The sequence below is a fragment of the Thiohalocapsa halophila genome (assembly GCF_016583825.1).
GTDB lineage: Bacteria > Pseudomonadota > Gammaproteobacteria > Chromatiales > Chromatiaceae > Thiohalocapsa > Thiohalocapsa halophila.
The window spans coordinates 1-57,061 of the sequence record NZ_NRRV01000025.1; the positions used below are offsets into that span (position 1 = coordinate 1).

Annotated in this window: 48 protein-coding genes (1 of these 48 cut by a window edge); 21 read left to right on the top strand and 27 right to left on the bottom strand. The window is 66.6% G+C overall.

Annotated features, from left to right (window positions below; all coding sequences use genetic code 11):
* Positions 1–306: 306 nt before the first annotated feature.
* Positions 307–1,014, bottom strand: a complete 708-nt coding sequence (locus tag CKO31_RS11780; RefSeq protein ID WP_200237459.1) for a Crp/Fnr family transcriptional regulator — start codon at positions 1,012–1,014, stop codon at positions 307–309.
* A gap of 118 nt (positions 1,015–1,132) precedes the next feature.
* On the opposite strand from CKO31_RS11780, the gene CKO31_RS11785 reads away from it, so the two are divergent.
* The 7 genes from CKO31_RS11785 to CKO31_RS11815 all read left to right on the top strand — a co-directional run bounded on the left by CKO31_RS11785 (position 1,133) and on the right by CKO31_RS11815 (position 8,927).
* Positions 1,133–3,088 (top strand): ATP-binding cassette domain-containing protein, encoded by a 1,956-nt coding sequence (locus tag CKO31_RS11785; RefSeq protein WP_200237462.1) that lies wholly within the window; start codon positions 1,133–1,135, stop codon positions 3,086–3,088.
* Positions 3,085–3,705, top strand: coding sequence for a sulfotransferase family protein (locus CKO31_RS11790; protein WP_200237464.1), 621 nt, complete (start codon positions 3,085–3,087; stop codon positions 3,703–3,705). The genes CKO31_RS11785 and CKO31_RS11790 overlap by 4 nt, the downstream gene beginning before the upstream one ends.
* Before the next feature lie 363 nt (positions 3,706–4,068).
* The gene (locus CKO31_RS11795; RefSeq protein WP_200237492.1) at positions 4,069–5,628 is read left to right on the top strand and encodes an asparagine synthase-related protein; all 1,560 of its coding nucleotides are present in this window, start codon (positions 4,069–4,071) and stop codon (positions 5,626–5,628) included.
* Positions 5,629–6,100: 472 nt separating this feature from the next.
* On the top strand, positions 6,101–6,964 hold the full coding sequence (locus tag CKO31_RS11800; protein WP_200237494.1) for a hypothetical protein: 864 nt from the start codon (positions 6,101–6,103) through the stop codon (positions 6,962–6,964).
* A 380-nt stretch (positions 6,965–7,344) separates the two neighbouring features.
* Positions 7,345–8,040: a hypothetical protein gene (locus CKO31_RS11805; protein ID WP_200237497.1), complete on the top strand. Its 696-nt coding sequence runs from the start codon at positions 7,345–7,347 to the stop codon at positions 8,038–8,040.
* A gap of 270 nt (positions 8,041–8,310) precedes the next feature.
* A complete protein-coding gene (locus CKO31_RS27655; protein WP_369075128.1) occupies positions 8,311–8,637 on the top strand; it encodes a lasso peptide biosynthesis protein in 327 nt (108 codons plus the stop codon).
* Positions 8,634–8,927 (top strand): PqqD family peptide modification chaperone, encoded by a 294-nt coding sequence (locus tag CKO31_RS11815; RefSeq protein ID WP_200237502.1) that lies wholly within the window; start codon positions 8,634–8,636, stop codon positions 8,925–8,927. The genes CKO31_RS27655 and CKO31_RS11815 overlap by 4 nt, the downstream gene beginning before the upstream one ends.
* A 241-nt stretch (positions 8,928–9,168) precedes the next feature.
* On the opposite strand, the gene folE2 is transcribed toward CKO31_RS11815, so the two are convergent.
* The 3 genes from folE2 to CKO31_RS11830 form a co-directional block, all read right to left on the bottom strand.
* Positions 9,169–9,993 carry a GTP cyclohydrolase FolE2 gene (gene folE2 / locus CKO31_RS11820; RefSeq protein ID WP_200237505.1) on the bottom strand — a complete coding sequence of 275 codons (825 nt, stop codon included), beginning with the start codon at positions 9,991–9,993 and terminating at the stop codon, positions 9,169–9,171.
* Positions 9,994–10,256: 263 nt separating this feature from the next.
* Positions 10,257–11,186 carry a polyprenyl synthetase family protein gene (locus tag CKO31_RS11825; protein ID WP_200237506.1) on the bottom strand — a complete coding sequence of 310 codons (930 nt, stop codon included), beginning with the start codon at positions 11,184–11,186 and terminating at the stop codon, positions 10,257–10,259.
* 96 nt (positions 11,187–11,282) lie between these two features.
* A complete protein-coding gene (locus CKO31_RS11830; protein WP_200237509.1) occupies positions 11,283–11,588 on the bottom strand; it encodes an exodeoxyribonuclease VII small subunit in 306 nt (101 codons plus the stop codon).
* Positions 11,589–11,827: 239 nt separating this feature from the next.
* Here CKO31_RS11830 and parE point away from each other — a divergent pair, with 239 nt between their 5' ends.
* Both parE and CKO31_RS11840 read left to right on the top strand, forming a co-directional pair.
* Positions 11,828–13,714 (top strand): DNA topoisomerase IV subunit B, encoded by a 1,887-nt coding sequence (parE, locus tag CKO31_RS11835; RefSeq protein ID WP_200237512.1) that lies wholly within the window; start codon positions 11,828–11,830, stop codon positions 13,712–13,714.
* A gap of 1,335 nt (positions 13,715–15,049) precedes the next feature.
* The gene (locus CKO31_RS11840; RefSeq protein ID WP_200237514.1) at positions 15,050–16,177 is read left to right on the top strand and encodes an FIST signal transduction protein; all 1,128 of its coding nucleotides are present in this window, start codon (positions 15,050–15,052) and stop codon (positions 16,175–16,177) included.
* 55 nt (positions 16,178–16,232) lie between these two features.
* On the opposite strand, the gene CKO31_RS11845 is transcribed toward CKO31_RS11840, so the two are convergent.
* The 9 genes from CKO31_RS11845 to ppk1 all read right to left on the bottom strand — a co-directional run bounded on the left by CKO31_RS11845 (position 16,233) and on the right by ppk1 (position 25,914).
* On the bottom strand, positions 16,233–16,856 hold the full coding sequence (locus CKO31_RS11845) for an HvfX family Cu-binding RiPP maturation protein (protein ID WP_200237516.1): 624 nt from the start codon (positions 16,854–16,856) through the stop codon (positions 16,233–16,235).
* 1,293 nt (positions 16,857–18,149) lie between these two features.
* Positions 18,150–18,959, bottom strand: coding sequence for an HvfC family RiPP maturation protein (locus CKO31_RS11850; RefSeq protein WP_200237518.1), 810 nt, complete (start codon positions 18,957–18,959; stop codon positions 18,150–18,152).
* Positions 18,952–19,809, bottom strand: coding sequence for an HvfB family MNIO-type RiPP peptide maturase (locus tag CKO31_RS11855; RefSeq protein ID WP_200237521.1), 858 nt, complete (start codon positions 19,807–19,809; stop codon positions 18,952–18,954). The genes CKO31_RS11850 and CKO31_RS11855 overlap by 8 nt, the downstream gene beginning before the upstream one ends.
* A gap of 127 nt (positions 19,810–19,936) precedes the next feature.
* The gene (locus CKO31_RS11860) at positions 19,937–20,197 is read right to left on the bottom strand and encodes an HvfA family oxazolone/thioamide-modified RiPP metallophore (RefSeq protein ID WP_200237523.1); all 261 of its coding nucleotides are present in this window, start codon (positions 20,195–20,197) and stop codon (positions 19,937–19,939) included.
* Positions 20,198–20,476: 279 nt separating this feature from the next.
* On the bottom strand, positions 20,477–22,222 hold the full coding sequence (locus tag CKO31_RS11865) for an amidase family protein (RefSeq protein ID WP_242475316.1): 1,746 nt from the start codon (positions 22,220–22,222) through the stop codon (positions 20,477–20,479).
* Positions 22,223–22,424: 202 nt separating this feature from the next.
* Positions 22,425–22,949: a hypothetical protein gene (locus CKO31_RS11870; protein WP_200237528.1), complete on the bottom strand. Its 525-nt coding sequence runs from the start codon at positions 22,947–22,949 to the stop codon at positions 22,425–22,427.
* A 196-nt stretch (positions 22,950–23,145) separates the two neighbouring features.
* Positions 23,146–23,520 (bottom strand): DUF2442 domain-containing protein, encoded by a 375-nt coding sequence (locus tag CKO31_RS11875; protein ID WP_306341732.1) that lies wholly within the window; start codon positions 23,518–23,520, stop codon positions 23,146–23,148.
* Positions 23,442–23,690, bottom strand: a complete 249-nt coding sequence (locus CKO31_RS11880) for a DUF4160 domain-containing protein (protein ID WP_200237535.1) — start codon at positions 23,688–23,690, stop codon at positions 23,442–23,444. Before CKO31_RS11880 ends, CKO31_RS11875 begins: the two co-directional genes overlap by 79 nt.
* 1 nt (position 23,691) lies before the next feature.
* Positions 23,692–25,914, bottom strand: coding sequence for a polyphosphate kinase 1 (gene ppk1 / locus CKO31_RS11885; RefSeq protein WP_200237538.1), 2,223 nt, complete (start codon positions 25,912–25,914; stop codon positions 23,692–23,694).
* 186 nt (positions 25,915–26,100) lie between these two features.
* Between ppk1 and cmoA the strand changes: the two genes are divergently transcribed.
* From cmoA to CKO31_RS11905, 4 genes are all read left to right on the top strand, one after another.
* Positions 26,101–26,832, top strand: coding sequence for a carboxy-S-adenosyl-L-methionine synthase CmoA (cmoA, locus tag CKO31_RS11890; RefSeq protein ID WP_200237540.1), 732 nt, complete (start codon positions 26,101–26,103; stop codon positions 26,830–26,832).
* Between the two features lie 37 nt (positions 26,833–26,869).
* The gene (cmoB, locus tag CKO31_RS11895; protein ID WP_200237543.1) at positions 26,870–27,883 is read left to right on the top strand and encodes a tRNA 5-methoxyuridine(34)/uridine 5-oxyacetic acid(34) synthase CmoB; all 1,014 of its coding nucleotides are present in this window, start codon (positions 26,870–26,872) and stop codon (positions 27,881–27,883) included.
* A gap of 89 nt (positions 27,884–27,972) precedes the next feature.
* On the top strand, positions 27,973–28,221 hold the full coding sequence (locus tag CKO31_RS11900; protein ID WP_200237546.1) for an AbrB/MazE/SpoVT family DNA-binding domain-containing protein: 249 nt from the start codon (positions 27,973–27,975) through the stop codon (positions 28,219–28,221).
* A complete protein-coding gene (locus tag CKO31_RS11905) occupies positions 28,218–28,604 on the top strand; it encodes a type II toxin-antitoxin system VapC family toxin (RefSeq protein ID WP_200237548.1) in 387 nt (128 codons plus the stop codon). The genes CKO31_RS11900 and CKO31_RS11905 overlap by 4 nt, the downstream gene beginning before the upstream one ends.
* Before the next feature lie 16 nt (positions 28,605–28,620).
* On the opposite strand, the gene CKO31_RS11910 is transcribed toward CKO31_RS11905, so the two are convergent.
* The 4 genes from CKO31_RS11910 to CKO31_RS11925 form a co-directional block, all read right to left on the bottom strand.
* Positions 28,621–31,683: an efflux RND transporter permease subunit gene (locus CKO31_RS11910; protein WP_200237551.1), complete on the bottom strand. Its 3,063-nt coding sequence runs from the start codon at positions 31,681–31,683 to the stop codon at positions 28,621–28,623.
* The gene (locus CKO31_RS11915) at positions 31,680–32,921 is read right to left on the bottom strand and encodes an efflux RND transporter periplasmic adaptor subunit (protein ID WP_306341733.1); all 1,242 of its coding nucleotides are present in this window, start codon (positions 32,919–32,921) and stop codon (positions 31,680–31,682) included. The genes CKO31_RS11910 and CKO31_RS11915 overlap by 4 nt, the downstream gene beginning before the upstream one ends.
* 287 nt (positions 32,922–33,208) lie before the next feature.
* Positions 33,209–34,408, bottom strand: a complete 1,200-nt coding sequence (locus tag CKO31_RS11920; RefSeq protein WP_200237553.1) for a glycerophosphodiester phosphodiesterase family protein — start codon at positions 34,406–34,408, stop codon at positions 33,209–33,211.
* 104 nt (positions 34,409–34,512) lie between these two features.
* Positions 34,513–35,004: a hypothetical protein gene (locus CKO31_RS11925; protein ID WP_242475317.1), complete on the bottom strand. Its 492-nt coding sequence runs from the start codon at positions 35,002–35,004 to the stop codon at positions 34,513–34,515.
* A 292-nt stretch (positions 35,005–35,296) separates the two neighbouring features.
* On the opposite strand from CKO31_RS11925, the gene CKO31_RS11930 reads away from it, so the two are divergent.
* Positions 35,297–36,475 (top strand): toxic anion resistance protein, encoded by a 1,179-nt coding sequence (locus CKO31_RS11930; protein ID WP_200237555.1) that lies wholly within the window; start codon positions 35,297–35,299, stop codon positions 36,473–36,475.
* A 922-nt stretch (positions 36,476–37,397) separates the two neighbouring features.
* Here the strand turns inward: CKO31_RS11930 and CKO31_RS11935 are convergent.
* The 10 genes from CKO31_RS11935 to CKO31_RS11980 all read right to left on the bottom strand — a co-directional run bounded on the left by CKO31_RS11935 (position 37,398) and on the right by CKO31_RS11980 (position 48,577).
* Positions 37,398–37,973 carry a Uma2 family endonuclease gene (locus CKO31_RS11935; RefSeq protein ID WP_200237558.1) on the bottom strand — a complete coding sequence of 192 codons (576 nt, stop codon included), beginning with the start codon at positions 37,971–37,973 and terminating at the stop codon, positions 37,398–37,400.
* 235 nt (positions 37,974–38,208) lie between these two features.
* Complete coding sequence (locus CKO31_RS11940; RefSeq protein ID WP_438874007.1) at positions 38,209–39,132, bottom strand: carbon-nitrogen hydrolase; 924 nt, start codon at positions 39,130–39,132, stop codon at positions 38,209–38,211.
* A gap of 82 nt (positions 39,133–39,214) precedes the next feature.
* On the bottom strand, positions 39,215–39,652 hold the full coding sequence (locus CKO31_RS11945) for a type IV pilin protein (RefSeq protein ID WP_200237559.1): 438 nt from the start codon (positions 39,650–39,652) through the stop codon (positions 39,215–39,217).
* Positions 39,653–39,703: 51 nt separating this feature from the next.
* On the bottom strand, positions 39,704–40,099 hold the full coding sequence (locus CKO31_RS27935) for a hypothetical protein (protein ID WP_498370613.1): 396 nt from the start codon (positions 40,097–40,099) through the stop codon (positions 39,704–39,706).
* A gap of 2 nt (positions 40,100–40,101) precedes the next feature.
* The gene (locus CKO31_RS11955; protein ID WP_200237564.1) at positions 40,102–43,866 is read right to left on the bottom strand and encodes a pilus assembly protein; all 3,765 of its coding nucleotides are present in this window, start codon (positions 43,864–43,866) and stop codon (positions 40,102–40,104) included.
* A 122-nt stretch (positions 43,867–43,988) separates the two neighbouring features.
* A complete protein-coding gene (locus tag CKO31_RS11960; protein ID WP_200237567.1) occupies positions 43,989–44,543 on the bottom strand; it encodes a PilX N-terminal domain-containing pilus assembly protein in 555 nt (184 codons plus the stop codon).
* Positions 44,540–45,649 carry a PilW family protein gene (locus CKO31_RS11965; RefSeq protein ID WP_200237641.1) on the bottom strand — a complete coding sequence of 370 codons (1,110 nt, stop codon included), beginning with the start codon at positions 45,647–45,649 and terminating at the stop codon, positions 44,540–44,542. The genes CKO31_RS11960 and CKO31_RS11965 overlap by 4 nt, the downstream gene beginning before the upstream one ends.
* A complete protein-coding gene (gene pilV, locus CKO31_RS11970; RefSeq protein WP_274607740.1) occupies positions 45,646–46,260 on the bottom strand; it encodes a type IV pilus modification protein PilV in 615 nt (204 codons plus the stop codon). Before pilV ends, CKO31_RS11965 begins: the two co-directional genes overlap by 4 nt.
* A gap of 21 nt (positions 46,261–46,281) precedes the next feature.
* Entirely contained in the window at positions 46,282–46,926 is a 645-nt protein-coding gene (locus CKO31_RS11975; protein ID WP_200237572.1) for a GspH/FimT family pseudopilin, read from the bottom strand.
* Between the two features lie 313 nt (positions 46,927–47,239).
* Positions 47,240–48,577 (bottom strand): cytochrome c family protein, encoded by a 1,338-nt coding sequence (locus tag CKO31_RS11980; RefSeq protein ID WP_322789132.1) that lies wholly within the window; start codon positions 48,575–48,577, stop codon positions 47,240–47,242.
* A gap of 428 nt (positions 48,578–49,005) precedes the next feature.
* Between CKO31_RS11980 and CKO31_RS11985 the strand changes: the two genes are divergently transcribed.
* The 7 genes from CKO31_RS11985 to CKO31_RS12015 form a co-directional block, all read left to right on the top strand.
* On the top strand, positions 49,006–50,655 hold the full coding sequence (locus tag CKO31_RS11985; RefSeq protein ID WP_200237574.1) for a multiheme c-type cytochrome: 1,650 nt from the start codon (positions 49,006–49,008) through the stop codon (positions 50,653–50,655).
* Positions 50,652–51,410 (top strand): cytochrome c3 family protein, encoded by a 759-nt coding sequence (locus CKO31_RS11990; RefSeq protein ID WP_200237577.1) that lies wholly within the window; start codon positions 50,652–50,654, stop codon positions 51,408–51,410. The genes CKO31_RS11985 and CKO31_RS11990 overlap by 4 nt, the downstream gene beginning before the upstream one ends.
* 505 nt (positions 51,411–51,915) lie before the next feature.
* A complete protein-coding gene (locus CKO31_RS11995; protein ID WP_200237579.1) occupies positions 51,916–54,060 on the top strand; it encodes an ATP-grasp domain-containing protein in 2,145 nt (714 codons plus the stop codon).
* 8 nt (positions 54,061–54,068) lie between these two features.
* Complete coding sequence (locus CKO31_RS12000; protein ID WP_200237582.1) at positions 54,069–55,748, top strand: gamma-glutamyltransferase family protein; 1,680 nt, start codon at positions 54,069–54,071, stop codon at positions 55,746–55,748.
* A gap of 24 nt (positions 55,749–55,772) precedes the next feature.
* On the top strand, positions 55,773–56,474 hold the full coding sequence (locus tag CKO31_RS12005; protein WP_200237584.1) for an N-formylglutamate amidohydrolase: 702 nt from the start codon (positions 55,773–55,775) through the stop codon (positions 56,472–56,474).
* Between the two features lie 65 nt (positions 56,475–56,539).
* Positions 56,540–56,908 (top strand): MbcA/ParS/Xre antitoxin family protein, encoded by a 369-nt coding sequence (locus CKO31_RS12010; protein ID WP_200237587.1) that lies wholly within the window; start codon positions 56,540–56,542, stop codon positions 56,906–56,908.
* A 36-nt stretch (positions 56,909–56,944) separates the two neighbouring features.
* Positions 56,945–57,061, top strand: partial view of an RES family NAD+ phosphorylase gene (locus tag CKO31_RS12015; RefSeq protein ID WP_200237589.1) — the 5' portion only. 639 nt of this gene lie beyond the right edge of the window; the window shows 117 of its 756 coding nt (coding positions 1–117); the start codon lies at positions 56,945–56,947; the stop codon falls past the right edge of the window.

Here is a 57,061-nt window from a genome sequence, read left to right on the forward strand (position 1 = left end):
GGGGGGCACTGTGGGAGCGGCCTCTGGCCGCGACGGGGTTGGCGCTGCCGATGGCGCCTCGTCGCGGCAAGGATGCCGCTGCCACGGGAGTCGCGGCAAGGATGCCGCTGCCACGGGAGTCGCGGCAAGGATGCCGCTCCCACAACAGTCGCGGCAGGAATGGCGCTCGCACAAGAGTCGCGGCAGGGATGCCGCTCCCACGGGGCCGGCTCGGCACTTGGTGCTCGCGCCATCCCGGTTGCGAAGTGCCGGCTTCGGGACGCGGGCACAACGGCCTAAGGCTCGGCCCTGCGAGCAGGACGGACGCTAGTCCTCGGCGAGGCGGCGCAGGTTCGGGATATCCAGGATGAAGTTGTTGGGGCGGGATTCCACCAAGAGGCTCTCGCGCTTGAAGCCGGCGATGGTGCGGCTGGCGGTCTCGGTGGTGATGCCGAGCATGGCGCCCATGTCTTCGCGGCTGAAGAGCTCGCATTCGCTGGACTCGCGGTCGCGCACCAGGCGCAGCAACAGGCGCGCGACGCGCTGCCGGGCGGAGCCGGTGGAGAGCTCGGTGAGCCAGGCGTCGGCCTCGTTGAGTGCCCGCTGCCAGCGCGCCATGAGCTCACGGTGCAGCTGCGGGTTGTCTTGGCTGAGGCTACGCACCACCCGGGTGGGGAAGCGGCAGACCTCGGAGCGCTGCAGGGCGATGGCGTCGTGGTGGTAGCCGTCGTCGAGCAGCGCCTCAAGCCCGAGCACATCCGTGCCCCGGACGATGCGCACGATGCGCTGGCTGCCGTCCGGCAGATACTGCACCAGCTTGATGGCACCGGCGCGTACGGTATACATGTAGTCGCCGACGTCGCCCGTCTTGTACAAGGCGGTGCCGGGCTTGAGATTGAACTGATCGATGGGGTCGTGGATGAGGTCGAAATCCTTCTCGGTCAGCCCGGCGAACAGCGCCGAGGTGCGCAACGCACAGTTGCGGCAGTCGGCCTCGCCGGACCAGGCCTCGCGCAGTGTCACGGACTTCACCATAGGGGTTAGCAAACCTCGCGCTGTACAATGCCGGATCGGTGAGAATTTCTGAAGTGTAAACGATTTCACCCAGCCGTTGGCGCGCCCGCCGGGGTGCCGTCAGCGGCCGCAAAACGCCATGCCATTGCTTTCCCTGCAATCCGTCGTGCTCTCCTACGGCGCGCCCAATCTGCTCGACGGCGTCGACTTGACCATCGGGCCTGCGGAGCGGGTGTGCCTGCTCGGGCGCAACGGCACCGGCAAGTCCACACTGTTGCGCATCATCGCCGGCGACGTCCAGCCGGATGCCGGGGAGGTGCGCCGCGGCGACGGTGTGCGTATCGCCCGCCTGGCACAGGAGGCGCCCGCGGGCGCGGGCGAGCGCGTGCTGGATGTGGTCATGGACGGCCTCGGCTCCCTCGGCGCGGCAGCCGCCGAGTACCTGCACCTGAGTCATGTGCTGGCCACCAGCACTGACCCCGCCGAGGCCGACCTGGCGCGGCTCGCCGCCGTGCAGCAGCGCCTGGACGCAGAGGGCGGCTGGGCCATCGAGCAGCGCGCGGAGCGCGTCATCAGCCGCCTCGCCTTGGATGCCGAGGCCCCCTACGCGGTGCTCTCGGGGGGGCTGCGCCGGCGCGTCATGCTGGCGCGGGCGCTGGTGTCGGAGCCGGACCTGCTGCTGCTCGACGAGCCCACCAACCACCTGGATGTGAACACCATCGAGTGGCTGGAGGAATTTCTGCTGGGCTTCGGTGGCAGCATCCTGTTCATCACCCACGACCGCCGCTTCCTGCGCCGGCTCGCGACGCGCATCCTGGAGCTGGACCGCGGCAGCCTCACCGACTGGCCGGGCGACTACGACAACTACCTGCGCCGCCGTGCCGAGCGGGATCATGCGGAGGCCCAGGCACAAGCGCGCTTCGACAAGAAGCTCGCAGAAGAAGAGGTTTGGATTCGCCAGGGCATCAAGGCCAGGCGGACCCGCAACGAGGGCCGCGTGCGCGAGCTGGAGGCCATGCGGGCCGAGCGCCGCGAGCGCCGCACCGGACCGGGCAACGCCCGCCTGCGCCTAGACACCGGCGAGCGCAGCGGCAAGCTGGTGGTAGAGGCCGAGGGCGTGCGCTTCGGCTATGGCGAAGCAGGCGCCGACAAGCCGGTCATCGACGGCCTCGACACCCTGATTCTGCGCGGCGACCGCGTCGGCATCATCGGCCCCAACGGCGCCGGCAAGTCCACCTTGCTCAAGCTGCTGCTGGGCGAGCTGCAGCCCGACGCCGGCAAGATCCGCCTCGGCACCAATCTGCAGATTGCCTACTTCGACCAGCTGCGCGCCCAGCTCGACCCCAATCGCAGCGTGCGCGACAACGTCGCCGGCGGCAGCGACATGGTCGAGGCAGGCGGGCGCCGCATCCATGTGCTCTCCTATCTGAAAGATTTCCTGTTCGCGCCGGAGCGCGCGCAGCAGCCGGTCTCCGCACTCTCCGGCGGCGAGCGCAACCGCCTGCTGCTGGCGCGGCTCTTCACCCAGCCCGCCAACCTGCTGGTGATGGACGAGCCCACCAACGACCTGGATGTCGAGACCCTGGAGCTGCTGGAAGAAATGCTCGCGGCCTTCGACGGCACCCTGCTGCTGGTGAGCCACGACCGGGAGCTGCTGGACAATGTCGTCACCTCCAGCCTGGTGCTGGAGGGCGAGGGCAGGGTGCGCGAGTACGTCGGTGGCTGGTCGGACTGGCTGCGCCAGCGCCCGGCCGCGCCGGCTGTCCAGCCTGCCGGCGCATCCCAGGCCGCGAAGCCGGCGGGGGCGCGCAAGCCCGCAGCCGCCGCGGCCCCGGCGACACCCAAAAAGCTGAGCTACAAAGACCAGCGGGAGCTGAGCGAGCTGCCCGCGCGCATCGAGCAGCTGGAAGCCGAGCAGACCGAGCTGCAGCAGCGCCTTGCAGATCCGGCGCTATACCGAGACGGCGGCGCCGAGGTGACCGCCGTGCAGGGCCGCCTGGCGGAGCTGGAAGATCAGCTCGCCGCCGACTATGCCCGCTGGGAAGACCTCGAAGCCCGCCAAACCCGAGCCCAAGCCCAGGCCGCTGTGCGATGAAAATCTTCTGCATCGGCCTCTCCAAGACCGGCACCACCAGCCTCACCGAGGCCCTGCGCATCCTCGGCTTCGATGCCGTGCACTGGTACGCCACCAAGCACGCCTTTCGCTACACCGCGGACGGCGGCATCGACATCGACTGGGACTTCTTCGAGCGCCACGACGCCTTCGCCGACACCCCCATCGCGCGCATCTACCCGCAGCTGGACGAGCGCTATCCGGATGCCAAGTTCATCCTTACCGTCCGCGATATCGACGCCTGGCTGGAGTCCTTTGCGGATCAGTTTGCCGCCGGCGGGCTGGACCCGTTCTCGGCGCAGCTGCATCGCGACTTGTACGGCACGCCGGCCTTCGACACCGCCGGCTGCCGGCGCGCCTTTCGCACGCACCGCGATGGTGCCCAACGCCACTTCGCCGGGCGCTCCGGCAAGCTGTTGCAGTTGGACGTGAGTCGGCCGGATGCTTGGCTGCGCTTGTGCGGCTTCCTCGGGCTGGCGGTCCCAGAGCAGCCGTTTCCGCATCGATTCAAGCGCTCGGAGCGCTGTGCCGAAGAGCAAGCCCCGCGCCACGCGGGTTTCCTGCGGCGCTTTCTCGGCCCGTTCCGTCAGACCACCTAGCAAGGCGCCTCTGATCCGAATGTCTGCAACCCGGGCGCATGCAGAGGCCCTTCGCCGCCGCCAGTCACCGCGCTTATCCTCGGGGCGTCGCCTGTCCCGCCTCGAACAGAAGGGTCCGAGTCCATGGGGAGTGTCCTAATCGTCATCAGCGCCGAGCCCGCGCCGCAGCGCGAGGAGCGCCTGGAGCGCATGGCGGCAAGGTCGCCCTACCGCGGCCGCCTGCAGCTCCTGCATCTGCCGGGTGCATCCGTCGGCATTCAGGCGCGCCAGGATGAGAGCACCTTGTATGCCGATGACGCCCTGGTGGTGGCCTGCCAGGGGCGGGTCTACGATCCAGCGGCCAAGGATGCCGATCCGTACCGCATGCCGTCCGCCGAGCGGGTGGCCCAGCGCTGGCGGGCCGTAGGCAGCCGCTGCCTCAGCGAGCTGGACGGAGATTTTGGCGTCTGGGTGTACGACCGGCGGCGTGATCTGGCCTACGCCGCACTCAGCCTGTCTATGACGCGCCCGTTGTACATGGCTCAGCAGCGGGAGCTGATCGTACTCGCCAGCGAAATGCGACAGGTTGCTGCCGGTGCCGGTATCGCCCAGCGCCTGGATTTGGAACGGGTCGTCGAGGGGCTTCTCGCCGGCGGACCTGTTCTGGCCTTAGACCGCACGGAATACGTGGGTATCGATCGGCTTCTTGCGCCGGATCTTTATCGCTTCGCGTTGCAGGGCCCGTCGGTCGCCGTGGAGGGAGCATACTGGTCGCCCCCGGCGGAGCAGCGCTTTTCCGCTGACCAAGCTGCTGAGCTACCCGCGGCACTCCTAGATGTGCTGTCCGTTTGCGTCGATACGCTGCCGCGGAGCACGGCCTTCTCGCTCAGCAGCGGCTATGACTCTGGTGCGTTGTGGGCGGTGGCGCATCGGGCCGGCAGCACTCGGGCCGATTTCCGCGCATACACCCTCTTCCATGGTGGGTCGGCGAGTGACGAGCGAGAAGTCGTACGGCGACTGATGAGCCAAACAGGGACGTCCGCCAAGTTCATCGACGCCGCACGCGTCAAGGCCTCGGCCTACGCAGAGGCCCATAGCAGACAGGTGGATCGGTTGCCGCAGGTCGCTACACTGCACACCATGGACCTGATCGGCGAGGCGGCACGGGCCGACGGGATGTCCTGCCATGCGACAGGCTTTGGTGTCGAGGCATGGCTGCATGCCTCGGCCACGTATGCGGCGGATCTGCTGCGCCGAGGTAACCTGGCCGCGCTGCTCGTCGACGCCCTGCGTTATCGGGCGTACGGGGCAAGGCCTGCCGGCAGGCTGAGCAGTGCGCTGCGCTTCCTGCGTACTGCCGCTGCACCGCCTGGCTCCCTGCTGCACAGACTGCGGCACCGGGGCCGGGGCGCACCCTATTGGCTGGAGCCACGATGGCACGACCTCTCCGCCGCCATCGACGCCAGGCTCGACCGGCTGTACAGCTACGAGGGGTTTGGGCGCGGGCAAAAATGGCTCAACCTTCGCCTGTATGCCATCGGCGTGGGCGTCGAGCGCGTCGAGCAGTTGGGGGAGCGCTACGGCTTGGAGCTGAGCACCCCGTTTATGCATCGGCGCGTGACAGAATTCGGCTTCCGCGTGCCGGCGCGGCTGCTGACCGGCGGGCGCCACCCCAAGGACCTGCTGCGTCGCTGTGCCGCGTTGGCGCTCGGGGCGCCGCCGCCATGGTCCCTCTACAAACTGGTGGACCAAGCCTATGCGGCGGACCCTGACCTGCCGCGCGGACTGGGCGACGCGAGCTCTTGGCACTTGCTCCAACAGGAAGTCGTCCGCCCGGAAGTGCTCCGACAGCTGCTCGATGCAGCCGGCGCCGACTCAAAAACTGAGAGACTCAGAAAAAGCTTGGCCTTCAGCGAGCGGTCTTTACGCCTGTATGGCTTGTAACCGGGTCGCACCCAAGCGCCGGCCAGGCGCAGACGCGCTAAGCCGTGGGATGGTTGGCGCCTGAAGCTTGACAGGGAAATGCCTTAGAGGTAAAAACCACCGCAACAAAGCCGAGCCCTTAGAGAGGTTGTTATGAAGTCCAATGCTGAGAGTAATGTGACCGGTGTCCCGGCAGCTGATCCGAAGGACAGCTTGCAGCGTCGAGTCTACGAAGAACCTACGCTGACCGTCGAGCCCCTTCATAAAGCCATCCTAGCGTCCTTTCCCCCGGCGGGTGACGATGGTCTTGGCGGCTCGAGTACTGTCATCACCTAGTTCCGGGGGGGGCCACTGATGAGACTGCCCGGGCCTGCTCTCCGGCAGTCCCGTTATGTTGACGTGTACAATCGCAGACCGTCTGCGGGTTGATTTTGGTGGCTTGCAGGCAAGCCAAGTCACCGGCGTGCTCCGCCGGTTCGCGCCTACTGTCGCCATGTCCAAATCCCCCGGCAGGGGCACCGTGGACGTGTCCCGCGTCTCTTCGCGATCCGACCTGTGTGAAAGCCTGGCGTCGTCGCTAACCGCCCAGGAGAGCGTTTATTGCTCAAGCTCAGGCACGAGCGGGGTTACCTACTACCTTGACGGCTGGGGCAGGGTACTGCGCGGGCAGGCCCGGGTCGAGGTGAGCCTCTGCAGTGCGCCTGCTGTCGGCGGGGTCATAGACGCAGCCGCTTGCTACCTGTTGGAGCAGCAGGGCGGCTTCTTCCTTCACGGCGCCTGCTTCGCGCTCGGCTCGGCGTCAGTCATCGCCGTGGCAGACTCAGGAGCGGGCAAATCGTCTTTATCAGCCGCAGCGGTCGCGTCGGGAGGTCGGCTGATCTCGGATGATTCGCTGCTCGTTGCACCGGGCGTCGCAGACGAGCGGGTGCTGGTCTATCCGAATCGTGCCGATGCGTCTTTTTTGCCTGATACAGCTAGCCTGCTGCCACACTCGCTGCAGCGGCTGCTGCAAGACGGGGCCACAACCCCGACCGGCAAGCTAGTGTTGTCGCGACTCGCGGCGCCGGGGCACTTTCAGGCATGTTCTGCCCCGACCCACCTGCTTTTGCTCGATGCCCAGGACCGCAATGAGCAGACTCGCGTGACACCGGCCTCCCAGGCACAAGCGCTGTCCGCCCTGATCGGCGCGAGCTCCCGCCTTGCATTTAGCCGGCTGGCTCCTGACTCTGCTGCGCTGCGCACGGCCAAGATGCTCGCGACGGCTCTCCCAGCATTTCGGGTAAGGGTCTCTAACGGGCTTATCGAGAGTCCCGTGCGTACGCTCCAAACACTGCTGACGGATATCCGAGCCGGCTAGGCCGCGCAGGGTCGTCAACCGCACAATCGCCGCGATCCGCGCGCCTTGGGCTTTGTTGAAACGTCTCCGTTGGCTGCGCCCGCTTGTGCAGACCACGGTGTGTGCTGATCAAGCCTTCCGGTGTCCGTATTATTCCCTTAGTCGGCCGATCGCGACGGTAAGCGGAACGTGCTACTGTGTAACTGACTAGCGCACCTGCGGCTGAGGTGTTTTCCAAACTTTACACTCGGCGCAACCAAGCAGATCTGCGCAGGAGAGGTCGCAGCAGCTTGAGCTTGCCAGTCAGGCACTTGCTAAGATTGGCCCGTATGTTGCTAGAAGAACTAAAACCCCTTCCTGTGCGGCAGCACCTGTAAAACCCCTCAGGCGAAACTTGAACCATGCTACAGATCTCCAGAATTCTCCTGATCGCAATCGCCGGGCTTGTACCGTCGTTTGCCGCCTCCGGCTCCCCCGTCACCATCTTCAACAATGGTCCTGCCAACCAGAGGCAGGGTGCCCTACTGGTGACGCCTGCCGGCGATCAGGTCACCGTTGCTGACGACTTCAGCGTCTCGGAGTTGTATGTATTGACCGGGCTAACTTTTTGGACGGTCGCAGGGGGCAACCCAACTGAGCTCGACGTGAGCTACGCGCTCTACAGTGACGGCGCCGGCGAGCCCGGAGCAGTGCTCACCTCGGGCAACGTCTCCGGTCTGACCGGCGTGCCGTCTGCTCCGCCCTCGGGCATGCAATGGATTCTGGGCCTCACCAGCCCTTATTATTCCCTCCTGCCAGGTGTCGATTATTGGATCAGCGTGTCTGTTAATTCCTCTGACGTCGATGGGCTATCATGGCAGTATACGAATTCCCGCTCCGGCAGCCCAGCGTTGGGCAGACTCGGATCTGGTGCGAGCGCAACGAATCCTCCGATTAGTTTTCCCGCCAATACCTGGCTCGATATCTTTGGCGCTGACACGGCTTTCCAGCTCACAGGGGAAGTCCCGGTCGCCTCTCCGTTGATGCTTCTCCTGTTTGCCATTCCCGGTGTATTGGTGGTGAAGTGGCGACGGAGTAGTGATTCTCAGTCTACGTGAGGGTCACCGGGCTAGGCGTCGCCGTGGCGACACCTGAGATGCCTACTTCGCCCGCGAGTGTGGCCACAACAACACCGAAGGCTGATGACCTGAGCATGAATGGGAAGGGAGAGTGTCGCGCTAAGCCACTCTGTGCCTGATCCGGCACCGCAGACGCCTAAGTGTGGCAAGTCGGTTGGGGATGTTGTGGTTTTTGTAGCGGCTCTGCGGCTGGCAAGGTATGCCCAACGCGTGCTCAACGGACACAAGCTCACTGCTGTCGTGGAGACAATGTCACGGCTTCCGTGGCTGCCCTGCCGATTGGAGCCTGGGGTGGCCCGTTGTGCGTCGCTTAGGGCGAGTCGACACCTGGCCCGGCTCCGGCGAAAAGACGATACTTGCCTGGTACGGGCTTTGGTGTTGAGCGCTCTAGTGTCAGATCGACCGGACGTGCTGTTGCATATTGGATTTAGGTCAGGTCACGACGCCGGATCCTTGGCCGTGGGGCATGCCTGGGTAACGGTCGGTGGCGTCAATGTGTCGGGCGAACGTTCGGCGGGACAAGATCGACACCACTATACCTCCGCGCAACATATCCGCATTGAACGCCAGAGATGAGCTCAGACGCAATTTCCAGAGCGCGTTCGCTGTTAGAGAATCCAACCCTTAGTGAGACGGCGTTGCCGGACGGCACCGCCGTGATTCTGGATATTGATCAGCACCAAGTGCTGTCAGTCTCGCCAGTCGGCGCATTCGTCATCGATGAAATCCGCAACGGCGTTGAGTCGATGGACGCGCTGACAACACGCATTGTTACCGAGTTTGATGTCGATGCCGATCGGGCAGCGCGCGATGCTGCCGCTTTCGTCGCTGAGGTCGTAACGGCATTGTCCAGCTCAGAGCGTTGATCATCGCTGCGCCCAAGCGGGAGGTGCGAACTGCCTAGGCTGGACAAGCGAAGCGTAGTCCACCAGGGGCGTATCCGTTCGGCTGGTCTTCGGTCACTCACTTGCCGTCCGGCGTCGGCATCCATTGCCGGCGCGACTGTTCGGGTGAACAGGCGATAGCGAGATTGACCCCGGCCGGTGTGTGCGAGGCTGGGTGGACTGCGCTTCGCTTGTCCACCCTACATGCTTCTGAGCTGTTCGGTCAGTTGAAGCCCGCCTCTTTATCCCGCTCGATCAGCGCATAAGCCGAGTGGTTGTGAATGGACTCGAAGTTCTCGGCTTCCACCACATAGGCGTTGATGCGCTCGTCCTCGTTGAGGCGCTTGGCGACGTCGCGGACGGTGTCTTCGACGAACTTGGGGTTGTCGTAGGCGCGCTCGGTGACGTGCTTCTCGTCGGTGCGCTTTAGGAGCCCGTAGAGTTCGCAGGAGGCCTCCGCTTCTACCATTTCGATCAGCTCTTCGATCCACAGAAAGCCGCGGGTGCGAGCTTGCACGGTGATGTGGGAGCGCTGGTTGTGGGCGCCGTAGTCCGAGATCTCTTTCGAGCACGGACAAAGGCTGGTGACCGGGACCACGGCCTTGATGGACATTTGCGGCTTGCCATCGCGAATCTCGCCGATCAAGGTGACGTCGTAGTCCATGAGGCTCGGGACGCCGCTGACCGGCGCCCGCTTCTTGACGAAGAACGGGAAGCGCATCTCGATATGGCCGGCGTTCGACTCCAGCCGCTGCGCCATCTCCGTGAGCATTTGCTTGAAGGTGGCCACGCCGATCTCGTCTTCGTGGCCATTAAGAATGGCGACGAAGCGCGACATGTGGGTCCCTTTGAAGTTGTGCGGCAGGTACACGAACATATTGAAGGTCGCCACCGTGTGCTGCTCATGGCCGCTGCGGTCTTTGATGCGGACCGGGTGGCGGATGTCCTTGATGCCAACCTTGTCGATGGCAATCCGCCGGCTGTCGGCGCTGCCCTGGACGTCAGCGATGGCGGTGGTGGTCGTGGCTGTGGAGAGCCTGGAATCCATTGATTGCATCCTCAACGGGAATCCCCGCTTGGGGGCACCGGCGGCTGGTGCGTTCTAACTGATGGCGAGGAGGTGTGCGCGGAACGCGTTAAAGAAAACGGGTATCCCGTGTGGATATTGTCCGCGGGGACCGGCACTTGCATGATGTCCCGATTATCGGGGATCGCGTCCGGTAGGGCAAATGCGCTCGGCCGCGGTTGCAGCGGGTGCGGCGCTGGGTTGTCGCTGGGTTAGCGCCGGGTTAGCGTCGGGACGCCGGCCGCTCAGCGGTCGCGGTGGATGATGTAGCCTGCGATCCAGCGCAGCGGGTCTGCGCCCGCGCCGAAGTCATGCAACGCGGCGAGTGCCGAGGTCACTAGCTCTGCGGCGGCGGCATGGGCGGCCTCGACGCCGAGCAGGGACGGGTAGGTGGCCTTGTGGTGGGCCGCATCGGCGCCGCTGGTCTTGCCGATGACGGCGGTGTCGCCCTCGACGTCCAGCAGGTCGTCCTGTATCTGGAAGGCGAGCCCGATGCAGGCGGCGTAGTGGTCCATGGCCGCGGTTTGGGCTGGGGTCTGGGCGTTGTCTGCGGCATCGGCCGGCTGCTGCGCGGACTCTTCGGCCGCAATGGCCGCCATGGCGACGGCGGCGCGGATCAGCGCGCCGGTCTTGTGGCGGTGGATGTCCTTGAGTGCGTCCAGGTCGAGCTGTTGGCCTTCGGAGGCGAGGTCCAGCGCCTGGCCGCCCAGCATGCCGGCGGCGCCCGCCGCTTGTGCGAGCCGTGCGACCATGCGCACGCGTGCGGCGGGCGGGTTGTGCTCATCGGCGGCTAGCACCTCGAAGGCCAGCGTCTGTAGGGCGTCACCGGCGAGCAGCGCGGTGGCGTCATCGAAGGCCTTGTGGCAAGTGGGTTGGCCGCGGCGCAGGTCGTCGTCGTCCAGCGCCGGTAGGTCGTCATGCACCAGGGATGATGCGTGGATCAGCTCCAATGCCGCGGCGGCGGCGTCGATGCGCTCCCAGGGCACGCCGGTGGCCTGAGCGGCGGCGTAGGCGAGAATGGGGCGCACGCGCTTGCCGCTGCCGAGCACCGCGTAGCGCATGGCCGCGTGCAGGCGCTCCGGCGAGGCGTCGGCGGGCGGCAGCCGGGCGTCGAGCACCGCTTCGATGCGCTCGCGGCACTGCGCCATCAGCGGGCCGAGTGGGTCTTTGCTCATGGGTTGTTCGGGGGGAGACGTTGGGATCTTGTGTGCGGCGGGCGGGTGCGGTTGCGCCTCGGCGTCCGTGTCAACCGCCGGGCGCGTTCGCCGGTCTCATTCGCCGGGATTGGTACCGAAGGGCTCCGGCGCCGCCGTCTCCGACTGCTCGGTGAGGATGCGCACGCGCTGCTCGGCAGCATCGAGGGCTTGTTGGCAGGCGCGGGTGAGGCCGATGCCGCGCTCGAACACCAGGAGCGATTCCTCCAGGGTGAGGTCTTCGCCCTCCAGCCGGTCCACCAGGGCTTCCAGCTCCTCCATGGCGCGCTCGAACTGCGGCGGCTCAGTGATGGCGGCGGGCTCGGCTGCGTCCGGGTCTGGCGTCGGCGCTGCGTTGTCGTCTGTGGCGGCGTTGTTGCTCATGTGCGGTTTGTGCGGTTGGACGTGGTTACGGTAGCTTAGGCGGGTTTTTGCGGTCAATTTCCGCGCTCCCGCCGTCGCCGAAACAGTGGCGGCTGGGCAAGCATCCGACGTCGGTCGGGTCAGCGCAGCCTAACCCGACGCGGCGCTCTAAGGTCGCCCGCGTTTGGGGCGGGAGTGGAATGCTTGCCCAGTTTCAGCGGCGCGGGCGCCGCACTGTCTTCAGGAGTATTGCCCCGCCGATGAAAGGCACCTATGACGCCTCTGCCATCGAGGTCCTGAGCGGCCTCGACCCGGTGCGCAAGCGCCCGGGCATGTATACCGACACCAGCCGCCCGAACCATCTGGCGCAGGAGGTCATCGACAACAGCGTCGACGAGGCGCTGGCCGGCCATGCCACGTGCATCGACGTGACCCTGTTCGCCGACGGCTCCTGCGAGGTTGCCGACGACGGCCGCGGCATGCCCGTGGACATCCACCCCCAGCAGGGGCTGCCGGGCGTTGAGGTGATCCTGACCAAGCTGCATGCGGGCGGCAAGTTCAACGCCAACAGCTACCGCTTCGCCGGCGGCTTGCACGGCGTCGGCGTGTCGGTGGTGAATGCGCTGTCCAAGCATCTGGAGGTCTGGATCAAGCGCGGTGGCAAGGAATACAACATGGCCTTCGCCGACGGCCACAAGCGTACAGACCTGGAGGAGGTCGGCAGCGTTGGGCGCGGCAACAGCGGCACCCGGCTGCACTTCTGGCCGGATTCGTCCTACTTCGACAGCCCCAAGTTCTCCGCCCGCCAGCTGACCCACCTGCTGCGGGCCAAGGCGGTGCTCTGCCCCGGGCTGACGGTGCGCTTTCGCGACGAGGCGAGCGGCGAGGAGCAGACCTGGTGCTACCAAGACGGGCTCAAGGACTATCTGCAGCAGGCGCTGACGGATGTGCCGACGGTGCCCGCTCCGCCCTTCGTTGGCACCATGGAGGGGCAGACGGAAGCCGCCGCCTGGGCGGTTACCTGGCTGCCGGAGGACGGCGACCCGGTCACCGAGAGCTACGTGAACCTGATCCCGACGGTGCAGGGCGGCACCCACGTGAACGGCCTGCGCACCGGCCTGACAGAGGCCGTGCGCGAGTTCTGCGAGTTCCGCAATCTGCTGCCGCGCGGGGTCAAGCTGACGCCGGAGGATGTTTGGGCGCGGGCGAGCTGGATTTTGTCCGTGAAGCTGGCGGAGCCCCAGTTCTCCGGGCAGACCAAGGAGCGGTTGTCGTCGCGGGAGTGCGCGGCCTTTGTCTCGGGGGTGGTCAAAGACGCCTTCAGCCTCTGGCTGAACGAGCATGTGGCGGATGCCGAGCGCATTGCCGAGCTCGCCATCGCCGGCGCCCAGGCCAGGCTGCGGGCGGGGCGCAAGGTCACGCGCAAAAAGATCACCCAGGGCCCGGCATTGCCCGGCAAGCTCGCCGACTGCACCAGCACGGACCCGGAGCGCAGCGAGCTGTTCCTGGTGGAGGGCGACTCCGCCGGCGGCTCCGCCAAGCAGGCCCGCGACCGGGAGTTCCAGGCCATCATGCCGCTGCGGGGCAAGATCCTGAACACCTGGGAGGTGGACCCGGCGGAGGTGCTGGGCTCCCAGGAGGTGCATGACATCGCCGTCGCCATCGGCGTGGACCCGGGCAGCGACGACCTGACCCGCTTGCGCTTCGGCAAGATCTGCATCCTGGCGGATGCGGACTCCGACGGCGCCCATATCGCAACGCTGCTGTGCGCGCTGTTCTATCGCCACTTTCCGCGGCTGGTGGCGGAGGGGCATGTGTATGTGGCCATGCCGCCGCTGTATCGCATCGACGTCGGCAAGCAGGTGTTTTATGCCTTGGACGACGATGAGCGCCAGGGGGTTCTGGACCGCATCGCCGCCGAGAAGCTCAAGGGCAAGGTCAGCGTGCAGCGCTTCAAGGGTCTCGGCGAGATGAACCCGGCCCAGCTGCGCGAGACCACCATCCACCCGGACACCCGTCGGCTGGTGCAGCTCACGGTTGAACCCGGCGATGAGAGCGGCACCTTGATGGACATGCTGCTGGCCAAAAAGCGCTCCGCCGATCGTCGGGCCTGGCTGCAAGAGAAGGGCGACCTCGCGGAGGTGTGAGGCACGGCTAGTGTCGACGCCCGCGCTGGGACCGTCGGCGTGCCGCCGGCTATCGGCAACGGCCCTGAGCCCACGTCCTCGGTCCTCGTCGCGAAGCTCTGCTTCGCGACGCCGCGCCGCAAGCTCTGCTTGCCGTCGCTGAGCGGCCGCGCGCGAGGCCCTGGATGATGACGGGAGGCGTCGTCGCACTCGCCGGGCTCGCGAAGCAGAGCTTCGCCGCTGGGGTCGCGAAGCCGGAGCTTCGCCACCAGGAGCCGGGAGTCAGCAGTCACGCATCAGGAGCCAGGGATCCGGAGCCAGGAAGCAGGAGTCAGGGACGAGGGATCCGGAGCCAGGAAGCAGGAATCAGGGACGAGGGACGAGGGACCAGGGGCCACGGACCAGGAATCCAACGTCCTCGGTCCTCGTCGCGAAGCTCTGCTTCGCGACGCCGCGCCGCAAGCTCTGCTTGCCGTCGCTGAGCGGCCGCGCGCGAGGCCGTGGATGAGACGGGAGGCGTCGTCGCACTCGCCGGGCTCGCGAAGCGGAGCTTCGCCGCTGGGGTCGCGAAGCCGGAGCTTCGCGACCAGGAGCCGGGAGTCAGGAGTCGCGCATCAGGAGCCATGGATCAGGAGCCATGGATCAGGAGCCAGGAAGCAGGAATCAGGGACGAGGGACCAGGAGCCGCGGACCAGGAATCCAAAACGTCCTCGGTCCTCGTCGCGAAGCTCTGCTTCGCGACGCCGCGCCGCAAGCTCTGCTTGCCGTCGCTGAGCGGCCGCGCGCGAGGCCGTGGATGAGACGGGAGGCGTCGTCGCACTCGCCGGGCTCGCGAAGCAGAGCTTCGCCGCTGGGGTCGCGAAGCCGGAGCTTCGCGACCAGGGGCCGGGAGTCATGGATCAGGAGCCAGGAAGCAGGAATCAGGGATGAGGGGCCACGGACCAGGAATCCAAGGTCCTCGGTCCTCGTCGCGAAGCTCTGCTTCGCGACGCCGCGCCGCAAGCTCTGCTTGCCGTCGCTGAGCGGCCGCGCGCGAGGGCGTGGATGATGACGGGAGGCGTCGTCGCACTCGCCGGGCTCGCGAAGCAGAGCTTCGCCGCTGGGGTCGCGAAGCCGGAGCTTCGCGACCAGGAGCCGGGAGTGACTCGGCTCAGAGGTATACCCATCGCACGCCGGATTGTCGGTTTGCCGCGCCAAGAACCTGCTGATATGCCTTCTCTTCCTCGAACCTCGCCCGTCGAAACTCGCTCCTGTCCGCGATATCACGAGCCCTCAACCCGCCCGAGCGGATTCTGCGGGCGTTGAGCTGAGCGCATTTCGCGCCCATCCCCACCAACCACCCCTGAAGGTGCCGCCATGACGCCATTCCGCTACGCCCATGCCGCCGCTGACGCTTGGGAGGCCGCACTCGCGCAGGTGGCCGACGGCCTTGCCGGCGCGCAGGGCAGCCTCGGCTTCGTCTATGTCACCGACCCCGTGAGCGCGCACCTCGATACCGTGATCGCCCGGCTGCGTGAGGTTACGGGCAGCGAGCACTGGGTGGGGGCGGTCGGCATCGGCATCTGCGCCACCGGTGTCGAATACTACGAGCAGCCGGCCATCGCCGCGATGCTGGCGGACATCCCGGAGGATGCCTTTCGCGTCTTTCAGCCGGTGGTGAAGGACGCCGCCGTGCTGGACGACATGCTCGCGGAGTGGCTCGGGGCAGATGGCAAGCCTTTTATCGGCCCCTTCATCGGCCTGGTGCACGGCGACCCCGCGAACCCGCTGACCGAGTCCCTGGTGAGCGGCCTCGCTGAGCGCACCGCCACAGGCTTCCTGGTGGGCGGGCTCGCCAGCGCCCGAGAGAACGCGCGAGTAGTGGCAGACATGTCCGCAGACGGCGGCGTGGCAGGGGTGATGTTCTCGGACGCCGTCGGCATCCAGACCAATCTGACCCAGGGCTGCTCACCCATCGGCCCGCACCACGTCATCACCGAGTCCGAGCGCAACGTGCTGGCGCGCCTCGACAACCGCCCGGCGCTGGAGGTCTTCAACGAGGACATCGGCGAAGTCCTGGCGCGGGATTTGTCTCGGGTCGGCGGCTACATCTTCGCCGGGCTGCCCATTCCTGGGTCGGATACGGGCGACTATCTGGTGCGCAACCTCGTCGGCGTAGATACCGAGCGCAAGCTGCTCGGTATTGGCGACCTGGTGGAGCAGGGGCAGGAGATCATGTTCTGCCGCCGCGATGCCGCCACGGCCCGAGAGGACCTGAGCCGCATGCTGTCCAATCTCAAATCCCGGCTCAGCGGTCCGCCCCGGGGCGGCGTCTATGTCTCCTGCCTGGGCCGCGGTGCCAACCTGTTCGGTGACGACTCCGAGGAGCTCAAGCAGATTCGCGACGAGCTCGGCGACTTCCCGCTGGTGGGCTTCTACGCCAACGGCGAGATCTTCCGCGACCGCCTCTACGGCTACACCGGCGTGCTGACGCTGTTCACCTGACGGCTGCCGGCGGGCTGGTCAATGTCCGCCCCGACGGCAGTGCGCCCTTCGCCGCTCAGGCGCCGGTGCGAAAGCGCCGGGCCAGCCAGTGGTCGACGCTCAGGTAGCGGCCGGCACCGATGAAGAACAGCACCAGCAGCATGATGAAATAGGTGGCGGCGAACTCGATGCCATTGTTCAGCACCACGAAGCTACCTGTCTCCGTTAGCCAGTCGTAGTTGCCGTGCTCGCGCAGGATCTCTTTGGCGGCCGACAGGCGCTCGCCGGCGGGGCCTGCGTCCTCGAGCTGGAAGACGCCGAGCAGGGGTGAGGCGAAGGCGGCGCTGGAGTCCGCAATGGCCTGCCAGCCGTTTTGCAGGTGCACGCTCAGGATGGCCACCAGCATGGTGACCATGAGCGGGATGCTGATCCAGCGCACCGCAAAGCCCACCAGCAGAAACAGGGCGCCGATGACCTCGGTGCCTGCCGCCAATGCCGCCATCAGGGTCGGAAAGGGCAGGCCGAGTCCCCAGTCCGGGTTGCCGAACCAGGCAACGGTGCTCTCGAAGCCGGCGACCTTGTTGGTGCCCGCCACCCAGAAGATGGGCGCCAGATAGAGACGGAGCGCCAGCGGGCCGAGAAAGTCCGCGGCGCGCGTGGCGTCGAGCAGGTCCTGGAGCTTGTTCAACAGCGTGATCATCAATCGAGTCCTCGTCTTGAGAGCTATTTGGCGTAGATTCTCAAGCAGAGACCGGTCGGACACCGCATTTATCTCGCCGGATGACGCTGACAGAGGCCGCTCCCACGGGCCGATTCGCCGCTGTGGGAGCGGCATCCTTGCCGCGACGGCCTTGGCAGTGCTGTCGGGGTATCGTCGCGGCCAGAGGCCGCTCCCACAGCAGCTGCGGCATGTGGGAGCGGCATCCCTGCCGCGACGGGCCTGGCAGTGCTGTCAGCGCATCGTCGCGGCCAGAGGCCGCTCCCACAGCGGCTTCGGCATGTGGGAGCGGCATCCCTGCCGCGACGGGCCTGGCAGTGCTGTCGGGGTATCGTCGCGGCCAGAGGCCGCTCCCACAGCGGCTTCGGCATGTGCGAGCGGCATCCTTGCCGCGACGGGCCTGGCGGTGCTGTCGGGGCATCGTCGCGGCCAGAGGCCGCTCCCACAGCGGCTTCGGCATGTGGGAGCGGCATCCCTGCCGCGACGGGCCTGGCAGTGCTGTCGGCACAGCGTCGCGGCCAGAGGCCGATCCCACAGCGGCTTCGGCATGTGGGAGCGGCATCCCTGCCGCGACGGCCTTGGCAGTGCTGTCGGGGTATCGTCGCGGCCAGAGGCCGCTTCCACAGCGGCTTCGGCATGTGGGAGCGGCATCCTTGCCGCGACGGGCCTGGCAGTGCAGCCGGCACAGCGTCGCGGCCAGAGGCCGCTCCCACAGCGGCTTCGGCATGTGGGAGCGGCATCCCTGCCGCGACGGGCCTGGCAGTGCAGCCGGCACAGCGTCGCGGCCAGAGGCCGCTCCCACAGCGGCTTCGGCATGTGGGAGCGGCATCCTTGCCGCGACGGGCTTGGCAGTGCTGGCGGGGCATCGTCGCGGCCAGAGGCCGCTCCCACGGCGGCTTCGGCATGTGGGAGCGGCATCCTTGCCGCGACGGGTTTGGCAGTGCTGGCGGGGCATCGTCGCGGCCAGAGGCCGCTCCCACAGCGGCTTCGGCATGTGGGAGCGGCATCCTTGCCGCGACGGGCCTGGCGGTGCTGTCGGGGCATCGTCGCGGCCAGAGGCCGCTCCCACAGCGGCTTCGGCATCGTCGCGGCCAGAGGCCGCTCCCACAGCGGCTTCGGTATGTGGGAGCGGCATCCTTGCCGCGACGGGCTTGGCGGTGCTGTCGGGGCATCGTCGCGGCCAGAGGCCGCTCTCGCAGCGGCTTCGGCATGTGGGAGCGGCATCCTTGCCGCGACGGGCTTGGCTGCGCTAACGCGACTATGCCGGCTTCATGCTCAGTCTTCGTTGCCCGAGCGGGGCCAGCGGGTGCCGAGGATGACATCGCGGCGGCGCAGGTCGGTGAGCATGCGGGCGCCGGCGGCGATGACCTTGTCCGGCTCCGGATGGCCGAGCTCGGCGGCGATGACCTGCATGGCCTCGCGGCCGGTGCGCGGAGTCTCGTCTTCCAGCAGGGCGAGCAGGCGTTGCGTGACGGCGTTGATCTCGAGGAACTCGATGCGCTCGGCGCGGTTTCGGTACACCACCAGATGCGTCGGCTGTTCGCCGGGCGCGTCGGGCTGAAGCTCGGGGCCGATGCGGTGCACCGGGAAACGATAGCTCAGGCTCCATGCCAGCGGCGAGACCACGGGGCTGTCGTCCAGCAGATCGCCGTTGGGGTTGGCATGGCTCGGGTCGGGCTCGTCGTCACTGACGCTCAGGGCCAGCTCGACCCACTCGTAATGGGCCAGCTCCAACAGATAGGGCGGGTCGTCCGTGGTCTGCTGCGCACGGGTGGTGCCGAGGTAGTCCAGGAACTCCTGGGAGATTTCCAGAAACAGGGGCGTCGCCGCCCGGTGGTGCACCATGAAGTCCCGGATCAAGGCGCGCCACTGGTCATCCGGCAGGGTGCGGCGCAGAACCGGGAAGCCGGAGGCGAGCAACCCGGCGATATTGTTGAAGACGAGGTCACGATAGATGGCCATGCGCCGGTCTTCGACGTCCGCCGGGCGCGCGCGGTGCTCGGGGTCGCGGATGTGGGCCGCGAACGCGCGCTGAACGGCGCTGAAGTCCTCTGCCGGTGCTTGCGTGGCTGCCTGCTCAGGCATGCACCACCTCCAGGTCCGCGGCGGGCTGATGGCGCGCCTGGATGGTAGCGATTTGAGCCACCTCGGCGTTCAGCTGATCCAGCGGCGGGATGTTGAAATCCCGCTCCAGCAGCGTCGGGAAGACGCCGAAGCGCTGGTAGGCATGGTCCAGCAGGCTCCAGACCGGGTCGATGACATCGGCCCCGTGGGTGTCGACACGCAGGTCCGGGGCCTCGACATAGTGCCCGGCCACGTGGCAGTAGACCACCCGCTCGGCGGGCAGGGCTTCCAAGAATTCGACGGCGTCATAGCCGTGGTTGATGCTGTTGACGTAGATGTTGTTCACGTCCAGCAGGAGGTCGCAGTCCGCCTCCGTCAGTACCGCGTTGAGGAAATCGATCTCGCGCAGTGCTTGGCCCGGCGCCGCGTAGTAGGAGACGTTCTCCAGCGCGATGCGCCGCTCCAGGATGTCCTGTACCCGGCGCACCCGCTCGGCCACGTAGTGGACGGCGTCCTCCGTGAAGGGGATGGGCATCAGGTCGTAGAGCTGGCCGTCGTCTGAGGTGTAGCTCAGGTGCTCGGTGTAGGCGCGGATCTGGTGGGTGTCCAGAAACGTCTTCACGCGCTGTACGAAGGCCTCGTCCAACGCCGCCGGGGAGCCAATGGACAGCGACAGCCCGTGACAGACAAAGGGATAGCGCTCGGTCATGGACCGAAACAGGCGCCCGAAGCGCCCGCCGACGCCGATCCAGTTCTCCGGCGCCACTTCGTAGAAGCTCGCTGCAGGCGGTGGCTGCTCGGCGGCCTCAGTGAGGAATTCCCGCCGTAGTCCGAGACCGGCGCCGCGGACCGGATAGCTTGGTACGTGCATGGCGAAGGGCTCGTTGGCCGGTGGGGGAGGGGCCGAGCCCGGGGCTGCCCGGGCCCGGCCGCGGCGGCGCTGGAGATCAGCGCCAGCCGCTTAGCGGGTCTCCGCGATGGGAGTCTCGGTGACTGGATCAGCCCTCGCCGCCGCACTTGCCCTCGCCGCACTTGCCTTCGCCTTCACCCTTGTCGTCGCCGCACTTGCCTTCGCCACACTTGCCTTCGCCGCACTTACCCTCGGAGCCGGCCAGCTGCATGTAGCCGCCGTTGAGCTCGGTGGCGCTGAACAGCTCGTCCGCGGACAGGTCGGTGGCGGCGGCGTGGGCGGTGCCCAGGCCGCCGGCAAGGGCGGCACCAACGATGGCGGCAACGGGGGTGATGGTCTTCTTGGACATGGTCTTTGCCTCTGTATGAAAAACTGAGTGGTCACTTCCAGCAGTGGTCACGTCGGGTGAGCCCGGGTGGGCTCGGCATGCAAGTCCCGTCGCTACATCTGCCTTGATAACACGGAAAGCCAGCGAGAAACACAGATTCGCACTAGGTCTTTCTGGTGTTATCGCTCGTTAGAGACCCGGGCCGGACTTAGGTTCTTTCACGCAGGATGGAAATAACGCCCGCCGCGCGGTCCCGGCGACGAGCGGCGCCGCCGGGCGCGGTGCCGGCGTGCGTCCCTGTCAGCGGTGGCCGGGCACCCTTGCCGCGGGCTGCGAGGGCGGATGCGGCAAAGGCCCGAAGCCCGGCGGTGGTCGGCGATGGCGGGTCGCCTGCTCATAGGCGTAGGCGTACTGGAACAGCTTGGCCTCGTCGAAGGGGCGTGCCAGCAGTTGCAGGCCGAGGGGCAGCCCGGAGACGGTGTGGCCCATGGGCACCGTGATGGCGGGCTGGCCGCTGTGCGGGGCGATGACGGGGCTGTTGTTGCCGCGGGGGCTGTCGTCGTCGCCGATGCGCCCTGGCGGGTTGGTCCAGGTTGGGTAGAGGATGGCGTCCACCCCGGTTTGGTCCATGGCCGAGACGACGCCTTGCAGCAGCGCGCGCCGACGCGGGTCGCCCTGCACGTCGACACAGGGTGGCTCTTGCTTGGCGGGCGCAGCGTCGACGGACATGGCCCATTGCATGGCGCCCGCGTGGCGCGGCAAGAACAGGCCCGCGGCGACGATGGCGTCCAGCGAGCGCACAGGTGCCGCAGGCCCTAGGCTTATCAGATAGCGGTCCAGGTCGTAGCGGAAGCGGCTACAGAAGCCAGTGGCGTTCGTGAGGGCTGTGAAGCGCGGGATGGTGAAGGGGTCCACCAGCGTGGCGCCGGCGCGCTCGAGGTCGGCCAAGGCGCGCTCGAAGACCGCCACCACCTTCGGGTCTGCGGTGTCGGTGTCCACCAGCGCCCGGAGCACGCCTAGACGGGCGCCGCGCAGCCCGTCGCTGCGCAGGAAGGCACGGTAGTTGTCCGGGGCACGGCCGCGGGCGGCTTGTGTGATGGGGTCCGCCGGGTCCGGGCCCGCCAGCACCGAGAAGACAATGGCCGTGTCGCGTACGGTCCGCATCAGGGGGCCGCCCACGTCGCGGTTGGCCAGTAAGGGCAGGATCCCGTCGCGGCTGGTGGCGCCCAGCGTCGAGCGGATGCCCACCAGGCCCGAGTGCGACGCCGGCCCGCGGATGGAGTTGCCGGTGTCCGTGCCCATGCCGATGATGCCGAGGCTCGCGGCGATGGCGGATGCCGTACCACCGCTGGAGCCCGCCGGCACCCGCGAGAGGTCGTAGGCGTTGCGGGTCTCGCCGTGGGTGGAGCTGATGGTGCGGTAGGGGCTGAAGGCCCATTCGCCCATGTTCGCCTTGGCGAGCACGATGGCCCCGGCGGCGCGCAGCTGGCGGACCATGAAGGCATCGTCCGGCGGCACCGTGCCCGCCAGGGCCGCGGAGCCCGCTTCGGTGGGCATGTCCGCGGTATCGAAGTTGTCCTTCAGGATGACTGGCATGCAGTGCAGGGTGCGCAGCCGCCCGAGGCGCGCCTGCTCCGCGTCCAGTGCCCGAGCCCGATCCAGGGCCTCGGGATTGACGGCGATGATGGCGTTCAGCGCATCGGCCGGCGATGCCGGCACTTCGAGCCGGCCGACAGGCCCGTTGTCTGCGGCCTCTGGTGCGGCGGGCGCTTGCGTGCGCGATGGCGGCTGCTCCGCATCCGCGCCGGGCTCGGGCGGCGGATCGAAGGTCTGGATACGGGCCAGATAACCCCTCGTCAGCCCCTCGCAGCTGAGGCGGCCCTGCGACAGCGCCGCATGCGCCCCGTCGATGGTGAGCTCTACCAGGCTTGGTGCCGCCGGGCTCGATGTCGCCGGGCTCGATGTCGCCGGGCTCGGTTCCGCCGCCGGCGTCGACTGCCGCCCACACCCGGCCGCCAACAGAGCCGCGACCAGAATTGCAGGCAAAATTCTGGGGACGGTAACCTTATTTTGCCACATGGAGGTCGTGTCGCGGCGCGGCCAGAAGATGCTCGCGTCCTTTGCGCCTTTGCGGAAGATACCTTTCTCCCGGCTATGCACGCTAAGCGCCGGTTGGCAGTGGGTGGACTGCGCTGCGCTTGTCCACCCGGCCTAAGTCATTACGGGGACGGTAACCTTATCTTGCGCTTTAACCGCAGTCGACTTCGCTGCGCTCCAGGTGAAGCCTGCATTCCGTCGGCGCGATGTCTTCGCCCGCCATTTCCAGTGCAAAGCCGTCTGGATTCTGCCGGGCCCAGGCTGCGGCTTCCGCGCTGCCTGCCATGAAGCCGACGACCCGAAGCTTGGAGACCGCTGTCGGGTCGGTGATGACATAGGACGCACTGCGCTGCACCGTTTCGCCCGCCTGTGGCGCCTGCGTGAAGGTGACGTTGACCCTGAGCCCGGCGGGCAAGGGCTCCGTGGGGTCGGATTCGAGAATTTTGACGTAGACCGTCGCACAGACGTCGTCGCCGTCGCTCTCGCCGGTCCAGCCCGGCACGCTGTCGGAGGTGGCGGCGGGGTCGAAGTGCTCCCGCGCCACCTGGCAGTCGCCGGGGAAGGTCATATCGGTGACCGATAGGACCTCCCATTTGTCGTAACACCCCGTGAGCGAAAGGCCACTGAGAACGGCTGCGGCGATGACTTTGGCGGCGGGGCGGACGAGCACGGGCATGGTCGAGGGTCTCTGGCGGTACAACGGCAGTAGCCGGGAATGGCGCTGATGACGCACATTCTCAAGCTAAAGACAGGGGCGGCGGGCGTCGCTGTTGCCTCCGGGTCAGCCGCGATGCCTCGAGCCAAGCCGAGAGCGCGGCGGGGTTGCTGACGCCCTCGCGACATCGCCGGGCGGACCGATGCATGATGGTGGCTCATCCCTTCGCTGTTTCCCCGCCTGGCACGTCATGCCCGGCTCCGCCCCTCTCGGTAATGCCGTGTTGCCATAGCTCGTACTCGCTTATGTCGATGTCGGGCCCCCAAGAGACTGCGTAGCCACCCGGCTCCACCGCGACAGTCTCAAAGAAATGCGGATTCTTGAGCGGCGCGAACATTTCCCGATCTGTCAGACGCTGGACGTCATAGCGTTTCATGACAGCGTTGTCGAAGGTGACCAACAGCACGTGGCCCTCTATCGGAATGACGTGGCGAACCCTGGGGATACTAGCTGTCATTGTAGCGGTGGCAGTTTTTGAAACTGCTGCTTCATCCACATGCGCTTGAGATCTTGCTGGTAAGTACTCGCCCATTCGACGACGAGCTTTCTTGCTCGCGGCGGTAAGTCACCCTCGATCATGTCGAGCGTATCGATGTTGAAGAGTGCAACGTACTCACCGTAGACAGCGTGGAAATGGGGTGGTGGATGATCCCCGAAAAAGAGCTTGATAATGATTCCATAGAATCGACTGATCTCCGGCATCTCAACCCTTCTCAGCCAGTCGATTCTCGAAGTGGCTCAGCAGCCTTGAGCGCAAGGTCTTCTCCTTGTGCTTGGCGGCGGCGGCGAGGCGCTTTTCCGCGACGCCGATGAGGGTCTGCTGGGTGCCCTTGGATTTCTCGTCAGCGGGTGTGCGTTGGGTGTAGCTGCCGTCGGAGTGCATGTCCCAGGCGGTGCGCTCGTCGGCGAGCTGCACGTCGAGGATCAGGCGCAGCTCTTGGCGCAGCTCCGGGTTCTCCACCGGGGCGATGACCTCGACACGGCTCTCGAGGTTGCGGCCCATCATGTCTGCGGAGCCGATGTAGTACTCCTCGTCGCCGCCGTTGTGGAAGTACAGGATCCGCGCATGCTCCAAGAAGCGCCCGACGATGCTGATGACCTGCGCGCCTTCGCTGAGGCCGGGCAGCCCGGGGCGGAAGCGGCAGGTGTCGCGGACGATGAGATCCAGCTTGACCCCGGCGCGGCTTGCCTTATAGAGCGCGCGGACGATGTCCACGTCCTCCAGCGCGTTCATTTTCATCTGGATGTGACCGCCGCCTTGCTCTTGGTGCAGGCTGATCTCGCGCTCGATCTTGCCGAGGATGCCGCGCTTGAGGGTATAGGGCGCCGCGAGGATCTTGCGGTAGCTGGGCGGCGGCGAGTAGCCGGTGAGATAGTTGAACAGCTCCGTCAGGTCGGCGCCGATGTCCTCGTCGCAGCCGAGCATGCCGAGATCCGTGTAGAGCTTGGCGGTGCCGCCGTGGTAGTTGCCGGTGCCGACGTGGTAGTAGCGGCGCAGCTGGGCGTAGTCGCGGCGGACGACGAAGATCAGCTTGCTGTGGGTCTTGAGGCCCATGACGCCATAGGTGACATGGATGCCCTCGGCCTCCAGCCGCCGCGCCCAGCCGATGTTGGCGGCCTCGTCGAAACGCGCCTTCAGCTCCACCAGCACGGCCACCTGCTTGCCGTTCTGTGCCGCCTCGATCAGGGACTCCAGGATGGCGCCGCCGGAGGTGCGGTACAGCGTCATCTTGATGGCTAGGACTTTCGGGTCCTGCGCGGCCGTGGCAAGAAAGCGCTCCACGGTGGTGGAGAAGGACTGATACGGGTGCTGCACCAGCAGCGGCCCGGTCTCGCGGATGATGTGGAAGATGTTGCGGCGGTCGTTGCCGAGGATCGGATGGTCGCCCGGGCGATGGGGCGGATCGCGCAGCTCCGGGAAATCCAGTGAGGCCAGCTCGAAGAGGTCGCGCTTGGCCATCATGCCGGGGACCTCGTAGACGTCTTCTTCCTCGTTGAGGCCGAGCTCGGCGGCGAGCATGCCGCGATGCGTCTTGTCCATGCCCGCCTGCACCTCAAGGCGCACGATGGGCGCGAAATGGCGCTCGCGCAGCTCCGTTTCGATGTGCTCCAGCAGGTCGTTGGCGGCCTCTTCGGTGGGCTCGACAATGGCGTTGCGGGTGACGCGGAAGAGCTCGCAGCTGTCGATCTCCATGCCCGGGAAGAGCATGTCCAGGTTGTTGACGATGACGTCTTCCAGCCTGACGAAGGTGTTGACACCGTCCACCCGGATCAGCCGCCTGCTGATGTCCTTGCTGATCGGCACCTTGACGCGAGCCATGTAGACCTCGGTACCGCCGGGGTAGCGCAGCGTCACCAGCAGGTTCAGCGCCAGATTGGAGATGAACGGGAAGGGGTGGGCCGGGTCCATGGCCAGCGGCGTGATCATGGGGAAGATGTCGGTGCGGTATTGCTCGCGCAGGCGCTCGCGGGCGTCCTTGGGCAAGGATTCAACGGCGGCGAGCCGGATGTCGTGGGCTTCGAGCTCCGTCAGCAGCTCCTGGAAGATGCGCTCCTGGTCTGCCTGCATCTGCGCCAGCACGGCGCGGCACTCCTGTACCTGCTGCACGGGTGAGCGGCCGTCCACGGTCAGCGTGTGCACACCGGCGGCGATCTGCTGCTTGAGCCCGCCGATGCGCTTCATGAAGAATTCATCGAGATTGTTGTTGACGATGGCCAGGAACTTGACCCGTTCCAGCAGGGGTGTGCGGGGGTCGTCGGCCTCGTGCTGCACGCGCTGGTTGAAGGCGAGCCAGGTAAGCTCGCGGTTCAGGTACAGCGCCGGGTCATCGAGGTCGGGCGGCTCCGGCGGTGCCTCTAGCTCCGTGTCCACGGTGGCGATGTCGGTGTCCTCGTCGAGCAGGACATTCGGGTCGGTGTCGTTCATGGCGCTGGAGACTCCGGCAGGGCTGCGGTTCCGATTGACAACAAGGTATCGTATCAACGCCGGTACGCCCATGTGTGATGGTTTTTTGATCCGCTGCATGACCGCTGCCGGCTCTGGTGGCTGCCCCCAGCCGTTGCTGGCTGCGCCTAGGCTTGGAGCCCTTTGGTCGAATCGACAAGCGATACCATGAGCGCCCCCACCGAGCCCCACGACAGCCTCTTTGCCGGCGCCGCCCCGCCGACGGACTTCGTCTTCGACCAGCAGGTGGCGCGGGTCTTTCCCGACATGCTGCGTCGCTCTGTGCCCGGCTGGCCAGAGCTGTTGCGCCTTCTGGGGCTGGTGGCGGCGCGGGTGTCTGTGCCCGGACGGCCCATCTATGACCTCGGCTGCTCCCTGGGCGCCACCTCGGCGAGTCTGCTGGCGCGGCTGCCGCAGGCGCGCATCGTTGCCGTGGACAATGCGCCGGCGATGCTGGACGGCTTGCGCGCGCGGCTCGCCGAGCCTGTGGCGGCGGGTCGCGTTCGGCCCGTCTGCGCGGACATCGTGGATGTGCCCGTGAGCGATGCGGGGCTCATCGTACTGAACCTGACGCTTCAATTCGTGCCGCCAGCGGCGCGGCAGGATCTGCTGCGCCGGCTGCGGGCGGGACTCGTCCCGGGGGGCGCTTTGTTGCTGGTGGAGAAGGTGATCTTTCCCGATGCCGCCACTGACGCGCTGATGGACGGTTTGCATCAGGACTTCAAGCGCGGCCAGGGCTACAGCGCGCTCGAGATCGCCCGCAAGCGTGCGGCGCTGGAAGCGGTGCTGGTGCCTGAGGACATCGAGACCCACGAGGAGCGCCTGCGCGCGGCGGGCTTCACCCGCATCGAGCGTTGGTTTCAGTGCCTCAACTTCGTCGGCTGGCTGGCGCGGGGCTGATGGCGCTCGGCAGCTGCACCCGGCGTCGGCGAGGGCGATGACCCTGCGGCGCCTCGCGCCTTTTTTTGCACGGATGGCGGCGACGCCGGCGGCGACCTGGGCGGCGCCGCTGCGGCGACTCGCCGCCGAGCGCTTGCACCCGGAGCGCCACGGGGATCTGCCGGGCTGGCTGCAAGCGCTGGAGTCGCTGCCGCGGATCGAGCCCGGGGAGATCCAGCTCGATGCAGACTGTGTGCAGGTGGAGCGGGGGCCGGGTGTGCACGGCTCGGCCGGCGAGGCGCTACGCAGCGGCCTCGATGCGCTGCATCCCTGGCGCAAGGGGCCTTTCTGTCTGCATGGCGTTCGCATCGACGCCGAGTGGCGCGCGGACTGGAAATGGGCCAGGGCCGCCGCTGCCATCGCACAACTGCACGACCGATTGGTGCTGGATGTCGGCGGCGGTAACGGCTATTACGGCTACCGGGCGCTCGGGGCCGGTGCCGCCTTGGTGCTCGGCATCGACCCGACGTTGCGCTTCGTGCTCCAGTTCCTGGCAGTGAACCAGTACCTACGCCAAGACCGGCTGGCGGTGCTGCCGGCGGCGGATACGGACCTGCCGCTCCTGGCCGCCGACGGCCCCTTCGACACGGCATTGTCCATGGGTGTGCTCTATCACCGCCGCGACGCCGCCGCACACCTGGCGCAGCTCTATCGTGCGCTGCGCCCGGGCGGCGAGCTGGTGCTAGAAACCCTGGTGCTCCCGCACGACCCAAAGTCCGTATTGAGGCCGCCCGGGCGCTATGCACGCATGCGCAACGTCCATGCGATTCCTGGCATCGACGTGCTCCGGGGCTGGCTCGACGGCGCCGGTTTTCGTCGTGTCGAGGTCGCCGACGTCACCCGCACCACCACCGACGAGCAGCGCAGCACCCCGTGGATGCGCTTCGAATCCCTGGCCCAGTGCCTGAGCCCGGCCAACCCGCAGCGCACCATCGAGGGCCACCCAGCGCCCACCCGTGCGCTGCTCACCGCACAAAAAAGGGGTCAGTGCGGCCTTGCCAGGCCGCACTGACCCGATTCTTAATTCTTAGACCTGGTCTCCGGAATCCCAAGTCTGCTAGGATCTGGAATTCTTACTCGGTATTACTTGGAGGAAGGCCGATGGATGCGACAACTGTCACCAGCAAGGGGCAGGTCACCATTCCGAAGGCCGTTCGACAGCGTCTCGGTATCCGCACCGGCGCCAAGATCGGCTTCGAGGTCGTTGGCGATCATGTGGAGCTCAGGCTACTGAGTCGGCCCGTGGCCGAAGTGGACGGGGGCTTCGGCATGCTCAGATCGCGGCGTGCGTCCGTTCCCGCGGACTTCGATGCGGCCTCGCTGCTGCAAGAGCATCGGGACGATTCATGATCGGTGTGGACACCAATGTGCTCGCCCGTTATTACATCGACGACGCGACCGATGCCGAGGCCGCGAGACAACGCGAAGCGGCGCAACGGCTGATCGAATCCGGCAGCGCGCTGCTGGTCAGCAAGACGGTCTTGCTGGAACTGGAGTGGGTCATGCGCGGCTATTACGGATTCGAGCCGGCGGACGTCTCCAGGGTATTGACGCATCTGCTGTCGCTGGAGCACGTCGAGATCGAAGACCGTGACGCGGTGCAGCAGGCGGTCGAGTCTCATGCCGCCGGCCTCGACTTCGCCGATGGTCTGCACCACGCCAGCTACCGCCGATGCGAGGGTATGGCGACATTCAGCAGACCAAAAAGGGGTCAGAGCCCTTTAAATCTTTAAGGGCTCTGACCCCTTTTTAGGTGCGGGCGGCGGCGGTGGCTTCCAGCTCGCGCTGGGTTTGGCGGGAGGCCACCAAGACGTACATGCCGGGCACGATGAACAGCGTGAAGAGCGTGCCGATGCCGAGGCCCGTGGTGATGACCAGGCCGATGTCGAAGCGACTGACGGCGCCGGGGCCGGTGGCGGTGAGCAGCGGGATCATGGCCACCAGCATGGAGACCGTGGTCATGAGGATGGGCCGCAGGCGAATCATGGCCGCCTTGACCACGGCATCGTGTTTGCTTAGCCCTTCGCGCTCGCGCAGCTGATTGGAGAACTCGACGATGAGGATGCCGTTCTTGGCGATGAGTCCGATGAGGGTGATCAGGCCGACTTGGGTGTAGATGTTCACCGTGCCAAAGCCTAAGAACAGAAACGCCATGGCGCCGGCGATACTGAGCGGCACGGACATCAGGATGACGAAGGGGTCGCGCCAGCTCTCGAACTGGGCCGCCAGCACGAGATAAATCACCAGGATGGACAGGAAGAAGGTGATCTCCAGCGCCGCGCCTTCTTGCTTGAACTGGCGGGACTCGCCCTTGTAGTCGAAGCGCACATTGCGCGGGGCCACTTCGCGGGCGGTGGTCTCGAGGTAGTCCAGCGCTTCGCCGAGTGAGGTCAGCATGACGCCGGAGAGGGTGACGGCGTTGAGCTGCTGGAACTGCACGCGCTTGGATGGCACCACCTCTTCGCGCACGCTCACCAGTGTGGACAGCGGCACCAGCTCGCCGGAGGCGGTGGCGATCTGGTAGTCCTGGATCTTCTCCAGATCATTGCGGGCGGCATCCGGTACCTGCGGGATCACCTGGTAGCTGCGTCCCGCCAGGCTAAACCAGTTGACATAGTCCTGGTTCAGCATGGATGCCAGCGACTGGCCGATGGCGCGCATGCTGATGCCCAGATCCCCGGCCAGGTCCCGGTCCACCTCAATGATGGTGCGCGGGCGGGTCAGCTTGATGTCCTTGCTCAAGAACATGAACTTGCCGCTTTGCATTGCGCGGCCGACGATCTGATCTGCGTAGCCGGTCAGCTCTTCCACCGGCAGATCGGAGATGAGCACGAACTCCACCGGGATGCCCTGGCCGGGGGAGGGCAGGCTCGGGCGGGGGAAGATCACGGTGTCGAACCCGGCGATGCCGCCGAGCATGCCCTGGAGCTGCGGCTGGATGTCCATCTGCGAGCGCTCGCGCTCGGAGGGCTGGGGCATCTTGAAGCCGCCGAAGGTGGTGGCGGTGTCGCCCATGAAGCCCGCGATGATGAAGCTCTCCTGGTACTCCGGCACCTGCTCGAAGGTGCGCTGGAGCTGCTCCACGTAGCGCTTGTTGTAGTCCACGGTGGCGGTCTGCGGCGCCGTGGCCATGAAGAACAGGATGCTCTGGTCCTCCGTCGGCGCCAGCTCTTTCTGAGAGAAGCTGTACATGGCGCCGATGCTCGCGACGACGACGAGGGCCACCAGCACCGTGCTGCTCGGGTACTTGAGCCACCAGCGCAGGGCTCCGGCATAGCCCTTGGCGAGGCCGTCGAAGAAGTGCTCGACAGTGCGCTCGAAGCGGGCCTGGTTGCCCGCCGGCCGCAACACGCGCGCCGCGATCATCGGCGAGAGCGTCAGCGCCACGATGCCGGAGATAAGCACCGCCGCCGCCAAGGAGAAGGCGAACTCCACAAACAGCGAGCCCACCAGCCCGCCCATGAAGCCGATGGGCGCATAGACGGCCACCAGGGTGGTGGTCATGGCGACGATGGGCAGCGCCAGCTCGCGGGCCGCGTCCATGGCCGCCTGCATGCGCGGCTTGCCCATCTCGATATGCCGGTGCACGTTCTCCACGACGACGATGGCGTCGTCGACCACGAGACCGATGGCCAGCACCAGCGCCAGCAGCGTCAACAGATTGATGCTAAAGCCCATCAGCAGCATCAGAAAGGCCGCGCCGACGATGGCCAGCGGCACCGTCACCGATGGCACGATGGCCGCGCGGACCGAGCCCAGCGACAGGAAGATCACGAACAGCACGATGACCACCGCCTCGGCCAGGGTCTTGAAGACCTCCTCGATGGACTCCTCGATAAACTCGCTGGCGTCGTAGGGGATGTGCGCCTGCAGCCCCTCCGGGAACTGGGTTTTCAGCTCCGGCATCAGCGCGTGCACCCGCTCGGCGACCGTGAGCGGATTGGCCCCGGGTGTTGGCTCGATGCCGATAAAAATGGCCGGGATGCCCTTGTACAGGGTGGCCGAGTCGTAGTCCTGGGAGCCGAGCTCCACCTCGGCGATATCGCGCAGGCGCACCAGGGCGCTCTCGTCGGCGCGGATGACCAGGTCGCGGAAGTCCTCGACACCGCTGACATCGGTGTTGGTGGCCAGGTCCACCTGCACCATGTCGCCGCGCAGATTGCCGATGCCGGCCAGGTAGTTGTTGGCCGCCAGGACTTCGGCGACGTCCTCGCCGGTGACGCCGAGCGCCGCCATCCGGTCCGGATCCAGCCACACGCGCATGGCGTAGGTCTGGTTGCCGAAGATCTCGGCCTTGGCCACACCCTCCAGCGCCTGAAGCTGCGGCTGCACCACCCGCAGCAGGTAGTCGGTGATCTGCGCCAGGCCCAGCTCCTCGCTGTAGAAGGCGAGGTACATCAGCGCCGTGGCGTCACCGGTGGTGGAGGTGATCACCGGATTCTGGGCCGCCTCCGGTAGCACGTTGAGACGACTTGCGACCTTGGCCTGGATCTCGGCGATGGCGGCGTTGGGGTCGTAGTTGAGGCGCATGGTCGCCTCGATGGTGGACATGCCCTGGGTGCTGGTGGAGGTCAGGTAATCGATGCCGTCGGCCTCGGCCACCGCCTGCTGGAGCGGTGTCGTGATAAAGCCCTGCACCAAGTCGCTGCCGGCGCCTGGATACGCGGTGGAGATGGTCACCACCGTGTTCCGGGTCTCCGGGTATTGGCGCACCTCCAGGCCCAGGAAGGAGCGAAGCCCCAGGATGAAGATCAACAGGCTGACGACGCTCGCCAGCACGGGGCGGCGGACGAAGATGTCGGTGAAGGTCATGAGCCGTCACCGTTGCTCGTCGCGGTATCCGGTGCGGCCTGCGCCGTCGACTCCGGGTCCGCCGCGGCCTGCTCCAGCTCACCCGGGGCCATGCCGGCGTCCTGCACGATCTGCACCTCGGCGCCGTTGCGCAGTTTCTGATGGCCCGCCAGCACCACCCGATCGCCCTCGGACAGGCCATCGAGCACCTCCACCAAGTCGCCGCGCACGGCGCCGGTGGTGATCTGTTTGCGATCGACCACGAGCTTGGTGTCGGCGGGCTGGTCCGGGCTAGCTTCCGCGCCGCTCGCATCCTCCGGCGCCGCCGGCTGCTCCTTAATCAGGAACACCGAGTCGCCGTAGGTGTTGAAGGCCACCGCGCGGCGCGGCAGCACCAGCACCTGCTCGCGCACCGGCATCAGGGTCGCCACCTTGGCGAACATCCCGGGTCGCAGGCGGCCGTTCGGGTTCGGCAGCTCGGCCCGCACCTGCACGTTGCGGGTGCCCTGGTCCACCGTCGGGCTGATGGCCTGGATACGGCCGGTGAAGACCTCGCCCGGATAGGCCGCCACCCGCACCTGCACCCTCTGGTCTTCGACGAGCTTGGCCAGGTGGCGCTCCGGCAGCTTGTAGTCCACGAACACCGGATCCAACGCCTCCAGCGCGACGATGGACGAGCCCTCCGGCAGATACTGGCCGATATCGATCTGGCGGATGCCGAGCACGCCGTCGAAGGGCGCGCGGACGGTCATTTTGTCGATGAGCGCGCGCTTACCGGCCACGGCGGCCCGGGCGCGGGCGAGCTCGGCCTGGATCTGGTCGACGTCGCCCTGGGAGACGGCCCGGTCGCGCAGCAGCTTGGTGTTGCGCTCGATCTGCAGCTGCGCCAGCTCCAGCGACGCCTCGAGGCCCTTCAGATCCGCTTCGTCCACGGTGGTGTCCAGCTGAACCAGCGGCTGGCCGGCGCGCACCTGGTCGCCGGACTCGAAGCGGATGGTCTGCACCTGCCCCGGCACCTCATTGTTGACCATGACCCCCTGGACCGCGCGCACGCTGCCCACCGCGTCCAGCTGCGGCTGCCAGCGCTGGCTCTGCACCCGCACCTCGGAGACGGACGACGGCGGCATGGGTTGGGACAGCTGGGCCATCTGTGCCGTCACCTGCTCGTATTTCATGTAGGCGAGGCCGCCCACCAGTGCGGCGAGGATCAGCAGAACCGAGAGCAGGCGCAGGAACATAGAGGGCTTTGGGCGTTGCATGGCGGGGTCGCGGTGACGGCCGCGGGGCATCCCCGGGGTCGAAGTCAAACGCGCGTTTGTATTGGAACGTGGAGTATAGCGGCCGCCGCCCGAGCCCGCGCCAGCTTTACGCAATTGCCGGCGTCGGAACCGGGCCCCGGGACAACGCGAAGCTGCGTGGACTGCGCTCGATCAATCCCGGAGCCCGCGGCGCCTGGCGCGTTTTCGGTGCCGGATCGAGGTTGGCCAGCGAACGGCCGCGGCCGCAGGGGTTTACGGATGAGGCATCTTCGCGAGTGCAGCTGCAATCATGGCGGGCCGGCGTCTCGCGCACGCAGCGCCGCCCGCGCCGCCGCCGGGTCGTCGCTGAAGAGTCCGTCCACCCCGGCCGCGAGCAGCTGCGAGAGCTCGTCCCGAAAGGACTGCGGCTCGCCCCTCGGCGTCAGCGCCAGGAAGGGCTCCTCCGGGCGCAGCGTAAAGGGATGCACCGCGAGGCCGGCGGCATGGGCGATGCGCACCAACGGTGTCTCCTCGCCCGTGAGCTGCTGGGTGATCTCGGCGCGCCCGTCGGCATCGCCGTCCACGGGCTCCGACAGCGTGCGGCGGGGGAGGATCAAGAGCTTCCAGGGGCCGATGGCGCTCGCGTAGTTGGCGACGGCTGCCGCCCCCTCGGCGCTCGCGAGTGCGGCATAGCCCGCCTGCCAGCCGTCGCCCCGTCGGATCACCGCCGCCAGCTCGTCGCCGTAGATGTCGGCCAGGTCGTCGCCGTTGCGCGCGTGGTGGACCAGGTCGAAGGGCCGTGAGAAGCCGCCCCCGCCGGCGTTGATGAAGCGGCCAGTCACGTCGCCGATGAGCTGCACCAGCGGCAGGTCCAGCCCGGCTTGCGGCAGGATGTCGCGTCGCAGCGACACTAGCGACGCCGGCTCGAAGGATTGGATGTAGACCCGCGCGGGGTCGGTGAAATCCTCGCGCGCGAGCGCCGCCACCAGCAGGGCGCCCAGATCCAGCGCGATCAGTGTGCCGTCCAGGTGCCGCCCCGTATGGCGGAAATAGGTGGGGTGCTTGATCTCGGGGTAGATGCCGACGCGCCGACCCATCGCCTGCTCGGCACGGCGCACCAGGGTGATGATCTCCGCCAGCGTGGGGATGCAAAAGCGCCCGTCGAAGGCACTGTTGGCCGGGCGGATTGCCGGGATGCGCTCGCGCGCGCGCAGGGTCTTGAGCTCGTCGAGGGTGAAGTCCTCGGTGAACCAGTCGGTGACCGGCTCGCCGTCGATGGTCTTGGTGGTGCGCCGGTCTGCGAAGTCTTGGTGCGCGGCGATGTCCGTGGTGTCGGACAGGGCGTTCTCGTGGCGGGCGATGAGCACGCCGTCGCGGGTGGGCACCAGGTCCGGCTCGATGAAGTCGGCCCCTTGCTCGATGGCCAGCTGATAGGCCGCCAGCGTGTGCTCGGGACGGTAGGCGCTGGCGCCGCGGTGGGCGATGACGATGGGTGGGTGACTCGGCATCTGCGGCACTCGGGCGCTGGGCGGGGTGGGCTCGTCGGTTGCTGTGAGCACCGGTGGCTGTAGGAGCAGGATCCAGGCGGCGATGCCATGAACGGACCGAGGCGTCACTGAGCGACGGCCTTGCGCGCCATGTCGCCGGCGTCCTCCACGAGCTGCCGGCCTTGCTTCAGCATGGCTTGCTTCACCGCCTGCGCCAGCGCCGGGCGGCTCAGGGCCTCGCCGGCGATAATGACCCGCTCGGGCGACGTGGCGTAGGCGTTTAGCGGGTTGGCCAGCTGGTCCGCGGTGTCTTCCACCGCATCGTGCGCGTAGAAGCAGGTCGCGCGGCCGGGTCTGTCGCCGACGCGGTAGGCGAGCCGAACCTCCGCCCCCTGGTAGCCGCGGGTACGGATCTCCGGTGCCTCGAACGCGGGCGCCGCGCTCGTCTGCACCGCCACGATGTCCTTGCACAGGGTCACGCGCACGTCTTCGCCCGCGCCGGAGCAGCCGAGGCCGAGCGACAGCGCCAGCAGCATTGCGGCGCCGGCGCGCAGCCGCGGCGGGGCGGCCTGTATGGTGCGGAGGCCGGGAGCGGGGCGGTCTGTGCTGGCGGACATGGGCTGGGACTCTCTCATCTTGCAGAAGGTGACTCGGGAACGACGCAAGAGGCGGTTGGTCGTGCTGGTTGCCGCAGCGCGCATCGATGACGACAACGATAGCCATAGCCAGCGGGGGGAGATGCGTCGGCGGCGCTTAGTATCGCACGCGCCATACCGACTGCCCGCTGGTGCCGGACGCTGGCGCCAAGCCATGTGCTGCCGGCCGATTCGCCGCACGCGGGCGCGCCGGTTGCCGCCGTTGTGGGAGAATCGCGGATCTTCGAGCGACACATTGTGGAGTGGAGCGACCATGAGCGAGCCGTCTTCGGACACCAGGGCGCAGCCATCGGAGCTGGCGGCGGTGCATGAGACCGCCGCGCTGCCTGCGAGCGAGATCGTCGCCCTGGACGACGCGCCGCCGGCGGAGCAGCGGCAGATCAAGGGCCTCTTGGCGGAGCTGGACCTGACGGACTCCAGCTCCATCATGCATTTCGGTGCCAAGGCCCAGCAGCAGCTGACGGAGGTCTCGGACCAGATGTTGGAGGGGGTGCGCAGCAAAGACACCGGCGCCGCCGGGGCTACGCTGAGTCAGATGGTGGGCACGCTGCGCGGCTTCGACGTGGAGGCGCTCGACCCCAACGCGAAGCCGGGCTTTCTGGCGCGGCTGTTCGGCGGCGCCGGCAAGCCCATTATGAAGTTCCTGCAGGAGTACGAGGAGGTGCGCGACCACATCGAGCGCATCACCATCGATCTGGAGCGGCACAAGACCCGGCTGCTCACGGACGTCACCAGCTTGGACCGGCTCTACGACGCCAACCTGAATTATTTTCGGCAGCTGGAGCACTACATCGCCGCGGGCGATGCCAAGCTGAAGGAGCTGGACGAGGCGACCATCCCGAAGCTGGCCAGCGAGGTGGAGCAGGCCGACGACATGGTGCAGGCGCAGAATCTGCGCGACCTGCGCAGCGCCCGCGACGACCTGGAGCGGCGCGTGCACGACCTGCGCCTGACCCGGCAGGTGGCCATGCAGGCGTTGCCGAGCATCCGCCTGGTGCAGGAGAACGACAAGGGGCTCATCAACAAGATCAACTCGACCTTGGTGAACACCGTGCCCCTGTGGCGCCAGCAGCTGGCGCAGGCCATCACCATCTACCGCTCCGGTCGCGCCGCCGAGACCGTCAGGGCCGCCAACGACCTCACCAACGAGCTGCTGCGCGCCAACGCCGAGAACCTGAAGACCGCCAACGCCGAGGCGCGCAAGCAGATCGAGCGCGGCGTCTTCGACATCGAGACGGTCAAGCAGGCCAATCAAGCGCTCATCGAGACCATCGAAGAGAGCCTAGCCATCGCCGACGAGGGCAAGCGCGCCCGCGCGGCGGCCGCCACAGAGCTGACCCAGATGGAAGCGGACCTGCGCAAGTCCCTGGCCGCGGCGAGTGCTGCGACCTCCGGTCAGCAGAAGGACACGCGCTCCAGCACCAACCCGTAGGTCGGGCCGACGCCGGGAGGCCCGACGCGCCGGCTGGGGGAGCGTCTACGCGCTGTCCTGGTGTCCTGGTGTCCTGGTGTCCTGGTCGCGAAGCTCCAGCTTCGCGACCCCAGCGGCGAAGCTCTGCTTCGCGGATCCGGCGAGAGATGCGTCGCCATTGGTCATGGCCCACCAGCGCGTGCCCGCCCAGCGACGGCAAGCAGAGTTTGCGGCGAGGCGTCGCGAAGCAGAGCTTCGCGACGAGGGTCGCGGAGTGCGGCGGGCTCGATGCCCGCGGCGGGCGTTGTCCTGGTCGCGAAGCTCCAGCTTCGCGACCCCAGCGGCGAAGCTCTGCTTCGCGGATCTGGCGAGAGACGGGTCGCCGTTGGTCATGGCCCACCAGCGCGCGCCCGCCCAGCGACGGCAAGCAGAGCTTGCGGCGAGGCGTCGCGAAGCAGAGCTTCGCGACGAGGGGCGCGGAGTGCGGCGGGCTCGATGCCCGCGGCGGGCGTGTCCTGGTGTCCTGGTCGCGAAGCTCCAGCTTCGCGACCCGAGCGGCGAAGCTCTGCTTCGCGGCTCTGGCGAGAGACGCGTCGCCATTGGTCATCGCCCACCAGCGCGCGCGTCCGCTTAGCGACGGCAAGCAGAGCTTGCGGCGGGACGTCGCGACGAGTGTCACGCAGATCGCCCTGGTCGGGCAGCTCCACCTTCGCGACGAGTGTCGCGTGGTGTCCTGGTCGCGAAGCTCCAGCTTCGCGACCCCAGCGGCGAAGCTCTGCTTCGCGGATCTGGCGAGAGACGCGTCGCCATTGGTCATTGCCCACCAGCGCGTACGCCCACTCAGCGACGGCAAGCAGAGCATGCAGCGGGGCGTCGCGAAGCAAGAGCTTCGCGACGAGGGGCGCGGAGTGCGGCAGGCTCGATGCCGGCGGCGGGCGTCCTGCTACCCAAACAGCCCGTCGAGATCGATCGGGGAATTCGGCAACGCCCGCGCCGTGACCTTGCCCAGGTCATCCGGCTCGCCGACGCTGCGATAGCCGTCGGCGGACGGCTCGGAATAGCGCGTGAGCTTGCGGGCAGGAATGTCCACGAGCCATACCTCCATGATGCCGGCGGCGGCATACAGCGGCAGCTTCTTCTCACGGTCGTAGCGCACCGAGGATTCCGCGACCTCCACCAGCAGCAGGATGTCGGCAGGCTCCGGATACGCGCTGGCGTAGAAGTCATCGCGCGGATGGAGCAGGGCAATGTCCGGCTGGGGGAGGGAGAAGTCGCCGATTCTGATCGGATCTTGGACGGAGAGCACGACGCGGTCGCCGAGCTGGCGGCCGAAGAGATTGGCAATGCGCTTGACCGCACCCGTGTGCGGAATGCCGATCGGCGGCATATCGATGATCTCCCCGTCGATGAGCTCCACCCGGTCGTCCTCCGTGAGGATGCCGGCCTCGCCCATGCGCAGGTACTCGTCCACGCTAAAGCGGTAAGGATGGTAGAGATGTTCAGCGGTGGCGGACACCATGGACCTCCGGGTGCGCCTTTGGGCGCGCGAGATTGCGCAGGTATTGCTCGCTGCCGCCCGGCCCATGACTCGGCGTAGGTCGGGCCGACGCCAGGAGGCCCGACAATCGGGCGCTCACTACCAGCGTGGCTGTCGGGCAGCGCGGCGTCGGGCTTCGTGCCTCAGCCCGACCTACGAAGTCTCGGCTCGCCGGGTCTTGGGCGCGCGGCAATACCCGCCTGCACCAGAGTTTAGCTCAGTCCCGCCAGCGCTTGAGCAGATCGCCATAGGCGTCGATGCGGCGGTCGCGAAAGAACGGCCAGATACGCCGCACCGCCTCGCCGCGGGCGAGATCGATATCCACGATGAAATCCTCGGCCTCCGTCTCCGACGCTGCGGCGAGGATCTCCCCCTGAGGCCCGCAGGCGAAGGAGCTGCCCCAAAACAGGATGCCGTCCTCGGCCTGGCCGGCATCCGGCGCCGGCTCGAAGCCGACGCGGTTGCAGGCCACCAGCGGCAAGCCATTGGCCACCGCATGGCCCCGCTGCACCGTGCGCCAGGCCTCCAGCTGGCGGCGGCGCTCGGCCTCGTCGTCGGCCGGATCCCAGCCGATGGCGGTGGGGTAGAGCAGCATCTCCGCGCCGGCCATGGCCATCAGCCGCGCCGCCTCCGGAAACCACTGATCCCAGCACACCAGGACGCCGAGGCGCCCGACGGCCGTATCAACGGGCCTGAAGCCGAGGTCGCCGGGCGTGAAGTAGAACTTCTCATAATAGCCGGGATCATCCGGGATGTGCATCTTGCGATAGACGCCGGCGAGGCTGCCGTCGGCATCCAGCACCACGGCGGTGTTGTGGTACACGCCGGCGGCGCGGCGCTCGAACAGGGAGCCGACGATGACCAGACCGGTCTCTGCGGCAAGAAGGCTCAGGCGCTCGGTCGTGGGCCCGGGAATGGTCTCCGCCAGATCGAACGCCGCCGTGTCCTCCCGCTGACAGAAATAGGCGGTCTGATGCAGCTCCGGCAATAGCAACAGGTTACACGCGGCCTCTGTCGCACGCGCCCAAATGGCCCCAAGGCGATCCGGCATTGAGCCCTGAACGGCGCCTTGGGGCTGGTGGATCAGCGCGCGCACGGCGCGTGGCTTGGTGTCGCTCGGGTGCTCTGAAGCCGTGGGCATAGTCTCCGTAGCGGACGTTGGCAGCGATCATCCCGGCAGTCTACGCCCACGCAGCCGCCGCTGCGTGGGCGTGGACGGGGCGCTACCAGCACCCGGCTGGCGGCGCAGCGGGCGGGTCGTCGTCGGCACCCGGGTAGTTGGCCAGCCCGCGGTTGCCTTCCGAGTCGACGGTAAAGTCCCCGCAGTGCGTATCCGCCGTTTGAGAATCGCGCCGGGTCGCAGTGGCAACGAAGCTGGTGCCGATGTCGCCCGTATCCCCGGCCACTGCGTCTGCCCGGTAATACCCGTTCTCGCTCACCACCGGGTCCGCGCCGAAGCCGAGCTCTGTCATGTCCGTCGTAAAGGTCTTGTTGTCCGCGTAGTAGAGCTCCTGGCGGCCGGCGATGTCGAGCAGCAGCGACTGCGCCTCGGTGCGGCGCGTCTTGAGAATCTGCGCCTGGTAGCTCGGGATCGCGACCGCGGCGAGAATGGCCACGATCGCGACGACCACCATCACCTCGATGAGCGAGTACCCGATCAAGGGTTGCCGTGTCCCGGTGCGAACTTCCTGCCGGATGGCCATTGTCGGTGCCTACCTGGGCACCCGCTGCTCGAGCGCGATTGCGGCGGGGTCAGAGAACTGCTGCGGGATGCGCACGCACTCATGCACTGCGCTGACCCTGGCCTTCAGCGAATCCCTGACGGGCGCCTGGTCAAAGGTTTCTTGGTCCGAAAACCGCACGGGAAGCTCTTGCGTGCTGTAGAAACGGATAACGCTCTCGGCGGTCTCGATCATCTGCACGTGGCATTTGTACTCGGGAGTTGCGGTACTTAGCGCTCCTCCGCCTTGCCCCAACGCTGCGTTCAACGTCATAGAAAGCACCACGGCCGCCAGCACCGCTACGCGAGCAAGCTCAGAGAAGCCCCTCTCGAGTTGCCGCCGAGCGCGACGGCGCTGATCGCTTCCGTGGTTAGTCTCAAGAGTCATGATCACTCTGCCTCCTGCATCCAATAGACCGGGCTTACCGCTAGCGAGAGTCCGGTCTCTTCGATGCCGGTGCCGTTCGTGCCAGGGCCCACGCCCACTAGCCCAATTTCCTCGCCGAAGTAAACGGACGGATGGTCGGGGATGTGATCCTTAATGGTCTTACTCCGGTCCAGCTTGTCAATATCGCCACTGCCTTCCTGCGTCTCATCGCCATCGATCATCTGCCCATTCCAATCGTACTGTGCGGTGGCGTCGTGCAAACCGATCGCATACAGGAACCCCTTACCCTCGGAAGGGCGACAGATGTACTCAAGGTCCGGATCTAGAGGATCAGGAGGTACATACGTGGTGAAAAACACGCGACCTTGCATGGTGTAGGAGCGTGACAAGCTTTTCTCGCCGGTGCGTTCGAGCTCTATGAACCATCCTTTACCGGTAAACAGCTCCTCGCGCGCAGCCTCCTGAGAGGCCAAGTCGCCGTCCTGAAACAAATTATCGGTCGCATCATAAAGATCTGAAACTGTTATGACCGGTGGTTGTTCCGCGCAAGGCAATCCGTCTGGATTCAAACCGCCATCCGAACATGCATCGCTGTCTGGATCTCCGTCGTTAGGTACATGCAATGCACTTTGTATGCCGGTATCCCGGATCATGAAAAACCGATCATCGACGACCCGGTCAAGGGGGTGCGCGCGATTCCCGCTTCCTATCAACAACGCCTCATAGCTGGCGTTGACCGACTTGGTCACAGCAATATCAACGCCATATATGAAGCGCCGATCCGTCCCCTCTGTGTTCCCCCCGAGGGACGCCAACTTGAAGATGGACCAATACGACTTGTCATCGTCGACCAAGTCGACGCGCCAGATGTTTCCACCCGTGTCGGGAAAGTACATGCGATCCGTCACATGGTCACCATTGCTATCAAACACCGCGACGTTGGCCGGCACGCTATCAACGAGCCCTTGCTCTTGCAGGTTCGTATCCGAATTGTCCGCAGGCGTCACGCTCCAGACGAGTGAGCCATCCAGGGCATCTACCACGTAGATACCGCGCCCGACACTGTCTGCCGTACCGACCCCAAGTGCGTCCTTATTGGGATCGTAGCCGGCGCCAAAGACAATCACTGGATTGTCATACCCCGGCACGAAAGTTGGGGCTGGCGTGGACCAGGACTGGCCCAGCTCTGGCAGGTCCGTTTGGTCCACCTGCCACAGGAAGCTTGGGTTATCAGGATCAGAGACATCGAGTGCGTAGTAGCCGAGGCTGGCCCCTTCAAAGCTACTGCTGCCGCGCCGCAGCCCAATGAATAGAAGAACCCGATCACCGTCTGCGGCGCTGATATTGCCATCGCTGTCGACATCGTTTACCCAGACAGCAGGGGCACCGTCGACACCATACGGATGCTGATCATCGGGATTGTTTTCGTATAGCGTGGGAATCACTCGACCGAGCTCCTTCGGAAAAAAGGCCCAGGACTCGTCACCGCTCTGAGCGTCGATCATATGCACGAAGCCGGCATTGGTACCGAATACGATTCGGACATCCTGCGTATCATCGTTGGGGCCGGAATTACCGTAGTTGATGGCCTCGGGCGTCGAGTGCATGACATCGCCCAGAATCCATGGGCGCGTGTCGGTGGTATCGTCGTCACTGTCCTCGTCCCGCACGTCCACGCCCCGCGCCCAACCGATGTAGTTGGCTCGCTGGCTGGCATCGGATGCGCCGACCATCGCTGCTGTCAGGTTGCCATTGGCGACGTCGAAGCTTTCCAAGGCGCCGCCTTCACCCGTGTTGGTGAAGATGCTCCGGGTGCTGGGATTGCGTAGGATCAAGCGTTCGCCTGCCCCCCCCTCATCCACCTCCATGCCGTCAACGCCCAGGGTCGTCCAGAACGTGGTGGCCGTGTCCTTGATATTACCTGTTACGGGGTCAACGGCTCGGTTTCCGTTCGCGTCGACCACCTCCTCGGGGTCTGCCCCCTCAATGGCGAGCTTCTTCAGATTACCCGGCCACCGCGGATAGGGCATGGGCCGAAACATCGCGATGTACTCGGCACTCAGGCTCTTGGTACGATTGTAAGCGTCCACCGCGATCGCCGGCGCTGCGAAGGAGGTGTTGCTCGATAGGATCTCGGTGAGCGTCGCCTGGAAGGCGTCAGCCAGCTCATGGGCATTGTACGCCGTGTAATACGTCCCGCCGCCAAACTCAGCCGTATCACTCAACAGATCCTGGTCGGTAAGGAAGCCAATGGTATAAGTGATAACTCGCTGGTTTCCATTCTCCCATTGATCGTCAAGATCGCTCTCGAACATGTGTCGCGCGAGGGCAGGCATACAGTTCTCTTGAAAATCCAACTCTCCATCAGCATTGTAATGATCCGTCATGTAATCACCACAGGCACCGATATTGAGTAGCGAGCCAATGGCGGAATTTGCATGCCGATCATAAGTCGGCTTACCATCAGTCATGACCACAAGATAAATATTCTCGCAGTCACCCATCGGTGAGTCATAGCTTCCATCGGACTCGCACCCCCCGGTTTCGTACAGTTGTTCGGCGCAAGCGTCTCGAGGTGGCCAGGCGTTGCTGTCGTCATCGCCGTAGTAGACTGCTTGAGGCGTATCCCCCGGGCGGGCAACGTAACGATAGGCTTCGTAGAAGGTCTCACACAACGGTGTCCAGGTTTCCGCCGAAAGGGCGTCGACGAGATCCACCAGCGATGCGCGGGCGGCGGGCTCCATCCGCGCCAGGTGTCTCACGACTCGTCCGCCGTTCTGGTCCCAATCATCGTTTCCGTTGTTTCGGTTGAAAACCATAAGGCCGAAATCGACCTGCGGGTTATTGGTAATCAGCTCTGTCACGACATCCTGTGCGATCTCGATCTTACTGCGCTGTTCGATCAGGTCGTCATTGTAATACCAGGCCAGGTAATTCCCGGTGAATAACGTCCGCACTAGATCACCGTCATGACGCTGTTGCCAGTTCTCCCAGGGAGAGCCTGGGCTTCCGCTGCGAAAGGGGCCGCTGTCGTCACTGGCCCAGCCGTCGGAAGCATTGGGGTTGCTCGGATTGTTTTCGTCAATGTCCGTGGCGCACTCCATGTGTGCCGTCTGCCGAGTGTCGTCGTTGTCTTGCACACTCCGCCACATGTCGACGGAGCCGATTATGTCGTCTTCGCGGGTCTCGCATTGCCAGCGATACTGAAGCTGCCAATTGGAGCGTGAGGTGCAGTCAGCTTCCCCGATTTGCCAGTATGAGCGATTCCAAGACGTTTGCCACCGGTAGCGATATTGACATTCACATTCTTCGGAGGTCTCCGTGCCCGTTACGCCCAGGCCTTCGCGCCAGACGCGGAGGTAATCGGTGTAGCGTCCGGTCTCGGCCAGGGGCTGTAGCGCCGATGCACAGCGGTTGGAAGACGCCGGGATGTAGCGGTCCGTGGTCTCGATCGGGGGCTCGCCGTCAAACGACCAATAGATACGGTCGTGCTCAAAAGTATTTGGCGCACCCGGATACTGGGTATGATCGGTCCAGTCGATTGCCGGATCGTAATCGGGCTTTGCTTGCGGTACCCCATCACCCATGCTCCCGGAATTGTCGAATAGGATTAGGACCTTTGGGCGACCACTGCTCTGGCCGGTGCCGCTGAATTGGGTTAGGAATATCTCGGTATCGTCGCCGCGTGCCGGGAGCGAAACTGAGCCACCGAAGGCGAGGCCTAGTGCGAGAACCAGTGTCGTGAAGAAGGTCGTTGTCCTATTCATGGTTGGACTCCGGAATCGCTCGGTATCGCTTGCGGCGGTCTGCTGGCGTTTGGCGGGTTGCGATTTGTGCTGTGTCTATTTCAGGGGTGATTTGGCGCAGGATAAGCTTTGTGGAAGCAGGGTCAATTATTGGCTATGATTTGACGCGAAATGCCAAGCCGCAGCGTCGTCGTGACGTGCCCGCGGGCGGAATCCGCGTCGCCAGAGCTATGGGCGCTGACTAAGTCGAAGGCTCCGCAGCCGATGAGATCGTCGCTCGAGGCCCATTCAGACCTTGCACACTTGCCCTCCGGGTCGCCACTGACGACGGCAGTCACGGTCGGCAAGTCATTGTGGGCGTCGGTTGGCGTGTCGTTGTGCAAATGCGCAAGCGGATCGGGGGAGGCAGAGCTAAAATCCAGCTGTGTGGAGTCTCCGACAAAATCGAGCTGGCCGGTATCGTCGAACACCGCTGCGGCCCCAGCGCTGACCCCGGCTTCCGCGGCGTGGAAAGACCTTGCTGAGTCCTCCATACTTGATGAAATTTGGATCTCGGTGTTTGTCGCGGTCATGGAGGCGGCGCCGAGAAGCGCAAGCATAGCGAGGATGATCAGGCTCGCGATTAACGCGAAGCCTCGTCTGGGCGGGATTCGCCGCGGCGTCTCCCGGACTTTGGGGGACGGGAATCCGCTGGTCATGGCTGCTCCTCTGTCCCGTCAATGATGGGCTTGTTGCGTAGCATTACAGTGGCTGAGACGACCCGCCGGTGGAAGTTGCGCAGTTGCGCGCCCTGACTTAACGACGTTGCAAAGTTGGCATCGGCGAAGTTGACGTCAGTATCGCCGAGGACGTAGGTAGCTTCATCATGATGCGTCGGATCCGGCTCGATTGTGCGCACGAGTAGATGAACACGGACGGCATCAACGTTTTCCCAATCACCGACACCACCGTTCGCACCGCGGAACAACAGGGCATCGGTGCCGGTGCCGGTGCGTTCGCCGTAGAGTATACGCATACCCTCGATGCCTTCGACTAGGTCTTCAGTCACAATGGACATACCATTGGTGTCGTCCCACTCAAGGGTTTTGCGGGCAAGGGTGGGTGGATCGGCGTCCAGGGGATCGGCATCGCGGATGTAGTAGGCACGGAAAAGGTAAGGCCAATAGGAACCGTTTCTCAGGCACAGGCTGTCACGGCCGACGCAAGAGTCGGACAGCGAGGGCATCGATGCACCCGCGGTGTAGAGTCGCATGACGCCCGCCGTTCGGTTGGATGCGATGTATACGCCGCCGATGGTCAAATCGTTAGTCTGCGACAGGGGCTGCGGTGCGACCATTTTCAAAACGATGACATCGGAGGGGATGCCGTTCACCTCAGCAGCGTCGTCGATGCAGCCGATGGCGTCTCCGGAAGCGGCCGTTGCGCCATGCAGGGGTAACGACGGAGGGTTGAAGCGGTCATTGAATCCGTAGGCCACGGCCATGCCGTTGCAGTTGCCGGAGACAGCCGTGTTACTTGGCGTATCGGGGTCAGGAATAAAGTCGTGGTAATGCAGCTCGCCGAAGAAATAGGCGTGGCGTAAGTCGTCCAAGAGGTACTTTTGCGCGAAGCGGGCGTTTTCTTGAAGCTCTGTGAGGCGGGCAGTATCCGTGTACACTACCTTGTTTGTTACGAACAGGCTAATTCCGCCGGCGGTGATGAATAGGCCCAATAGCATCGCGACGAGTAGCTCGGGCAGCGTGAAGCCGGCTTGATTGGACCGGGGTTGGCCTGAGAAGCTGTTCATTGCGGGATGCCTGTTCATGGTTGAACATGCGTGCGTAACCGCATGACCCGGCGAAATTGGGAGTCTTCGCCGTAGCGGTCGGTGGCGGCGCAGCCGGGAGCGACGCTGGCATTGAGCGTTTCACGGCGGCCATGCCAGGCGATGGCAATTTCGAGCTGGCCGTTGCCGTGGTTGCGGATGCAGCCGGTGGGGTGGATGAGGCCGCCGGCGGGAGTAGCATCTGCTCGGGTGCGCTCGTGGCCGTCGAGGGCACGCTCCCACTCCCAGAGGTCGTAAGTGGCCTGCTGTGTTGCTGTACAAGCGACGCTTTCACAGTCTGGTGTGGGCTGAGTCCCCCTGCTGCCATCGCCGAGGATGGTCCAGTCACCGTCGGCTGGCGTGTCGTAGTCCGCAAGCGCGCCGGTGTTATTGCGGATGCGCTCGAGGATGTCGGTAGCGTGATAGACGGCTTGGCTGCGCTGGTGCGCTTCCAGATTGGCTTGCGCGGACAAGATTTGCATCGTAGCGGCACCGATGCCGCCGAACGCGAAGATGAACACGGCCACCAGGACTTCTGTCATACAGAGCCCGGTTTGGTCTCGGCGCGGGCGCCGAAGGTGGTGGCCATGCTGGTATGCGGTGTGAGCCATGGAGACGACTCGGCTGAGCGGTTACGGGCACGCGGCGGCCCCTGGAGCGGGGGCAACACGCGCGCGGCCAACGGGGGAAATCTCGACGACACGGGCTTGCTGTGCGCCACGGGCGTCACACAAGCGGTAACTGCCCTCGGTCGGTGGTGTTTCGTCGCCGTTGCCGAAGCACCTGCCGTCGGTGGCGAAGGCGATGTAGTTCGTGTACTCGGCGGAGGGCCGCAATGTGACCGAGCCATCGAGTGCTGCTCGGCGGCGCAGAATGCGCTCTCCGGTCTGGCGCTGACCATCGGCATCTTCGTCGACGAACAGAATCCAGCCGTCTTCCCAGTGGACCGTATCCACTGTGGAGCAGGCGCTTTGGTTGGTGCTCTTGCACAAGGCAATCTGCTCCTTGCGGGCAATTGCCTGCGACCGGGCTAAGGCCAGGGACATCGAAAACTGCCGCGCTTCGGCGGACAGCACTTGATTGCCGATGAGGGTCGAGAATCCCGGAATGCCGACGGTGATCAGGATCACGCTGATGGCGATGGTCATCATCAGCTCGATAAGGGTGAAGCCGCTCGGCTTCGGCGCCGCGCCGCGCCGCTGCTCGATGGTCGCGGGCGGTCGAAGCGTCTGTGTTGGGACGCCGGGCGCATTGGCTCTGGCGCGGGTGATCTTCATCGCTCGCCCTGAAGAGACCGGGCGTAGGTCTTGCGTGGCCTGTGGCGCCGAGCTCTTCGGCGCCTGTTACGCAAAGCCTAGGGACTTCCCCGAGGACCCGCTGTGAACAGCGTCGCAGGGGTAAGTCCGCAGCGACTGGTCAGTCGCAGGGGGTGTGGATGCGCGGACCTTTGCTCCCCTACGGCGGGAGAGCCGCGCCGGGCGCGGGGGCATGCGCACGCAAGCCGCGCGGTCGCGCGGCTTGCGTGGTTGGTGGACGCGGGCGACTCCGTGCCCGAAGGAGGTTACGTCGTCCCTGTAGGGATCAGCGGTCTCAAGGTGCCATGACGGACTTCTCGGACTCGGCGATGAGCACCGGCTCCTTCACATCTTCCGGCAAATGGTCGAACTTCTTGACCAAGCCGGGCCAGAGCAGGTTGTAGTAGAGCTCGCCGCGGACTAGGGCTACGCCCTCGGCGGGGATCTCGTACTCCAGCACCCGCTCTTCGTGGGGCTTCAGGCGGGTGTCTTCGCCGGCCTGGGTGGCCTTGGGCGGCGGTGCCGGCATGCCTTCGTCGTCCGCGAGTGCATAGGCCATATAGGCCTGCGGATCATCTTTCGCCGGATGGCCTTCGGCGTTCTGCCAGATGGGCTGGCCGGCGTCGTCGTAGGCGGTCAGCTTGACATAGATGTTGCGGAAGGGCGCACCGGTCGGCATGGCGTGCGGCTGCTGGTTCTTGATGTAGACGCTGGTCTTGAGCACGTCGCCGTCGCGCTCGCTGTCCACATCGAAGACCACGGAGCGCTTGAGCATCGGCTTGCTGTGGCCGCCGCCCATGGTGTGGTCCGCCACGCCGTCGGTCACCGGCATGTGGCAGGACAGGCAGTTCACGTCCGTTTTGCTGTCGATGTACTCGTTGCCGGTCTGGCACAGCGGCACGCCGTGGGGGTTGTTGCGCTGATCGTGGCAGCCCCAGCAGGAGTCCGAGGTCTTCATGAGCCGCGGGTTGCCCTCCATCGGCAGGGCTTGGATCTCTTCGCCCTCGAATTCCACCGGCTCGCCCAGGTGCGGGTTCGGCTTCTGGGCGTCGGCACCGCCGCCGATGCCGACGCCGCCGAAGAGGTCGTCGCTGGCCGAGGCCAGCTGCGCCAGGCCGTTGTTGACGCCTTGGGGACCCTGAAGGGTGTCGGCCACCTCATAGGCCTTGAGGCCGAGCCGCAGCTTGCCGTCCTCGCCCTGGACGCCTTTGAACTTCTTCAGCGTATGGCAGGCGACGCAGTTGACGCCCTCGCTGTAGGCGGCCATGGCGTCGAGCTTGGTTTTGCCGTCCTTTGCGGCGTTCGGCGCGTGGCACTGGAGGCAGATGGGGTACTTGTCGGTGCCTTTCTTCTTGACGTTCTCCGCCGTGGGGTCGCCGACGACCATCTTGTAGAAGGTGCCGTGGATCGGGTCCTTGAGCGCCGTGCTGTTGGCGTGCATGGAGCCCGACCACTGCTTGAAGATCTCCTGGTGGCAGTTGGCGCACACCTCCGAGGACACGTGGTGGATGGACTCCTCCGCCTGCGCGGCGGCGCCGAAGGCGGTGGTTGCCAGCAGCGCCAGCGCGGCCGGCGCGAGGCCCCGCAGCCGCAGCTGGCGCGGGCGCTTGAGCAGGATCGAGATCGGTTTCACGCGTTCCTCCTTTGGTTCTTTCGATGGGTGCTCACGAGCGGAGTCATTGTTTCGTTATTTGCCGGCGCAAGACATGCGCGCGGTCAATATTGTTCATTGCCGGCTGCCGGCCTTCTTGCTCTAATTTCCACTGATCGCGGCCTATGGGCTCGAAGCAAATTAATTTTGTTTCAGCTTATTTAATTAAATAAGCAAACGCTGATTCACACTCCCGGTGCTATTGCCAACAATGGGCCGATAAGAGCGCAGTCAGCGCAGCGGACGGCGGGCGGCGCCGATGATCACGGCCCCTGCCGCCAACACGACAAGCGGCAATGGCTGCCGGTCGCCGTCCCGGCGGACCTAAGGCCCGCTCCGGCGCACGAGTGGCTGGCGGTGCCGACGTGCACCGGCCTTTGTAGCAACCGCAGGCAGTAGGCAGAAGTTCCATGAAAGCATCCCCGAACCGGTCGCGCCCGCGACCGCACAGCCGCCGCCAGAACCCGGCGGCGTGGCTCCTGTTGGCGCTCTGCGCCCTGCTGGCGCTGCCCGCCGCGGCCGAGAAGGTCAAGCTGGACCCGAGCGAGTGGGGCCACCCTGCCGGTGAGAACTGTGCCAGCTGCCATGAGAAGGCCTCGCCGGGCATCGCCGAGCAGTGGCATCAAAGCGCGCACAAGAGCGCCGGCGTCAACTGCATGGACTGTCATCAGGCGGATGCGGCCGACGTGGACGCCATCGAGCACGAGGGGCACGTCATCGCCACCATCGTCTCGCCCAAGGACTGCGGGCGCTGCCATGAAAAGGAATACCGGGAGCAGGAGGGCTCGGTGCACGCCGAGGCCTACGCCATCATCAAAGACCGGGTGCCGGCGCTGGCACACAACGTCACCGGCCCGGAGATGCAGGCGGCGGGCTGCGACCAATGCCACGGCTCCCGGGTGAAGGTGCGCGGCGACGGCACCCTGGACCCGGCCACCTGGCCCAACTCCGGCATCGGGCGCATCAATCCCGACGGCTCCAAGGGCAGCTGCTCGTCCTGTCACGGCCGCCATAGCTTCTCCAAGGCCCAGGCGCGGGAGCCCAGCGCCTGCGTGCGCTGCCACTCCGGGCCCGACTCCCCGGACAAGGAGATCTTCGAGGCCTCCAAGCACGGCATGATCTACGCCGCCCAGCGCGACGCCATGAACCTGCACGCCGACACCTGGGTGGCCGGCAAGGACTACACCGCCGCGCCGACTTGCGTGACCTGCCACATGGGCGCCGCCGGCAAGGTGCCGGCGACGCACGACGTCGGCATGCGCAACGCCTGGAGCCTGAATACGCCGGTGTCGCAGCGCCAATATCTGGTGGTGCTGGACGACGGCTCGAAGCTGGAACTGCCGGCGGACGCCAAGCCGCCGAAGCGCGGCAGCGAGCTCACCAAGGCCGACGGCAGCACCGCCAAGGTCAAGGTGGTCGCCACGCCCGAGCGCCGCCGCCTGGTCATGTCCACGGTCTGCCTGGAGTGCCACTCCAAGACCATGACCGAGGGCTTCATGCGGCAGTTCGACGACGTGGTGGAGCTGTACAACAGCAAGTTCGGCGAGCCGGCGGCGGCCATCATGGCCGGCCTCTACGACGCAGGCCTGCTGACGCCGCTGCCCTTCGACGAGCCGCTGGAGTACACCTACTGGGAGCTCTGGCACGACGAGGGCGCCCGCGCCCGCCACGGCGCCTCGATGATGAGCCCGAACCACGCCTGGTGGGAGGGCATGTATCTGGTGGGGCGCAACTTCTACAGCCGCTTTCTGCCCGAGGCGCGCGCCGTGGCCGGCGAGCAGGCGGCCGCGCTGGTGGATGCCCACATCGACGGCGCCGAGGGCCACGCCTGGCTCGCCAACCAGGGCGAGGGCAACCCCATCCTCGGCTGGATGCCGCCGCCGCAGCCGGAGCCGGCCGCGAGCGCCGACGCCGATGCCGAGTCCACTGCACCGGCGCCCGACAGCCAAGAGCCGGCGGCCGAGCACGCACCCGACGCCGGCTCTGCGGCCGTTGACGCCGAAGATGCCGCAGCCGTCGCGGACGCCGGCGACACTGCAACAGAGGAGACGCCACAATGATCAAGCTGCAAGCGCCGGCTTTTATCACACGCCATGTGCTGTTCGCGCTGGTGGCGGGGGGCCTCGGCGGCGTGGCATTCATGTTCTTCCTGCTGGAGTTCGACCACTACACAAGCTCCAACGAGTTCTGCACCACCTGCCACTCCATGACCTATGCCGACGACAGCTATCAGCAGTCGGCCCACTACAACTCGGCCTCCGGCGTGCGCGCCAGCTGCGGCGATTGCCACGTGTCCGAGGGCATCGTCATGGCCACCTACGACCACGTCATCGGCACCAAGGACCTCATCAAGCAGGTCTTCGGCAAAGCCGACTACGACGACCCGGCGGTGAACCTGCTGCACCTGCCGGATGCCGCCTTCGCCGCCCGCGAGTGGTTCCGCAAGCGCGACTCCGCCACCTGCAAGCGCTGCCACGCCCTGGACGCCATCCAGGGCACCCGCGCCAACACCGCCGCCATCCACCAGGAAGAGACCGACGGCAAGACCTGCATCGACTGCCACATGAACCTGGTTCACCGCCACGTGCCCAGCGAGCAGACCTTCAAGCGCGAGGCCTGGAACGCCATGGTGGAAGAGGAGCTCGACTTGGCACCGGGCACGGCGGCCAGACTGCTGTCCGGCGAGGACGGGCCGGAGCAGGTCGCTGCCTCCGAGCCGCAGGCCGAGCCCACAGCCGAGCCCGAGTCGGCGCCGGCGCCGGCGCCGGCGGCCAAGCTCGCCGAGGAGCCGGTTGCGGGCAGCAGCGCCAACTGATGCCCGTCTGATAACGGAGCTTAGGTCGGGCTGGGGTAAGGAGCCCGACACCGCGCCGATTCTGGCCGTCCGAGCGTCGGGCCTGCTGGCGTCGGCCGACGTCGCTCCCTGGCGCGACCGGTAGGGTGGACGAGACCGGTAGGGTGGACGAGCGCTAGCGAAGTCCACCCCGGGCCGCACAGGGCTTGGTGGACTGCGCTGCGCTTGTCCACCCTACGTCTACTGAGGCACGGAGCCCGACACCGCGCCGGTGCTAACCGCCCAGGTGTCGGGCCTCCCGGCGTCGGCCCGACCTCGCTCCCTGGCGCGACCGGTAGGGTGGACGAGACCGGTAGGGTGGACGAGCGCCAGCGAAGTCCACCCCGGGCCGCACAGGGCTTGGTGGACTGCGCTGCGCTTGTCCACCCTACATCCCCGGGACTTCCAGAGCCTGGGGGAGGGTGTATCCTCGCGCCCGAGCGTCCCATGAGAGGGCGCGCGCCATCCACCCGAGCCGCGAGGACCCATGAAGGTCGCCGTCATCTATAACCGAGAATCCCAGAAGGTCATCAACCTCTTCGGTCAGCCGAACCGCGAGAAGTACGGCATCAAGGCCATCAACCGCATCGTCAATGCCCTCAAGAAAGGAGGCCACCAGGTCATCGCCCTGGAAGGGGACAAGGATCTCATCGACAACCTGGAGGAGTTCATGCCGCGGGCGCTGAAGGGCGAGCGCCCGGGGATGGCCTTCAACCTGTCCTACGGCATCCAGGGGCAGGCGCGCTACACCCATGTGCCGGGCATCCTGGAGATGGTGGGCGTGCCCTACGTGGGCTCGGGGCCGCTGGCGCACTCCCTGGCGTTGGACAAGGTGGTCGCCAAGATGCTGTTTGCGCAGCGCGGGGTGCCGACGCCCGAGTTCGCGGTGCTGGACGCGCCGGGCTTCGAGATGCCGGAGCTCGCCTTTCCGCTCATCGTCAAGCCCAAGAACGAGGCCGTCTCCTTCGGCATCCGCATCGTCAACGACGAGGCCGAGCTGCGTGACGCCGCCGGCGTGATCTTCGAGCAGTTCGAGCAGCCCGTGCTCGCCGAGCGCTACATCGAGGGCCGCGAGGTCAATGTCGGCCTGCTCGGCAACGGCACCGCGCTGGAGGCCTTCCCGCCGGCGGAGCTGATCTTCGGCGAGGGCGGCCCGCACATCTACACCATGGAAGACAAGAAGCGCACCTCCGGGCGCGACATCGGCGTGCAGTGTCCGGCGGAGCTGACGCCGGCGCTGGCCAACAAGGCCAAAGACATCGCCGTGAAGGCCTTCCATGTGCTCGGCTGCTATGACTGCGCCCGCGTCGACATGCGCATGGACGCCGACGGCAATCTCTATGTGCTGGAGATCAACAGCCTGCCGAGCCTCGGCGAGCACGGTTCCTACGTGGCCGGCGCCGAGGCCGTCGGGCTCGATTTCGATGCGCTGGTGGTGCGCCTGGTGGAGGTGGCGGCGGCGCGCTACTTCGGCACGCCGAATCCGCCGGACCTGAGCCGCCGGCGCTCGGACCCCAAGCACGCCGGCTTCGCCTTTCTCACCGAGCGGCGTGATCGGCTGGAGAAGCTGCTGCAGGAATGGAGCGGTGTCGGCAGCCGCTCGGACGACCCGGTGGGCATCCGGCTCGCGGCGCAGCGCCTCACTGAGCAGATGAACGACATCGGCCTGCGGCTGGTGCGTGAGCTCACCGACGATCGCGACATCTGGACCTGGGAGAGCCCGGCCGGTCTCGCCGGCGGCACCCTGGTGATCGGCCACCTGGATGTGCCGGTGAACCCCCAGCTCGGCATGGAGCACTTCCACCGCGACCCGGAGTGGCTCTACGGCGAGGGCGTCGGCTCTTCGCGGGCGTCGCTGGCCATGCTGGAAATGGCGCTGCGGGCCGTGAAGCATGTGCGCCGCCTCAATCGCACCAAGCTCGGCGTCGCCATCTATGCCGACGAAGGGCGGGACTGCGAGGAGAGCACCGAGGTGTTGCGGCGCGCCTGTGCGGAGGCGGGGCGCGTGCTGGTGCTGAACCCGGGCAACGCCGGCGACCGCATCATCACCACCCGCCGCGGCCAGCGCCGCTACCGGCTGCGGGTGGAGGGCAAGGCGCTGCGGCTCGGCCAGGCCGGGCGCAGCGCCGAAGTCATGCGCGTGCTCTACCGCAAGCTCGACGAGCTGACCGGTCTGACGGACCGCAAGTCCCGCGTGGCCGTCTCGGTGTCGGACATTGCTACCGACGCCTTCCCCATGCGCCTGCCGCATCGGGTGCGTATCGGCCTGCAGCTGTCCTATCCGGACCAGGCCCAGGCGGTGGCCATGGACCGCGCCATGCGCGGCATCCTGCGCGGCGGCGGCGTTCAGTGGGATCTGGTGATGGTCTCCGACCGCCCGCCCATGCCGGAGCGCAAGGTGAACGCGGCGCTGGTGCAGCGGCTCAGGGCCATCGCCGCCGAGTGGGACATCCCGCTTGGTACGGATTCCTCGCTGTGGCCGTCCGTCGCCGGACTGGTGCCGGAGTCCGTGCCCGTGGTCTGCGGCCTCGGTCCGGTGGCGAGCGATCTCTACACCAGTGACGAGGCGGTCTCGCGCATTAGCCTGGTGCAGCGCACGCTGCTGCTGATGCAATGCCTGCTCGACGGTTGAGCCGGACCGTGACCCAGCGCGCAACCGACCCCGAGCCGGCCGGGCCGCCACCGCCGGACCCGGGCGACCATCGCGTCCATCACCCCCAGCGCGTCGGCGTCTCCCGGCGCGGCATGGTCGCCACCCAGCACTATCATGCCAGCGATGCCGGTGCCCAGATGCTCGCCGCCGGCGGCAATGCCGTGGACGCGGCTGTCGCGGCGGCCTTTGCGCTCTGTGTGGTGGAGCCCGCCGCCTGCGGTCTCGGCGGCCAGACCATGCTGCTGCTGCACCTGGCGGAGGAGGGCCGCAAGCTCTGCCTGGACGGCGCCACCCGGGCGCCGAACCGCACTCCGCCGGGGGAGCTGGCGCGCGCCGCGCAGCTGCGCGGGCATCGGGCGACCACGGTGCCCAGCACGCCGGCGGTGCTGGCCTACACGCTCAAGCACTACGGCACCAAGGCCCTGGCGGAGGTCCTGGCGCCGGCCATCCGGCTCGCAAAGGAGGGCTATCGCGTCTCGCCGCTGCAGCATCACCTGACCCGGCGCGAGCTCAAGCACCTGAAAAGCCATTCCGCCGGCGCCTTCTTCCTCAAGGACGGCAAGACCCCTTACGCCATCGGCGCGCGCCTGCGCCAGCCCATCCTCGCGCAGACGCTGGGGCGCCTGGCGGAGCGGGGCGTCGAAGACTTCTACCAGGGCGGGATCGCGGCCGCCATCCATGCCGACATGGTGGCCAACGACGGCCTGCTGCGCGACGACGACCTGGCGCAGATCCCCTGGCCCACGGAACGCCGGCCGCTGGCGACGCACTTCGCGCACAAGCGGGTGTTCACCTTCCCGCCGCCGGGGGCGGGGCGCACCCTCATCGAGGCCCTGAACCTGCTGGAGCAGTTCCCGGCGGCGGCGCGGGACCCGGATAGTCCGCGCGGCGCGCTGCTGCTGGCGCACGTCATCCGCCGCGCCAACCTCGATCGCGCCGACCGCCCCGAGGACCCGGCGCTGTTCGCTCAGGAGCTGGAGCTGGGCGAGGACATCACCCACGTGGACTATGCCAAGCGCGTGGCAAGGCGCATCAAGGCGCGGCTGCTGAAGGGTGAGGGCGGCAGCATCAAGCCGGTGCGGCGCCCCCGCGGCGGCGAGACCACCCACCTCTCGGCCATGGACGCCGCCGGCAACGTGGTGGCGCTCACCCAGTCCATCGAGCGGGTCTATGGCTCCTTCACCGCGAGCCCCGAGCTCGGCTTTATCTACAACAATTACATGAGCGCCTTCGAGTACCAGGACATCGCCCATCCCTATTATCTGCGGCCCAACGCCGTGCCCTGGGCCTCGGTGGCGCCCACCATCGTCTTTCGCGGGCAGCGGCCCTGGCTCGCCGTCGGCTCGCCGGGCTCCGAGCGCATCGTCTCCGCCATCCTGCAGGTGCTGCTGCGCCTGGAGCGCGGCGCGGCACCGCTGGATGCCGTGGAGGCACCGCGGCTGCATTGCAGCCTCACCGGCAAGGTGGCCCTGGAGGCCTCGCGCATGCGCGACGACATCCCCCGCGAGCTGGCCCGCCACGGCTTCGAGATCGACCCGCGGGACCCCTACAGCTTCTACCTCGGCTGCGTGCAGCTGGTGCTGCGCGAGGACGGGGACTGCATCGGCGTCGCCGACCCCCGCCGGGACGGCTCCGCCGCCGGACCCGCCGCCGGACCCGCCGACTGACCGCCTGCCGCCGGGAGGCCGCCTATGGATCGGTTACCCCTGCTGATCTCCGTCCCCCATGCCGGGCTCGCGGTGCCGGCCGAGGTGGCCGAGATGAATCTGCTGACGCCCGCGCAGATCGCCGCCGACGGCGATGCGGGCGCCGCCGCCATTTATGCGGTGCTGCGGGATCGGGTCGCCCATTTCGTCACCACCGACACCGCCCGCGCCTTCGTGGACCTGAACCGGGCCGAGGACGATTTCGGCAAGGACGGCGTGGTGAAGACCCACACCTGCTGGGACGAGCCCGTCTACCGCACGCCCCTGCCTGCGGCCACCGTGGAGACCCTGCTCGCGCGCCGGCATCGGCCCTACCACCAACGGCTCAGGGCGCTCGCCGGCAGCGGTGTGGTACTCGGCGTGGACTGCCACACCATGGCCGCCGCCGGCCCGCCGGTGGGACCGGACAGCGGCGCGTCCCGGCCCGAGGTGTGCATCGGCGACGGTGACGGCGCCTGCCCGCGGGACTGGGCGCAGGCGCTGGTGGATTGCTTTCAGCGCCACTTCACCGGCGAGGTGACGCTGAACCGACCCTTCAGCGGCGGTCACATCGTGCGCGCCCATGCCGCCGAGCTGCCCTGGGTGATGATCGAGCTGAGCCGCGCGCCCTTCGCCACGGACGCGGAGAAAGGCCGGCGGGTGCTGGCGGCGCTGCGTGACTGGCTGGATACCCGAGGACTCCCCTGAGCTTGCAAAAGCCGCAAATCTAGTCTATCTATTGCATATGCAACATCTTGTCAGGGGCTCCAGCAATGCCTACCGCCGCACAGGCGGCCACCGCCACGCCTCCCGATCCGCGGCAAGTCCTGACCAAGGCCCTGCTCAACGCCGGCAAGGGGCTGGGGCTGTCGCAGCAGCAACTGGCGGACATCGTGGGCCGTGAGCGCACCATCTTCAGCCGCGGGCTGGATCCCGACAGCAAATCCGGAGAATTGGGCCTGTTGCTGATCCGCTGCTACCGCAGTCTCTATGCCCTGGCGGGGGGCGACGGCACGGCCATGCGGCACTGGATGCATACGCAGAACCTCGATACCGGCGGCGTGCCGGCGCAGCAGGTGTGCTCGGTGCAAGGGCTGGTGGCGGTGGTCGAATACTTGGATGCCATGCGCGGCCATGCCTGAGGCGGGGTCAGGCGCCTCGCCGCCGCAAGCCCGGCGATGACCGACCTGTGGGCGGCGTGCGGCGACGCCCTGCACATCCTGCCCCTCGGCGGCGAGCTACTGCGCATGGTGGAGAGCCAGCAGCAGGTGGCGACACTCGCGTTGGTGGACGAC

What these genes read in the sequence shown, in the direction of transcription:
- CKO31_RS11780 (WP_200237459.1), bottom strand. Translation starts at nt 1,014, where the DNA reads ATGGTGAAGTCCGTGACACTGCGCGAGGCCTGGTCCGGCGAGGCCGAC.
- CKO31_RS11785 (WP_200237462.1), top strand. Translation starts at nt 1,133, where the DNA reads ATGCCATTGCTTTCCCTGCAATCCGTCGTGCTCTCCTACGGCGCGCCC.
- CKO31_RS11790 (WP_200237464.1), top strand. Translation starts at nt 3,085, where the DNA reads ATGAAAATCTTCTGCATCGGCCTCTCCAAGACCGGCACCACCAGCCTC.
- CKO31_RS11795 (WP_200237492.1), top strand. Translation starts at nt 4,069, where the DNA reads ATGCCGTCCGCCGAGCGGGTGGCCCAGCGCTGGCGGGCCGTAGGCAGC.
- CKO31_RS11800 (WP_200237494.1), top strand. Translation starts at nt 6,101, where the DNA reads ATGTCCAAATCCCCCGGCAGGGGCACCGTGGACGTGTCCCGCGTCTCT.
- CKO31_RS11805 (WP_200237497.1), top strand. Translation starts at nt 7,345, where the DNA reads ATGCTACAGATCTCCAGAATTCTCCTGATCGCAATCGCCGGGCTTGTA.
- CKO31_RS27655 (WP_369075128.1), top strand. Translation starts at nt 8,311, where the DNA reads ATGTCACGGCTTCCGTGGCTGCCCTGCCGATTGGAGCCTGGGGTGGCC.
- CKO31_RS11815 (WP_200237502.1), top strand. Translation starts at nt 8,634, where the DNA reads ATGAGCTCAGACGCAATTTCCAGAGCGCGTTCGCTGTTAGAGAATCCA.
- folE2 (WP_200237505.1), bottom strand. Translation starts at nt 9,993, where the DNA reads ATGGATTCCAGGCTCTCCACAGCCACGACCACCACCGCCATCGCTGAC.
- CKO31_RS11825 (WP_200237506.1), bottom strand. Translation starts at nt 11,186, where the DNA reads ATGAGCAAAGACCCACTCGGCCCGCTGATGGCGCAGTGCCGCGAGCGC.
- CKO31_RS11830 (WP_200237509.1), bottom strand. Translation starts at nt 11,588, where the DNA reads ATGAGCAACAACGCCGCCACAGACGACAACGCAGCGCCGACGCCAGAC.
- parE (WP_200237512.1), top strand. Translation starts at nt 11,828, where the DNA reads ATGAAAGGCACCTATGACGCCTCTGCCATCGAGGTCCTGAGCGGCCTC.
- CKO31_RS11840 (WP_200237514.1), top strand. Translation starts at nt 15,050, where the DNA reads ATGACGCCATTCCGCTACGCCCATGCCGCCGCTGACGCTTGGGAGGCC.
- CKO31_RS11845 (WP_200237516.1), bottom strand. Translation starts at nt 16,856, where the DNA reads ATGATCACGCTGTTGAACAAGCTCCAGGACCTGCTCGACGCCACGCGC.
- CKO31_RS11850 (WP_200237518.1), bottom strand. Translation starts at nt 18,959, where the DNA reads ATGCCTGAGCAGGCAGCCACGCAAGCACCGGCAGAGGACTTCAGCGCC.
- CKO31_RS11855 (WP_200237521.1), bottom strand. Translation starts at nt 19,809, where the DNA reads ATGCACGTACCAAGCTATCCGGTCCGCGGCGCCGGTCTCGGACTACGG.
- CKO31_RS11860 (WP_200237523.1), bottom strand. Translation starts at nt 20,197, where the DNA reads ATGTCCAAGAAGACCATCACCCCCGTTGCCGCCATCGTTGGTGCCGCC.
- CKO31_RS11870 (WP_200237528.1), bottom strand. Translation starts at nt 22,949, where the DNA reads ATGCCCGTGCTCGTCCGCCCCGCCGCCAAAGTCATCGCCGCAGCCGTT.
- CKO31_RS11875 (WP_306341732.1), bottom strand. Translation starts at nt 23,520, where the DNA reads ATGGGCGAGTACTTACCAGCAAGATCTCAAGCGCATGTGGATGAAGCA.
- CKO31_RS11880 (WP_200237535.1), bottom strand. Translation starts at nt 23,690, where the DNA reads ATGCCGGAGATCAGTCGATTCTATGGAATCATTATCAAGCTCTTTTTC.
- ppk1 (WP_200237538.1), bottom strand. Translation starts at nt 25,914, where the DNA reads ATGAACGACACCGACCCGAATGTCCTGCTCGACGAGGACACCGACATC.
- cmoA (WP_200237540.1), top strand. Translation starts at nt 26,101, where the DNA reads ATGAGCGCCCCCACCGAGCCCCACGACAGCCTCTTTGCCGGCGCCGCC.
- cmoB (WP_200237543.1), top strand. Translation starts at nt 26,870, where the DNA reads ATGACCCTGCGGCGCCTCGCGCCTTTTTTTGCACGGATGGCGGCGACG.
- CKO31_RS11900 (WP_200237546.1), top strand. Translation starts at nt 27,973, where the DNA reads ATGGATGCGACAACTGTCACCAGCAAGGGGCAGGTCACCATTCCGAAG.
- CKO31_RS11905 (WP_200237548.1), top strand. Translation starts at nt 28,218, where the DNA reads ATGATCGGTGTGGACACCAATGTGCTCGCCCGTTATTACATCGACGAC.
- CKO31_RS11910 (WP_200237551.1), bottom strand. Translation starts at nt 31,683, where the DNA reads ATGACCTTCACCGACATCTTCGTCCGCCGCCCCGTGCTGGCGAGCGTC.
- CKO31_RS11915 (WP_306341733.1), bottom strand. Translation starts at nt 32,921, where the DNA reads ATGCAACGCCCAAAGCCCTCTATGTTCCTGCGCCTGCTCTCGGTTCTG.
- CKO31_RS11920 (WP_200237553.1), bottom strand. Translation starts at nt 34,408, where the DNA reads ATGCCGAGTCACCCACCCATCGTCATCGCCCACCGCGGCGCCAGCGCC.
- CKO31_RS11925 (WP_242475317.1), bottom strand. Translation starts at nt 35,004, where the DNA reads ATGTCCGCCAGCACAGACCGCCCCGCTCCCGGCCTCCGCACCATACAG.
- CKO31_RS11930 (WP_200237555.1), top strand. Translation starts at nt 35,297, where the DNA reads ATGAGCGAGCCGTCTTCGGACACCAGGGCGCAGCCATCGGAGCTGGCG.
- CKO31_RS11935 (WP_200237558.1), bottom strand. Translation starts at nt 37,973, where the DNA reads ATGGTGTCCGCCACCGCTGAACATCTCTACCATCCTTACCGCTTTAGC.
- CKO31_RS11940 (WP_438874007.1), bottom strand. Translation starts at nt 39,132, where the DNA reads ATGCCCACGGCTTCAGAGCACCCGAGCGACACCAAGCCACGCGCCGTG.
- CKO31_RS27935 (WP_498370613.1), bottom strand. Translation starts at nt 40,099, where the DNA reads ATGACTCTTGAGACTAACCACGGAAGCGATCAGCGCCGTCGCGCTCGG.
- CKO31_RS11955 (WP_200237564.1), bottom strand. Translation starts at nt 43,866, where the DNA reads ATGAATAGGACAACGACCTTCTTCACGACACTGGTTCTCGCACTAGGC.
- CKO31_RS11960 (WP_200237567.1), bottom strand. Translation starts at nt 44,543, where the DNA reads ATGACCAGCGGATTCCCGTCCCCCAAAGTCCGGGAGACGCCGCGGCGA.
- CKO31_RS11965 (WP_200237641.1), bottom strand. Translation starts at nt 45,649, where the DNA reads ATGAACAGGCATCCCGCAATGAACAGCTTCTCAGGCCAACCCCGGTCC.
- pilV (WP_274607740.1), bottom strand. Translation starts at nt 46,260, where the DNA reads ATGGCTCACACCGCATACCAGCATGGCCACCACCTTCGGCGCCCGCGC.
- CKO31_RS11975 (WP_200237572.1), bottom strand. Translation starts at nt 46,926, where the DNA reads ATGAAGATCACCCGCGCCAGAGCCAATGCGCCCGGCGTCCCAACACAG.
- CKO31_RS11985 (WP_200237574.1), top strand. Translation starts at nt 49,006, where the DNA reads ATGAAAGCATCCCCGAACCGGTCGCGCCCGCGACCGCACAGCCGCCGC.
- CKO31_RS11990 (WP_200237577.1), top strand. Translation starts at nt 50,652, where the DNA reads ATGATCAAGCTGCAAGCGCCGGCTTTTATCACACGCCATGTGCTGTTC.
- CKO31_RS11995 (WP_200237579.1), top strand. Translation starts at nt 51,916, where the DNA reads ATGAAGGTCGCCGTCATCTATAACCGAGAATCCCAGAAGGTCATCAAC.
- CKO31_RS12005 (WP_200237584.1), top strand. Translation starts at nt 55,773, where the DNA reads ATGGATCGGTTACCCCTGCTGATCTCCGTCCCCCATGCCGGGCTCGCG.
- CKO31_RS12010 (WP_200237587.1), top strand. Translation starts at nt 56,540, where the DNA reads ATGCCTACCGCCGCACAGGCGGCCACCGCCACGCCTCCCGATCCGCGG.